57 protein-coding genes and 2 pseudogenes (2 of these 59 only partly in view) are annotated in these 56851 nt (G+C 69.2%); 39 read left to right on the top strand and 20 right to left on the bottom strand.

What is annotated here, in order from left to right; all coding sequences use genetic code 11:
- Window positions 1-478, top strand: the 3' portion of a protein-coding gene (locus tag AC0KS4_RS20550) for a MarR family transcriptional regulator (RefSeq protein WP_064942621.1). It extends 29 nt beyond the left edge of the window; 478 of the gene's 507 nt are visible here — the last part of the coding sequence; its start codon lies off the left edge, out of view; it ends in the stop codon at window positions 476-478.
- A gap of 82 nt (window positions 479-560) precedes the next feature.
- Here the strand turns inward: AC0KS4_RS20550 and mmsB are convergent, their stop codons facing one another.
- From mmsB to AC0KS4_RS20535, 3 genes are read right to left on the bottom strand one after another with little or no spacing between them, the layout of a single operon-like run.
- The gene (mmsB, locus tag AC0KS4_RS20545; protein ID WP_225328689.1) at window positions 561-1439 is read right to left on the bottom strand and encodes a 3-hydroxyisobutyrate dehydrogenase; all 879 of its coding nucleotides are present in this window, start codon (window positions 1437-1439) and stop codon (window positions 561-563) included.
- A gap of 12 nt (window positions 1440-1451) precedes the next feature.
- The gene (locus AC0KS4_RS20540; RefSeq protein WP_225328690.1) at window positions 1452-2621 is read right to left on the bottom strand and encodes an acyl-CoA dehydrogenase family protein; all 1170 of its coding nucleotides are present in this window, start codon (window positions 2619-2621) and stop codon (window positions 1452-1454) included.
- 8 nt (window positions 2622-2629) lie between these two features.
- Window positions 2630-4150 (bottom strand): CoA-acylating methylmalonate-semialdehyde dehydrogenase, encoded by a 1521-nt coding sequence (locus AC0KS4_RS20535; protein ID WP_225328691.1) that lies wholly within the window; start codon window positions 4148-4150, stop codon window positions 2630-2632.
- Window positions 4151-4253: 103 nt separating this feature from the next.
- Between AC0KS4_RS20535 and AC0KS4_RS20530 the strand changes: the two genes are divergently transcribed.
- The 6 genes from AC0KS4_RS20530 to AC0KS4_RS20505 are packed head-to-tail and all read left to right on the top strand — an operon-like array spanning window position 4254 to window position 8713.
- Entirely contained in the window at window positions 4254-5678 is a 1425-nt protein-coding gene (locus AC0KS4_RS20530) for an NAD(P)/FAD-dependent oxidoreductase (protein ID WP_238956810.1), read from the top strand.
- A gap of 42 nt (window positions 5679-5720) precedes the next feature.
- Window positions 5721-6272 (top strand): RNA polymerase sigma factor, encoded by a 552-nt coding sequence (locus AC0KS4_RS20525; RefSeq protein WP_425326334.1) that lies wholly within the window; start codon window positions 5721-5723, stop codon window positions 6270-6272.
- On the top strand, window positions 6269-6967 hold the full coding sequence (locus AC0KS4_RS20520; protein ID WP_238956809.1) for a Rieske (2Fe-2S) protein: 699 nt from the start codon (window positions 6269-6271) through the stop codon (window positions 6965-6967). The genes AC0KS4_RS20525 and AC0KS4_RS20520 overlap by 4 nt, the downstream gene beginning before the upstream one ends.
- 23 nt (window positions 6968-6990) lie before the next feature.
- Window positions 6991-7395, top strand: coding sequence for a cupredoxin domain-containing protein (locus AC0KS4_RS20515; RefSeq protein ID WP_425326333.1), 405 nt, complete (start codon window positions 6991-6993; stop codon window positions 7393-7395).
- A complete protein-coding gene (locus AC0KS4_RS20510; RefSeq protein WP_238956807.1) occupies window positions 7392-8318 on the top strand; it encodes a metallophosphoesterase family protein in 927 nt (308 codons plus the stop codon). Before AC0KS4_RS20515 ends, AC0KS4_RS20510 begins: the two co-directional genes overlap by 4 nt.
- Entirely contained in the window at window positions 8315-8713 is a 399-nt protein-coding gene (locus AC0KS4_RS20505; RefSeq protein WP_225328696.1) for a hypothetical protein, read from the top strand. Before AC0KS4_RS20510 ends, AC0KS4_RS20505 begins: the two co-directional genes overlap by 4 nt.
- On the opposite strand, the pseudogene AC0KS4_RS20500 reads toward AC0KS4_RS20505, so the two are convergent.
- The 9 genes and pseudogenes from AC0KS4_RS20500 to AC0KS4_RS20460 all read right to left on the bottom strand — a co-directional run bounded on the left by AC0KS4_RS20500 (window position 8634) and on the right by AC0KS4_RS20460 (window position 18682).
- Window positions 8634-9424 (bottom strand): annotated as a pseudogene (locus tag AC0KS4_RS20500) (acyltransferase family protein). The gene AC0KS4_RS20505 and the pseudogene AC0KS4_RS20500 overlap by 80 nt on opposite strands.
- 58 nt (window positions 9425-9482) lie before the next feature.
- Window positions 9483-10619: an acyltransferase family protein gene (locus AC0KS4_RS20495; protein WP_238956806.1), complete on the bottom strand. Its 1137-nt coding sequence runs from the start codon at window positions 10617-10619 to the stop codon at window positions 9483-9485.
- A 125-nt stretch (window positions 10620-10744) separates the two neighbouring features.
- Window positions 10745-11866 (bottom strand): acyltransferase family protein, encoded by a 1122-nt coding sequence (locus AC0KS4_RS20490; protein ID WP_225328698.1) that lies wholly within the window; start codon window positions 11864-11866, stop codon window positions 10745-10747.
- Window positions 11867-12106: 240 nt separating this feature from the next.
- On the bottom strand, window positions 12107-12724 hold the full coding sequence (gene rfbC, locus AC0KS4_RS20485) for a dTDP-4-dehydrorhamnose 3,5-epimerase (RefSeq protein WP_238956805.1): 618 nt from the start codon (window positions 12722-12724) through the stop codon (window positions 12107-12109).
- A 1-nt stretch (window position 12725) separates the two neighbouring features.
- Window positions 12726-13721, bottom strand: a complete 996-nt coding sequence (gene rfbB, locus AC0KS4_RS20480; protein WP_008260499.1) for a dTDP-glucose 4,6-dehydratase — start codon at window positions 13719-13721, stop codon at window positions 12726-12728.
- 27 nt (window positions 13722-13748) lie between these two features.
- Window positions 13749-14615 (bottom strand): LLM class F420-dependent oxidoreductase, encoded by an 867-nt coding sequence (locus tag AC0KS4_RS20475; protein WP_238956804.1) that lies wholly within the window; start codon window positions 14613-14615, stop codon window positions 13749-13751.
- 19 nt (window positions 14616-14634) lie between these two features.
- Window positions 14635-15482, bottom strand: a pseudogene (locus tag AC0KS4_RS20470) (LLM class F420-dependent oxidoreductase).
- A gap of 36 nt (window positions 15483-15518) precedes the next feature.
- Window positions 15519-17042 carry an ATP-binding protein gene (locus AC0KS4_RS20465; RefSeq protein WP_238956803.1) on the bottom strand — a complete coding sequence of 508 codons (1524 nt, stop codon included), beginning with the start codon at window positions 17040-17042 and terminating at the stop codon, window positions 15519-15521.
- A gap of 8 nt (window positions 17043-17050) precedes the next feature.
- The gene (locus AC0KS4_RS20460; RefSeq protein WP_225328711.1) at window positions 17051-18682 is read right to left on the bottom strand and encodes an NAD(P)/FAD-dependent oxidoreductase; all 1632 of its coding nucleotides are present in this window, start codon (window positions 18680-18682) and stop codon (window positions 17051-17053) included.
- 305 nt (window positions 18683-18987) lie between these two features.
- On the opposite strand from AC0KS4_RS20460, the gene infA reads away from it, so the two are divergent.
- The 8 genes from infA (at window position 18988) to truA (ending at window position 23677) form a co-directional block, all read left to right on the top strand.
- Window positions 18988-19209, top strand: coding sequence for a translation initiation factor IF-1 (gene infA / locus AC0KS4_RS20455; protein WP_003418601.1), 222 nt, complete (start codon window positions 18988-18990; stop codon window positions 19207-19209).
- 50 nt (window positions 19210-19259) lie between these two features.
- The gene (rpmJ, locus tag AC0KS4_RS20450; protein WP_003879483.1) at window positions 19260-19373 is read left to right on the top strand and encodes a 50S ribosomal protein L36; all 114 of its coding nucleotides are present in this window, start codon (window positions 19260-19262) and stop codon (window positions 19371-19373) included.
- 174 nt (window positions 19374-19547) lie between these two features.
- Window positions 19548-19922, top strand: coding sequence for a 30S ribosomal protein S13 (gene rpsM, locus AC0KS4_RS20445; protein ID WP_066880444.1), 375 nt, complete (start codon window positions 19548-19550; stop codon window positions 19920-19922).
- A gap of 6 nt (window positions 19923-19928) precedes the next feature.
- Complete coding sequence (rpsK, locus tag AC0KS4_RS20440; RefSeq protein ID WP_225328703.1) at window positions 19929-20345, top strand: 30S ribosomal protein S11; 417 nt, start codon at window positions 19929-19931, stop codon at window positions 20343-20345.
- 9 nt (window positions 20346-20354) lie between these two features.
- Entirely contained in the window at window positions 20355-20960 is a 606-nt protein-coding gene (rpsD, locus tag AC0KS4_RS20435) for a 30S ribosomal protein S4 (protein ID WP_067171969.1), read from the top strand.
- Window positions 20961-21035: 75 nt separating this feature from the next.
- Window positions 21036-22079, top strand: a complete 1044-nt coding sequence (locus tag AC0KS4_RS20430) for a DNA-directed RNA polymerase subunit alpha (RefSeq protein ID WP_008260253.1) — start codon at window positions 21036-21038, stop codon at window positions 22077-22079.
- Between the two features lie 115 nt (window positions 22080-22194).
- Entirely contained in the window at window positions 22195-22839 is a 645-nt protein-coding gene (gene rplQ, locus AC0KS4_RS20425; RefSeq protein WP_225328704.1) for a 50S ribosomal protein L17, read from the top strand.
- A complete protein-coding gene (gene truA / locus AC0KS4_RS20420; protein ID WP_238957382.1) occupies window positions 22826-23677 on the top strand; it encodes a tRNA pseudouridine(38-40) synthase TruA in 852 nt (283 codons plus the stop codon). The genes rplQ and truA overlap by 14 nt, the downstream gene beginning before the upstream one ends.
- Here truA and AC0KS4_RS20415 read toward each other — a convergent pair.
- Both AC0KS4_RS20415 and AC0KS4_RS20410 read right to left on the bottom strand, forming a co-directional pair.
- The gene (locus tag AC0KS4_RS20415; protein ID WP_308193071.1) at window positions 23674-24309 is read right to left on the bottom strand and encodes a cutinase family protein; all 636 of its coding nucleotides are present in this window, start codon (window positions 24307-24309) and stop codon (window positions 23674-23676) included. The genes truA and AC0KS4_RS20415 overlap by 4 nt on opposite strands.
- A 42-nt stretch (window positions 24310-24351) precedes the next feature.
- Window positions 24352-25230: a cutinase family protein gene (locus tag AC0KS4_RS20410; protein WP_225328705.1), complete on the bottom strand. Its 879-nt coding sequence runs from the start codon at window positions 25228-25230 to the stop codon at window positions 24352-24354.
- A gap of 120 nt (window positions 25231-25350) precedes the next feature.
- Here AC0KS4_RS20410 and eccB point away from each other — a divergent pair, with 120 nt between their 5' ends.
- A complete protein-coding gene (gene eccB, locus AC0KS4_RS20405) occupies window positions 25351-26721 on the top strand; it encodes a type VII secretion protein EccB (RefSeq protein ID WP_238956802.1) in 1371 nt (456 codons plus the stop codon).
- Here the strand turns inward: eccB and mycP are convergent.
- The gene (mycP, locus tag AC0KS4_RS20400) at window positions 26689-27999 is read right to left on the bottom strand and encodes a type VII secretion-associated serine protease mycosin (RefSeq protein ID WP_425326332.1); all 1311 of its coding nucleotides are present in this window, start codon (window positions 27997-27999) and stop codon (window positions 26689-26691) included. The two genes, eccB and mycP, sit on opposite strands and share 33 nt — an antisense overlap.
- The gene (gene eccD, locus AC0KS4_RS20395) at window positions 27996-29399 is read right to left on the bottom strand and encodes a type VII secretion integral membrane protein EccD (protein ID WP_275254201.1); all 1404 of its coding nucleotides are present in this window, start codon (window positions 29397-29399) and stop codon (window positions 27996-27998) included. Before eccD ends, mycP begins: the two co-directional genes overlap by 4 nt.
- Window positions 29400-29493: 94 nt before the next feature.
- Here eccD and eccCa point away from each other — a divergent pair, with 94 nt between their 5' ends.
- The 9 genes from eccCa (at window position 29494) to AC0KS4_RS20350 (ending at window position 39598) form a co-directional block, all read left to right on the top strand.
- Window positions 29494-33186: a type VII secretion protein EccCa gene (eccCa, locus tag AC0KS4_RS20390; protein WP_238956800.1), complete on the top strand. Its 3693-nt coding sequence runs from the start codon at window positions 29494-29496 to the stop codon at window positions 33184-33186.
- Window positions 33183-34424: a type VII secretion-associated protein gene (locus AC0KS4_RS20385; RefSeq protein WP_238956799.1), complete on the top strand. Its 1242-nt coding sequence runs from the start codon at window positions 33183-33185 to the stop codon at window positions 34422-34424. The genes eccCa and AC0KS4_RS20385 overlap by 4 nt, the downstream gene beginning before the upstream one ends.
- Window positions 34425-34469: 45 nt before the next feature.
- Window positions 34470-34787: a WXG100 family type VII secretion target gene (locus AC0KS4_RS20380; RefSeq protein ID WP_225330420.1), complete on the top strand. Its 318-nt coding sequence runs from the start codon at window positions 34470-34472 to the stop codon at window positions 34785-34787.
- Window positions 34788-34796: 9 nt separating this feature from the next.
- Entirely contained in the window at window positions 34797-35099 is a 303-nt protein-coding gene (locus AC0KS4_RS20375) for a WXG100 family type VII secretion target (RefSeq protein ID WP_238957379.1), read from the top strand.
- Window positions 35100-35361: 262 nt separating this feature from the next.
- A complete protein-coding gene (gene rplM, locus AC0KS4_RS20370) occupies window positions 35362-35805 on the top strand; it encodes a 50S ribosomal protein L13 (RefSeq protein ID WP_008260230.1) in 444 nt (147 codons plus the stop codon).
- Window positions 35806-35885: 80 nt separating this feature from the next.
- The gene (gene rpsI / locus AC0KS4_RS20365) at window positions 35886-36341 is read left to right on the top strand and encodes a 30S ribosomal protein S9 (protein ID WP_225330432.1); all 456 of its coding nucleotides are present in this window, start codon (window positions 35886-35888) and stop codon (window positions 36339-36341) included.
- A gap of 149 nt (window positions 36342-36490) precedes the next feature.
- Entirely contained in the window at window positions 36491-37825 is a 1335-nt protein-coding gene (glmM, locus tag AC0KS4_RS20360; RefSeq protein ID WP_225330422.1) for a phosphoglucosamine mutase, read from the top strand.
- Window positions 37826-37873: 48 nt separating this feature from the next.
- The gene (locus tag AC0KS4_RS20355; protein WP_238956798.1) at window positions 37874-38200 is read left to right on the top strand and encodes a type VII secretion target; all 327 of its coding nucleotides are present in this window, start codon (window positions 37874-37876) and stop codon (window positions 38198-38200) included.
- A 3-nt stretch (window positions 38201-38203) separates the two neighbouring features.
- Window positions 38204-39598 carry a hypothetical protein gene (locus AC0KS4_RS20350; RefSeq protein ID WP_225330424.1) on the top strand — a complete coding sequence of 465 codons (1395 nt, stop codon included), beginning with the start codon at window positions 38204-38206 and terminating at the stop codon, window positions 39596-39598.
- Window positions 39599-39602: 4 nt separating this feature from the next.
- Here the strand turns inward: AC0KS4_RS20350 and AC0KS4_RS20345 are convergent, their stop codons facing one another.
- The 4 genes from AC0KS4_RS20345 to AC0KS4_RS20330 are packed head-to-tail and all read right to left on the bottom strand — an operon-like array spanning window position 39603 to window position 41898.
- On the bottom strand, window positions 39603-40643 hold the full coding sequence (locus AC0KS4_RS20345) for an LLM class F420-dependent oxidoreductase (protein ID WP_225330425.1): 1041 nt from the start codon (window positions 40641-40643) through the stop codon (window positions 39603-39605).
- Window positions 40644-40681: 38 nt separating this feature from the next.
- Complete coding sequence (locus AC0KS4_RS20340) at window positions 40682-40807, bottom strand: hypothetical protein (RefSeq protein ID WP_275254635.1); 126 nt, start codon at window positions 40805-40807, stop codon at window positions 40682-40684.
- 10 nt (window positions 40808-40817) lie between these two features.
- Window positions 40818-41657: a dienelactone hydrolase family protein gene (locus AC0KS4_RS20335; protein ID WP_225330426.1), complete on the bottom strand. Its 840-nt coding sequence runs from the start codon at window positions 41655-41657 to the stop codon at window positions 40818-40820.
- A 43-nt stretch (window positions 41658-41700) separates the two neighbouring features.
- Window positions 41701-41898, bottom strand: a complete 198-nt coding sequence (locus AC0KS4_RS20330; RefSeq protein ID WP_225330427.1) for an Rv1535 family protein — start codon at window positions 41896-41898, stop codon at window positions 41701-41703.
- Window positions 41899-42341: 443 nt separating this feature from the next.
- Here AC0KS4_RS20330 and glmS point away from each other — a divergent pair, with 443 nt between their 5' ends.
- The 14 genes from glmS to AC0KS4_RS20260 all read left to right on the top strand — a co-directional run.
- The gene (gene glmS / locus AC0KS4_RS20325; RefSeq protein WP_238956797.1) at window positions 42342-44216 is read left to right on the top strand and encodes a glutamine--fructose-6-phosphate transaminase (isomerizing); all 1875 of its coding nucleotides are present in this window, start codon (window positions 42342-42344) and stop codon (window positions 44214-44216) included.
- 113 nt (window positions 44217-44329) lie between these two features.
- Complete coding sequence (locus tag AC0KS4_RS20320; RefSeq protein WP_225330429.1) at window positions 44330-45223, top strand: DUF4436 domain-containing protein; 894 nt, start codon at window positions 44330-44332, stop codon at window positions 45221-45223.
- A 65-nt stretch (window positions 45224-45288) separates the two neighbouring features.
- Entirely contained in the window at window positions 45289-46008 is a 720-nt protein-coding gene (locus AC0KS4_RS20315; protein ID WP_225330430.1) for a rhomboid-like protein, read from the top strand.
- 66 nt (window positions 46009-46074) lie between these two features.
- Window positions 46075-47496 (top strand): NAD(P)H-hydrate dehydratase, encoded by a 1422-nt coding sequence (locus tag AC0KS4_RS20310; RefSeq protein WP_238956796.1) that lies wholly within the window; start codon window positions 46075-46077, stop codon window positions 47494-47496.
- A 21-nt stretch (window positions 47497-47517) separates the two neighbouring features.
- Window positions 47518-48900: a glutamate decarboxylase gene (locus AC0KS4_RS20305; protein ID WP_225330433.1), complete on the top strand. Its 1383-nt coding sequence runs from the start codon at window positions 47518-47520 to the stop codon at window positions 48898-48900.
- 103 nt (window positions 48901-49003) lie between these two features.
- Complete coding sequence (gene alr, locus AC0KS4_RS20300; protein WP_238956795.1) at window positions 49004-50179, top strand: alanine racemase; 1176 nt, start codon at window positions 49004-49006, stop codon at window positions 50177-50179.
- Window positions 50180-50231: 52 nt separating this feature from the next.
- A complete protein-coding gene (locus AC0KS4_RS20295) occupies window positions 50232-51287 on the top strand; it encodes an alpha/beta fold hydrolase (RefSeq protein WP_225330444.1) in 1056 nt (351 codons plus the stop codon).
- Entirely contained in the window at window positions 51274-51786 is a 513-nt protein-coding gene (tsaE, locus tag AC0KS4_RS20290; RefSeq protein ID WP_238956794.1) for a tRNA (adenosine(37)-N6)-threonylcarbamoyltransferase complex ATPase subunit type 1 TsaE, read from the top strand. Before AC0KS4_RS20295 ends, tsaE begins: the two co-directional genes overlap by 14 nt.
- Window positions 51783-52409: a tRNA (adenosine(37)-N6)-threonylcarbamoyltransferase complex dimerization subunit type 1 TsaB gene (tsaB, locus tag AC0KS4_RS20285; RefSeq protein WP_225330436.1), complete on the top strand. Its 627-nt coding sequence runs from the start codon at window positions 51783-51785 to the stop codon at window positions 52407-52409. The genes tsaE and tsaB overlap by 4 nt, the downstream gene beginning before the upstream one ends.
- A complete protein-coding gene (gene rimI, locus AC0KS4_RS20280) occupies window positions 52406-52873 on the top strand; it encodes a ribosomal protein S18-alanine N-acetyltransferase (protein ID WP_238956793.1) in 468 nt (155 codons plus the stop codon). Before tsaB ends, rimI begins: the two co-directional genes overlap by 4 nt.
- The gene (gene tsaD, locus AC0KS4_RS20275; protein WP_225330438.1) at window positions 52870-53895 is read left to right on the top strand and encodes a tRNA (adenosine(37)-N6)-threonylcarbamoyltransferase complex transferase subunit TsaD; all 1026 of its coding nucleotides are present in this window, start codon (window positions 52870-52872) and stop codon (window positions 53893-53895) included. The genes rimI and tsaD overlap by 4 nt, the downstream gene beginning before the upstream one ends.
- A gap of 238 nt (window positions 53896-54133) precedes the next feature.
- Entirely contained in the window at window positions 54134-54436 is a 303-nt protein-coding gene (gene groES / locus AC0KS4_RS20270) for a co-chaperone GroES (protein ID WP_007167930.1), read from the top strand.
- Between the two features lie 139 nt (window positions 54437-54575).
- On the top strand, window positions 54576-56192 hold the full coding sequence (gene groL / locus AC0KS4_RS20265; protein ID WP_238956792.1) for a chaperonin GroEL: 1617 nt from the start codon (window positions 54576-54578) through the stop codon (window positions 56190-56192).
- An 88-nt stretch (window positions 56193-56280) separates the two neighbouring features.
- Window positions 56281-56851: the 5' portion of a carboxymuconolactone decarboxylase family protein gene (locus tag AC0KS4_RS20260; RefSeq protein WP_238956791.1), read on the top strand. 2 nt of this gene lie beyond the right edge of the window; the window shows 571 of its 573 coding nt (coding positions 1-571); it begins with the start codon at window positions 56281-56283; its stop codon straddles the right edge of the window (only 1 of its three bases is visible, at window position 56851).

Raw genomic sequence — 56851 nt, 5'->3', positions numbered from 1 at the left:
TCCGATCGCCGCGGCGCGGGCCAACTGGGAGCGCGCCGGGTGGGGTGACGTGGCGCCGGGCATGGTCGCGGTGACGTCGGTGATGCGCGCGCACCAGATCCTGCTGGCCCGCGTGGAGACGGCGCTGCGGCCCTACGACCTGAGCTTCTCCCGGTACGAATTGCTGCGGCTGCTCGCGTTCAGCCGTTCCGGGGCGCTCCCCATCACCAAGGCCTCCGACCGCCTGCAGGTCCATGTCACCAGCGTGACCCACGCCATCCGCCGGCTGGAGGCCGACGGGCTGGTGCAGCGGGTTCCGCATCCCACCGACGGGCGCACCACGTTGGTGCAGATCACCGACCTGGGCCGCTCCACGGTCGAGGACGCCACCGTCACGCTCAACAAGCAGGTGTTCGCCGATCTCGGGATGTCCGACGCCGAATCGCAGGACCTCGCGTCGTCGATCGAGACGCTGCGCCGCAACGCCGGCGACTTCTGAGCTCGTCTTCCAGCGCGCCGAACGTGGAGTTGTTGCGGCGAATCGGCTTATTTCCCACCACAAGTCGACGTTCGGCGCACGGTCAACGCAGCGTCTCGATGATCGCGCTGAAGTCCTTGTCGCCGTGATCGGCAGCGAATTTCGCATAGATCTCGGCGGCGTGGCGGCCCAGCGGGGCGGCCGAACCGGTGGAGGACACCGCGTCCATCGCCAGGTGAAGGTCCTTGTTCATCAGCGCGGTCGCAAACCCCGGCTTGAAGTCGTCGTTGGCCGGCGAGGTCGGGACCGGGCCCGGCACAGGGCAATTGGTGTGCACGGCCCAGCAGTTCCCGGTCGCGCCGGTGATCACGTCGAACAGGGACTGTGCCGACAGCCCGAGCTTTTCGGCCAGGACGAACGCCTCGCCGATCGCGATCTGCTGCACCGCCAGCACCATGTTGTTGCACACCTTGGCGGCCTGCCCGGCCCCGGCCGCCCCGCAGTGGATGATCTTGCCCGCCATGGGTTCCAGCACCGGCCGCGCCCGTTGCAGGGCCGCCTCGTCACCGCCCACCATGAACGCCAGCGTCCCCGCGACCGCACCCTTCACCCCGCCCGACACGGGCGCGTCCAGCTGGGCAACCCCGCGCGATTCCGCCAGCGCATGCACCTCGCGGGCATCGTCGACCGAGATCGTGGAGCTGTCGATGAACAGCGCACCGGGTCGCGCCGCGGGCAAAATCTCCGCGTAGCAGCGTTTCACCGACTCGCCGTTGGGCAGCATGGTGATGACGACGTCCGCCCCGGCCACCGCGTCACCGGCGCTGTCGAAGCCGGCGACGCCGGCCGCGGCCGCCGCGGACAGCGCGGCGGGCACCGGATCGAAGCCGCGCACCGCATGGTTGGCCGCAACGAGGTTCGACGCCATGGGCCCGCCCATGTGGCCCAACCCCAGGAAAGCCACGGTCAAGTGCTCGGTCATCTGAAGACCCTTCTATGCGGTTGCTGGAGAAGCTCTGAACCGTGCGGCTTCTGCCCGACCGATGACCACTCGCATGATTTCGTTGGTGCCTTCCAGGATTCGGTGCACCCGCAGGTCGCGCACGATCTTTTCCAGACCATACTCGCGCAGGTAGCCGTAGCCGCCGTGCAGTTGCAAAGCCTTGTCGGCGACCTCGAAGCAGGTGTCGGTGACGTAGCGCTTGGCCATCGCGCACAACTCGACCTTGTCGGAGTCGCCGGTGTCCAGCGCATTGGCCGCCCGCCACAACATCATTCGCGACGTCTCGAGGCCGGTCGCCATGTCGGCCAGGGTGAACCGGATGGTCGGTTCGTCGAGCAGGGACTTGCCGAACGCCTGCCGATCGCGAACATAGGCTCCGGCCTTGTCGGCGGCGGCCTGGGCGCCGCCGAGCGAACACGCGGCGATGTTGAGCCGGCCGCCGTTGAGGCCGTTCATCGCGATGCCGAATCCGGCGCCCTCGCCGTCTGCGCCGCCCAGCATCGCCTCGGCGGGCACCCGAACCCCCTCCAGGATCACCTGCGCGGTGGGCTGGGCGTGCCAGCCCATCTTCTCCTCCAGCGCACCGAAACTCAGCCCGGGAGTTCCCTTTTCGACGACGAACGCCGAGATGCCGCGCGGGCCCTCGCTGCCGGTCCTGGCCATCACCACGTAGACGTCCGACGCGCCCGCGCCCGAGATGAACTGTTTGACGCCGTCGAGCACATAGTCCGAGCCCTCCTTGACCGCACGGGTGCTCAACGCGCTGGCGTCGGAGCCGGCGCCCGGCTCGGTGAGGCAGTAGCTGGCGATGACGTCCATCGACGCCAGCCGCGGGACCCACTCCTTGCGCTGTTCGGCGGTGCCGAACGTGTCGATCATCCACGCGCACATGTTGTGGATCGACAGGAACGCGGCGGTGGTGGGGTCGGCGATGGCCAGCTGCTCGAAGATGCGGACCCCGTCGAGCCGGCGCAGCCCGCTGCCGCCGACGTCGTCGCGGCAGTAGATCGCGGCCATGCCGAGCTCGGCCGATTCGCGCAGCACGTCGGTCGGAAAGTGTTTGGCCGCATCCCATTCCAGGGCGTGCGGGGCCAGGCGCTTGGCGGCGAACGCGGCCGCCGTCTCGGTGATCACCCGTTCGTCGTCGTCGAGGGTAAACATGCGCGACCCTAATCCATTGTGGGAATGACGAATTCGGCGCCGTCCTTGATGCCGGACGGCCACCGCGACGTCACCGTCTTGGTCTTGGTGTAGAAGAGGATCGACGACGGCCCGTGCTGGTTGAGGTCGCCGAAGCCGGAGCGCTTCCAGCCGCCGAAGGTGTGGTAGGCCACCGGCACCGGGATCGGCACGTTGACACCGACCATGCCGACCTGCACGCGGGAGACGAAGTCGCGGGCGGCGTCGCCGTCGCGGGTGAAGATGGCCACGCCGTTGCCGTACTCGTGCTCGGACGGCAGCCGCAGGGCCTCCTCGTAGTCGTGGGCGCGCACGATGCACAGCACCGGCCCGAAGATCTCGTCGGTGTAGATCGACATGTCCGGGGTGACGTGGTCGAACAGCGTCGGCCCGATGAAGAACCCGCCCTCGAGGTTGGCGTCACCGAAAGTCAGGTCGTCGCTGGCGCGTTCGCGACCGTCGATGACCAGTTCGGCGCCTGCGTCGACACCCTGGCCGATGTAGTCGCGCACCCGCGCCACCGCGGCCTCGGTCACCAGCGGGCCGTAGTCGGCCTTGGGGTCCAGGCTGTGGCCCACGCGCAGGTTGTTGATCCGCTCGATGAGGCGGGCCCGCAGCCGGTCCGCGGTCTGGTCGCCGACCGGGACCGCGACGCTGATCGCCATGCAGCGCTCACCGGCGCTGCCGTACCCGGCGCCGATCAGCGCGTCGACGGCCTGGTCCAGGTCGGCGTCGGGCATCACGATCATGTGGTTCTTGGCGCCGCCGAAGCACTGCGAGCGCTTGCCGGTGGCCGCGGCCCCGGCGTAGATGTACTGGGCGATGTCGGAGCTGCCGACGAACCCGACCGCCTGGATGTCGGGGTGGTTCAGGATCGCGTCGACGGCCTCCTTGTCGCCGTGCACGACCTGGAACACGCCCGGCGGCAGGCCCGCCTCGACGAAGAGTTCGGCGAGGCGCACCGGCACCGACGGGTCGCGCTCGCTGGGCTTGAGCACGAACGCGTTGCCGCAGGCCAGCGCCGGGCCGGCCTTCCACAGCGGGATCATGGCCGGGAAGTTGAACGGGGTGATGCCCGCGACCACGCCGAGCGGCTGGCGCAGCGAGTAGACGTCGATGCCCGGTCCGGCGCCCTCGCTGTACTCGCCCTTGAGCAGGTGCGGGATGCCGATGGAGAACTCGATGACCTCGATGCCGCGCTGGATGTCGCCCTTGGCGTCGGCCAGGGTCTTGCCGTGCTCGCGCGACAGCAGCTCGGCCAGCTCGTCGTTGTGTTTGTTGACCAGCTCGATGAATCGCATCATCACCCGCGCGCGGCGCTGCGGATTCGTTGCGGCCCAACCTTTTTGGGCCTCGAGAGCCGAGGCCACCGCGGCGTCGATGTCGGCCTGGCCGGCCATCGGCACCTGCGCCTGGACACCCCCGGTGCTGGGGTCGAAGACGTTGGCGGTGCGGCCGGACTGGCCGGCGGTGCGCCGACCGTCGATGAAGTGGGGAATCTGTGTGGTCATGGGGCCCTCGGATGTGGTTGACGCGCTTAAGCGGATACTTGCATATCCTAGTAACCCGGTTCGGGCCTTGGCAAGGCGGGTGGCGGGCTAGCCTGACAGCGGTATGCACACCATCGAGGCCGACTACCTGGTGGTCGGGGCGGGCGCCATGGCCATGGCGTTCATCGACGCGCTGGTCACCGAGGCCTCAGCGGCGGAGGCCCGCGTCGTGGTGGTGGACCGCAACCACGCGCCCGGCGGGCACTGGACCATGGCCTACCCGTTCGTGCGGCTGCACCAGCCCTCGGCGTTCTACGGCGTCAACTCGCTGCCGCTGGGCGCCGACACCATCGACCAAGTCGGTTGGAACCAGGGCCTTTACGAACTGGCGACCGCCGGCGAGATCTGCGCCTACTACGACCACATCATGCGAGGGCGGCTGCTGCCGACCGGGCGGGTCAGCTACTTCCCGATGAGCGAATACCTCGGGGACGGCCGGTTCCGCACGCTCGCCGGCGCCGACTACACCGTCCGGGTGGCGCGCCGCATCGTCGACGCCACCTACATGCGGGTCACCGTCCCCGCGATGCGCCCGCCGCCCTATCGGGTCGCACCCGGCGTCGACTGCGTCCCGCCCGGCGACCTGCCCCGGCGCGGCGCCTACGAGCGCTACGTCATCGTCGGGGCGGGCAAGACCGGCATCGACACCTGCCTATGGCTACTGGGCCACGGCGTCGAGCCCGACCGGCTCACCTGGATCATGCCCCGCGATTCCTGGCTGTTGGACCGCGAGACCATGCAGCCCGGTGCGTTGTTCGCCGAGAAGATCAAGGCCAGCTTCACCGCGCAGCTGCGCGCCATCAACGACGCCGCGTCGGTGCCGGATCTGTTCGCCCGCCTTGAGGAGGCCGGCGTGCTGCTGCGGATCGATCCGGCGATCCGTCCCGCGATGTACCGCTGCGCCACCGTCACCCGGCTCGAACTCGAGCAGCTGCGACGGATCACCGACGTGGTGCGCATGGGCCACCTGCTGTCCATCGAGGCCGACAAGATGGTCCTCGACCGGGGCGCCGTGGCGGTCAGCGGCCGCGAGCTCTACCTCGACTGCACCGCCGACGGCGCCGAAAAGCGGGCCGCCACACCGATTTTCGATCCCGGTCGCATCACCCTGCAAAGCGTGCGCGGCTGCCAGCAGATCTTCAGCGCCGCGCTGATCGCTCACGTCGAGGCCGCGTACCGCGACGACCCGCTGAAAAACGAGCTCTGTGTGCCCCTGCCGCATCCGGACACCGACGTCGACTGGTTACGGCTGGCCTTGGCCGATTACAGCAACCAGCTGCGCTGGTTCGACGACCCGGACCTGATGTCGTGGTTGTCGACAGCGCGCCTCGACCTCTTCGGTCACCTGATCGGCCACCTGCTGCCGTCGGCGTCGGCGAAGCCGCGGGTCCGCGAGCGGATCCTGGGCATCGCCAAGTCCGTCTTTTCCGCCACCGCCACCAAGCTCGACCGGTTGATGGCCACCGAAGCCGCGCTCGCCGCGCGCTGACCCGTGTAACCCGAGCCGGTATTTATCGGGTGAAGGAGGCATGTGGCGGCAAGAAACGAGCCCGTCGGGCCGCGACCCCTGCGCGCGGTGCCCGGCGGTGGCCATGAGGCCGGCTACCCGGACTGGGAAGCCGTGTACTCCGACAACGTCGGGTGGGTGTACCGCACGCTGTTCGCGCGCGTCGGCAACAGGACCGACGCCGAAGACCTCACCGCCGAGGTGTTCCTCGCCGCGCTGCGTCCGCTGCGCCTGACCGTGAGCGTGGCCGAGGTTCGCGCCTACCTGCGGACCACGGCCAGGACGGTGCTGGCCGCACACTGGCGCGAGACCCTGGGACGGGAGATAACCTCGATCGAGGACATCGAACAACCAGCCGACAGCGAGGAGGCGATCAGCACCGCACCGCAGCGCGTGGCCCGCGTCCTGGACAGCCTGCCGGAACGCTATCGCCAGATATTGGAATCGCGCTTTCTGCACGGCAATTCGATTAAGGAGTCCGCCGCGGAACTCGGAATCAGCGTGCCCAACGCCAAAGTGCTCCAGCACCGCGCCCTGCGGCTGGCGGCGCAGGTCAGCGACGGGGACAAGCAATGAATGCGCGAGGGCTGCGACGCTATGTCGACGATCTGTTGCGGGGGCGCCGGCCCAGGCCGTTCGCGCCCGACGACTTCGAGGCGGCGCAGCTCCGCACGGCCATCGAGCTGCGGGCCGTCCGCGGCGGGGACGACGCGCCCCGCCCCGAATTCCTCTCCGATCTGCACCGCCGCATCGGCGAGCAGATGTCAGGCACGCCAACGGAAACGACGCCCGGGCGGGCCAGCACGCGCCGCCAGGTCATCGTCGGAACCTCGGCCGCGGCCACGGCCGCGGTTGCCGCGGTTTCCCTCGATCGCGCCGTGACCGCCTCCCAACACGGGCAACCGCGTGCCCCGGATAGCGCGGCCGGTCAACTCACCCCCAACGACGGAAGCTGGCAGCGCGTCGCGTCGAGCTCGGACGTGCCCGACGGGGTCATGCACGCCTTCGATCTGGGTTCGGTGACCGGATTCGTCCGGCGCATCGACGGCGCGGTGCAAGCGATCTCGGGGGTGTGCACCCATCAAGGGTGCAAGCTGTGGTTCGACGCGCCGGATGACACGTTGCGCTGCCCCTGCCACACCACGTCGTTCTCGCCCAGCGGTCAGGTGCTCACCCACCAGTTGCCGATCGCGCCAAAGCCGTTGCCCGAGCTGATGGTTCGTGAGGTCGGCGGGGTGATCGAGGTGTTCGCCCCGGTGCGCCCGGCCTGATGGTGTAACCCGCCGCCCTATCTGTGGGCATGGATATCGCCATGCCTCGAAGGCTTTGGGTGGCCGCGCTGGCCGCGGGTGTGCTGTTGTCTGCCAGTTGTGGCCGGTCGCGGCCCGCGGCGACCATCCCCGCGCCCACCACCGAGATGTCGATCACCGCGCCGCTGCCGCCCGCGGGTGCCAACCAGGTCACGATCGACGGCTTCGCATTCGCGCCGCCCACCCTGACGGTGCCCGCCGGGACCACCGTCACGTGGACCAACCGCGACGAGGAACCCCATACGGTGGCCGCCAGTGACGGCTCGTTTCACTCACCCGGCATGGGAACGGGAGCGACCTTCACCCACACTTTTTCCGCCCCTGGGACTTTCGATTATGTGTGCTCGATTCACCCGATGATGCGCGGCACCGTGGTGGTGACGACATGACCCGCGACGATGCCATGACCCGGCGCCAGCTGCTGCGGCATACGGCGTGGTTCGGGGCGGCGGTCGGGTTGACCGTCGCCGGGGGCGAGGTCATCTCGCACGTCGCCGGGGAAGCGGCAGCTGTGCGCGCGCACATCCAGCCCACACTGCGCTTCGCCCAAATCAGCGACAGCCATCTCGGTTTCACCGGTGCGCCCAATCCGGGCGTCGCCGCTACCTTCAGCGAAGCGATCGACAAGGTCAACAACCTCGGCTACACACCGGATTTCGTCATCCACACCGGCGACCTCACCCACCTTTCCAGCCCCGAACAGTTCGACCAGGCCAAGCAGATGATGAGTGACCTGAAGACGCCGCACGTGTTCACCGTCCCCGGCGAGCACGACTCCGTCGACGACGCGGGACAGAAGTACCGAAACGCCTTCGGCGCGGGCACGGTTGGTGACGGATGGTACAGCCTCGACGTCGCCGGTGTGCACTTGATCGCGCTGGTCAACACGTTGAACCTGCGCAAGCTCGGTCATCTGGGGGTGGATCAGTTGGAGTTCGTCAAGGAGGACGTCGCCCGTCTCTCGAGTGATACTCCGATCATCGTGTTCAGCCACGTCCCCCTGTTCGCGATGTACCCGCAATGGGGCTGGGGCACCGACGATGCCGCCCAGGCGCTGAGTTACCTCCGCCGGTTCTCCTCCGTCACGTGCCTCAACGGCCATGTCCACCAGCTGTTTTCCAAAACGGAAGACAATGTGACTTTTCACAGCGGGACGACCACCGCCTACCCGCTGCCGCGCCCCGGTGACGGACCGGCGCCCAAGCCGGTGACGCTGCCGGCCGGCAAGCTGCGACACGCGTTGGGGATCCGCGAGGTCAGCTACGCCAGGGGAGAGACCGCTCTGGCTCTGAAGGAGCGGACGTTGCAGTGATCGGCATCTTTGTCCGCCTCGGCCTCGCCGCATCGTTGGCCATCAGCGCCGTCGCCCACGGCTACCTGTATACCCATGGCTACCAACACATTCCGACCATCGGCGCCGGATTCCTGATACAGGCCACTGTCTCGTCGGCACTCGCCCTGCTGATTGCGGCCGGCGGACCCGGGTGGCTGCGCTGGGCCGGTGCGGCAATGGCCGCCGGATCCCTGGTCGCCTTCGCGCTGTCGCGGACCGTGGGGCTTTGCGGCTTCGCCGAAACGGGCTGGGAGCCGTCGCCTTACGCGGCGATCAGCACCGTCGCTGAGCTGTTCACCCTGGCGCTGTGGTGGACGGACCGTCGCCTCCGGCTTCGGCGGAGACCGACCACTTCTCTTTCAGCCGGCGCTTGAGTGCCATCGACGGCTTTTCGATGAGGAACCAGCTTGCCGCGGCCAGCGGCAGCGTGGCCACCGCGGCGACGACGAACAGCACCATCGGCTGCAGACGTGCGAGCCCGCACACGGCCAGCAGCTGCTGGGTCGGGAACGCGTAGATGTAGACGCCGTAGGACAAGTCGGTGCGCAGCACCGGGCGGCGGTCCTTGAGCAGGGAGCCGGACGCGATGATCGCGTAGGCCAGCGGGAGAGCGGCGACCAGGGACCACAGCGAACCGTTCCAGAGCCCGGAATGTGGTACACCCCTTGGTGTTCCGCCGATATCGAGATGGACGTAAGCCACCCCGATGTTTTTCAGGACGTATTCGAGCGGCGCGCCGGAAGACACGAGCTTGCTCACCGAACCGCCCTGGATCGCCACGCTGAGCGGGGCGAAGACGAACGCCGTCATGATCAGGCAGACGTAGTAGCCGGGCAGGATGCGCAGGGCGCGGGAGGTCAGGTAGTCACGTATGTGCGGGTCGTCGAGCCAACTCCTGGTGATGAGGAATCCCGAGATCGCGAAGAACCCGTCTACCCCTATCGAGAAGAGAAGTTGCAGTGTCGCTGCGGGCGGCAAGCGATCCGTGACGGGCAGCAGTGCCAGAGCATCACCTCGGCAGCCAGCAGCAGCCGCCACGCATTCAGCGCGTTACATCGCGCATCGAATACTTGCCCGAGGGTCATTGGCCTCCGCCTATCGTTTCACCCCGCGGCATCGAACGGGATACCGATCGCTATCGGGTCAGGCGTTGCCCGGGGCCTCCGGAGCCGGCCCCTCGGCCATGGCATCGGCCGTGCTGACGGGGAGGGCTTCGTCGGCGCTGGACGCGACCGGGGCGGACCACTTGCGCCGAAGGCGCCGTTTCAGGGACATCGAGGGCTTCTCGATGAGGAACCAGCTCGCCGCGGCCAGCGGCAGCGTGGCCACCACCGAGACGACAAAGAACAGAGGCGGATACAAACGCGTCGCGAGACCACAGACGGCCAGCAATTGCTGGGTCGGGAATGCGTAGATATAGACGCCGTAGGACAGGTCGGTGCGCAGCCTCAACCGTTCGCTCTTGAGCAAGGAGCCCGAGACGACGACGGCGTAGGCGAGCGGCAGGGCGCCGACCACCCGGTAGTCGGGCAAGAACCCGGCCGCCGCCACGATGACGACGCAGACCGCGACGAGCGACCAGCGGGCGGGGATCACGTCTCGCCATTGATACATGACGGCTCCGGCCGAAAACATGATGGCCGCGCGCACGGCAAGCTGCGGAATGGTCCATATCCCGGGAAATGTCAGGGGCGGCAAGACCAACGCTCCCAGTGTCGCCACCGCCAAAACCGCCGGCGATACCCAGCGACGATTGCCCAGTCCCGCCAGGCCGATAGCGGCAACGAACAAGTAGCACAGCAATTCCCAGACCAACGACCACATCGAGCCGTTCCAGGTATTTCCACCCGGTAGATCGTGCAGTGTTCCGTCGATCGTCGGCTGCAGGTAGGCGATCGCACTATTTTTCAGGACGTACTCGAGCGGCGCGGCGGACCCCAGCAGCTTGGCGGCCGACCCGCCTTGAATCGCCATACTGAGCGGGGCGAAAACGAACGCGGTCACGATCAGGCAGACATAGAAACCGGGCAGAATGCGAAGGGCGCGGGCGGTGAGGTAGTCACGCAGGCGCGGGTCGGTGAGCCAACTCCGGGTGATCAGGAAGCCGGAGATCGCGAAAAACCCGTCCACACCCACCGAGAAGAAAAGCTGCAGAGTCGACTTCGGGGGCATGTGTCCCGTGATCGGCCACGAATGAAACAGCATCACCTCGGCCGCCAGCGCCAGCCGAAGCGCGTTGAGCGCGTTCCTTCGCGGATCGAATACCTGTCCGAGCTTCATCTGCCTCCGGCCCTCGTTACGCCACGCGCCACGGCGCCATCGTATCGGCCAGAGGTCGGTGGTCGGTGACAACCGGTAAAGCCGGTGGAGCCGTCACGTGAGTCCGTGGGCGGTAGCGACCGAACTCACGCGGCGCCCGTGGCCTCCGGCGGCAGCACCATCGCTGCTTCGGGGGCACCCGCAGCTTTTCGTTTGAGCCGCGCCTTCAGCGACCTCGCCGGCTTTTCGACGAGGAACCAGCTCGCCGCGGCCAGCGGCAGGGTCGCCGCCGCCACGGCGAGACAGAACACGAACGGATTGAGGCTGAGCAAGCCGAGGACGGCCAAAAGCTGTTGCGTCGGGTACGCATAGATGTACATGCCGTAGGACACGTCCGTGCGTAATCTCAAGCGCTTGTGGTGCAGCAGGGAGCCGGAGACGACGACGGCGTACGCCAGGGGGACGGCGGCGACCACCCGGTAATCCGGCAGCTGTCCGGCCAGCAGCACGATGACCACGCTCACCGCGACCAGCGACCACCGCGCGGGAATGACATCGCGCCATTGATACAGCAGCGCTCCCGCCGCGAACATGATCGCGGCGCGGCACGCGAGGAAGATGATGACGGCTCCCACGTTGCCGGTCGGCCGATTGAACACCTCGGGAAAGGTGACGGGCGGCATCATCGACGCCCCGATCGCCGCCACCACCAAAATCGTCGGGGAAACCCACCGGCGGTTGGCGAGTCCGGCCACACCGATGAGGGCAACGACCAGATAGCACATCACTTCCCAGAACAACGACCACAGCGAGGCGTTCCAGATACCCGCGTTGGGAATGTCGTGCGGGGTGCCGCCGACGTCGGGCTTGAGCCACATCACCGCGATGTTCTTCAGGACGTATTCGAACGGGGCGAACGAGAACAGCAGCCTGGCCGCCGATCCGCCCTGGATCGCCACGCTCAGCGGGGCGAAGACGAACGCGGTCACGATCATGCAGACGTAGAAGCCGGGCAGGATGCGAAGGGCGCGGGCGGCCAGGTACGCGCGCAGCCGCGGGTTACTGATCCAACTTGCCGTGATGAGGAAGCCCGAGATCGCGAAGAACCCGTCCACGCCGACGCAGAGCAGCAGCTGCAGAACGGCCCGCACCGAAGGGAGATGACCCCGGATCGGGTAGGTGTGCCAAAAGATGACCTCGCCCGCGAGCGCCAACCGCCACGCGTTGAGCGCATTGCTTCGCGGATCGAACACCTGCCCAAGCTTCATCGGCGGCTCCCGCCAATCAAACAGGGCGTCCTCGGCATCATCGGCGCAATCCTAGCGCCACGGAACGCCGAACATTGCCGCTTTACGGCACCGGTCCAATTCGGCGGACGCAATGGAAACGTTAATAGATATACGTCTAATAGGCAGGTCAGGCGGCGAAAACAATTTCACGCGCCGCGAGCACGAAGAATGGTGCGGGATAACGCACGTCGCCGCAATGGGCGGCGCCGATCACCCGCGTCAATTCGTGGGCTTCGTCCGCAAACCGTCGATGAACGCCTGCGTCTCCTCCCAGGTGGGAAGCAGGCCGGAGGCGCACACTTCGTCGAAGCTGGGGGCCGCGGCATCGCGGTCGGACAGGTTCGGCGGTGCGCCGCCCACCAGTGGCCAATCGATTCCCAGCGCCGGATCGGTTGCGCAAATCGTGTGTTCGCGTTGCGGGTTGTATTCCGCCGAGCACAGATACATCACCGTCGAATCGTCTTGCAATGCCAGGAATCCGTGTCCGAGGCCTTCGGAGAGGTAAATCGTCCTGTGCTCGGTGTCGTCGAGCAGCACCGAGTCCCACTGTCCGAATGTCGGTGAGCCCACCCGGATGTCGACGACGACGTCGAATACCGCGCCGCGCACGCAGGTCACGTACTTGGCCTGGCTCGGCGGTACCTCGGCGAAATGCAGTCCGCGCAGTACGCCCGCCGATGACACCGAGCAATTGGCCTGCCGGACGTCCAGCCGGTGACCGGCGAAGGAGCTGAATCCCTTGTCGGTGAGCCATTCGAAGAAATGGCCGCGCGAATCGCCATGAACGGCGGGGGTGATCTCCCAGGCCCCGGGGATCTTCAGTTCGCGAACTTTCACGTCACTGCCCACGCTCTTCGTAGCGGGCTTCCGAGGCGTCTTTCAACGGACGCCACCACGATTCGTTCGCGCGATACCAGTCGATGGTCTCACGCAGCCCCTCCTCGAAATCGGTATGCTTTGGCGCCCAACACAATTCGTCGTACAGCGTCGACGGGTCGATGGCGTAGCGCAGGTCGTGGCCGGCGCGATCGGTGACGTGGTCGAAATCGTCGGGTTCGCGGCCCATCATCTGCAGCAGCGTCCGCAAGACGGTCAGGTTGTCGCGCTCGCCCTCGGAGCTGATCAAATACGTGCGACCGATCTCGCCCTTTTCGAGGATGCGCCGCACCGCGCTGTTGTGGTCGTCGACGTGGATCCAGTCGCGGACGTTGGCGCCGGCGCCGTACAGCTTGGGCCGCCGCCCGGTGAGCACGTTGGTGATCTGTCGCGGAATGAACTTCTCGACGTGCTGATACGGCCCGTAGTTGTTGGAGCAGTTCGAGATCGTCGCGCGCACCCCGTACGACCGCACCCAGGCCCGCACCAGCATGTCGGCGGCGGCCTTGGTCGCCGAATACGGGCTGGACGGGTTGTACGGCGTCGCCTCGGTGAACCGCTGGGGGTCGTCGAGCTCCAGGTCGCCGTAGACCTCGTCGGTCGAGATGTGGTGCAGCCGCACACCGTAACGTCGCACCGCTTCGAGGATGGTGAAGGTGCCGACCACGTTGGTGTGCAGGAACGGCTCCGGGCCCTCGAGCGCATTGTCGACGTGGCTCTCCGCGGCGAAATGCACCACGGCGTCGGATTCGGCGACCAGCCGCGACACCAGTTCGGCGTCGGTGATGTCGCCGACGACCAGCTCGATGGCGTCCTCGACGCCGGCCAGCGACTCGCGCCGGCCCGCGTAGGTCAGGGCATCGAGCACGGTCACGGAGTCCTCGGGATGCTCGCGAACGGTGCTGTGCACGAAATTGGCGCCGATGAAACCAGCGCCGCCGGTGACCAGTAACCGCATGCCCCAAACCCTAACCGAGCCGATCGGTCAGTTTGTGGCAGTTAGCCCCAGAGCGCCGGCCAATTCGGTCAGCGCAGGTAGCAGCGTTTCTTCGGAATAGCCGCCCAGGACCTGGATGGCCACGTGGTCGGCCCCGGCGTCCAGATGCTCGCGCAGCCGGGCCGCGATCGCCTCGGGGGTGCCGTGGGCGACCACCGCGTCGATCAGTCTGTCGCTGCCGGGCGCGCGCACGTCGGCCTCGGTGAACCCCAGCCGCAGCCAATTGTTCACGTAGTTGCTCAGGCCCAGGTAATGCTCGACGGTCTGGCGGCCGACCTCGCGGGCGCGCTCGGCGTCCGTGCTCAGCACCACCTTGTGCTCGGGCGCCAAAAACACTGCCCCGCCGAGCAATTCGCGCGCCTTGGCCGTGTGCTCCGGGGTGGTCAGGTAGGGGTGCGCGCCCGCGCTGCGCTGCGCGGCGAGGCGCAGCACCCGCGGCCCGAGGGCAGCGACCACCCGACGGCTGGTCGGCACCAGGGCCGCGTCGAGCTCGTCGAGATAGGAGACCAGGGCGTCGTACGGCTTGACGTACTCCTGGGTGTGCTCGGGGTGGCCGACGCCGACGCCGAGCAAAAACCTTCCCGGGTGGCCGGTTTCGATGCGGTGGAACGCCTCGGCGACCGCCGGGGCCGGCGCCGACCAGATGTTGACGATTCCGGTGGCCAGGCGCAGCGACGTCGTCCGCGCCAGCGCCGGATCGGCCCAGGACAGGCCCGCATCCGGCGAGCCGCCGATCCAGGCGGCGCCGTAGCCCAGCGATTCGATCCCCGCGGCCAGCTCGGGGGCGATGGATCTGGTCGGCAGCCACACGCCGAACTGGCCCAGGTCGGGCTTGAGCGAAACTCCCTCGGTCATTCAGCTCCCCTGCGAGTGGTCAGGACGGATTCAATCCCAGTGGGCCCGCCAGTTCGGCCAGCGCCGAGACGAGGTTTTCATCCTTCGTCAGGACCTGCACGGGGACGTGATCGGCGCCGGCCTCGAGATGTTCGGAGAGCCGCGCCGCGATCTGGTCCGCGGTGCCATAGGCCACGACCGCGTCCACCAGCCGGTCGCTGCCCGGCCGGGTGACCTCGTCCTCGCCGAAACCCAGCCGCTTCCAGTTGTTTCGGTAGTTGGCGAGATTGAAATAGACGTCGAGCGCCTTGCGGCCGACCGCCCGGGCCTTCTCGGCGTCGGGGTCAGAATCGCCTTGTGCTCGGGGGCGAGGAAAGCCGACGGGCCGATGATCTCGCGGGCCCGCGCGGTGTGTTCCGGCGTGGTCAGGTAGGGGTGCGCCCCGGCGGAGCGCTCCGCGGACAACTTGAGGACGCGCGGGCCGAGCGCGGCGACGACCCGGCGGTTGGCGGGCACCCCGTAGTCATCGAGCTGCTTCAGATAGTCCGCCAGGGCGTCGTAGGGCTTGCGGTACTCGGTGTGGGCCTCGGGATGGCCGACGCCGATGCCGAGCAGGAAGCGTCCCGGGTAGGCCGCCTCGATGCGGTGGAAGGATTCGGCCACCGGCTTGGCGGCCGCGGTCCAGATGTTGACGATGCCGGTGCCCACCTGCAGCGTCGTCGTCGCTTCCAGGAGGGGTTCGACCCAGGCCAGCTCGGCGGGCGGCGAACCGCCGACCCACACGGCCCCGTAGCCCAGCGCCTCGATGTCCTTGGCCTGCTGGGGTGTGACGCCGCGTCCGAACGATCCGAACCGGCCGAGATCGGGCTTGCTTGGTGCATCGGTCATGGTGTTCCCAACCGGGCGCGGTGCGGCCCTATTCCACTATTCCGGCGCTGCGATGTCCTCATCGAGGTCGGCGACGGCGACGCCGGCGGCGGGCGGCTCCAGCGGCAGCAGCACGATGAATCGGGTGTCGCCGGGCGCCGATTCCACCCGCAGGTCCCCGCGGTGCTTCTTGACGACGATGTTGAACGCCAGGTCCAGGCCCAACCCGGTGCCTTCGCCGAAGGGTTTGGTGGTGAAGAACGGCTCGAAGATGTGCTCGCGCACGTCCTCGGGGATGCCGGGCCCGGTGTCGCAGATCTCGATGCGGGCCAGGCTGTCGCCTTCCCGGCAGGTGCGGATGGTCAGAGTGCCGCCGGTGTCGCGCATCGCGGCGATCGCGTTGTCGATGATGTTGGTCCACACCTGGTTGAGATCGCCCGGATAGCACGGGATTTCGGGAAGCGACTGGTCGAAATCCTTGACCACGGTGACGGCGTGTGAGTTTCTGGCGGCCCCGTCCTTGGTCAACCGGTCGGCGAACATCACCAGCGTGCTGCGCAGCAGATCGTGCACGTTGGTCACCTGGAACGGGGCCCGATCCATCTGCGAATACTGCTTGGCGTCGGCGACCAGCGCCGAAATCCGTTTGCTGGCTTCCAGAATCTGATTCATCAGCAGCTCGCTCTCGATGGTGTAGTTGATCCATCGGATCGCCTGCTCCGCCGATGTCGACGCGAGCTCCTCGCTCACCGCGGAGATCCGCTCCAGCCAATCGGTGTCGATGCCGCCCTCCACGAACGTCGGCGCGATGTCCCAGCCGCCGTCGATGCCGTGCTCTTCGAGCCAGTGGCCGACGGCGTCCTCGCGGTCGGAGGTCTCGAGCGCGCTCAAATGCTGCGAGGCGGACTTGGCGACCTGCTCGGCGACCCGCTCCTGCAGCCGCACCAGGGCGCTGAGCGCCTCGGGGGAGACGGTGCCGTCGGCGAGCATCGCCAGCTTGTGCCGCATGCTGGCCACCCGTTCGCGCAGATCCGACGCGGCCCGCGCGATCGCCGCCGCCGGGTTGTTGAGCTGATGGGTCAGCCCGGCCGACAACCGGCCCAGCGCCAACAGCTTCTCCCGGTTGTCGATGATCCGGCGGGTCCGGTCGGTGCCGACGGCGATGCCGTCGAGCAGGTGGACGGCCATCGGGAACTGGTCCTTCATGAACCGGGCGAAGACCGGCGCGTCCATCACGAAGAACCGCGACGGCCGGGTGACGTGCACCGAGGCGTCGTAACTCTTCTGCTTCCCGCCGGTGAACGCCCGCCAGGCCCCGCAGTACACGCCGCGCTGCGAGGTGCGGTTGGTTTCGATGTCCTGGCCGCCGGAGAGCTTGGACATCATCAGCTCGCCCTCGATCAGCACGTAGAAGCAGGTGGCGGGTTCGCCCTCGACGCAGATCGGGCCCGGTTCGTAGTTTTCGATGTGGCCCGCCGCGCACAACACCGCAAGCTGCTCGTCGGTGAGCGCCTCGAACAAAAACAGGCTGCGCAGCTCGTCGGGCTCGCAGGGGACCTTGATGGATTCGGCGCCGGCCATCGCCCCTCCTAGCTCTCGGCCAGGTAGCGGTGGACCAGCATCACGGCCATCGACCCTTCACCGACGGCGGCCGCGACCCGCTTGGCCGACGTCGAGCGGACGTCGCCGGTGGCGAACACCCCCGGCACGCTGGTCTCCAGGTGGTGCGGCGGACGGTCCAGCGTCCAGCCGCACACGTTGCGCAGGTCCGGGCCGGTCAGGATGAAGCCGTGGTCGTCGCGGGCCAGCACCCCGTCCAGCCAGTCGGTGCGTGGGGCGGCCCCGATGAAGATGAACATCCGGCCGCAGGTGACGTCCTCGGTTTCGCCGGTCCGGTTGTTGACCAGGCTCAGCTGCTCGAGGTGGCCGTCGCCGGTGGCGCGCTGCACCTCGGTGCAGGTCAGCACGTTGATCTTGGGGTTGGCCTCGATCTGCTGGATCAGGTAGTGGGACATCGACGCCTCCAGCGAGGGCGCGCGCACCACGATGTTGACCGACTTGGCCGTCCGCGACAGGTACATGGCGGCCTGCCCGGCCGAGTTGGCCCCGCCGATCACGTAGACCTCTTCGCCTTCGCACTCCGAGGCGATGGAGACCGCCGCCCCGTAGTGGACGCCGCAGCCGGTCAGCTCCGCGCATCCCTCGGCGTCCAGCTGGCGATAGGCGACGCCGGTGGCCAGGATGACCGCGTGCGCGTCGATCGAGCCGCCGTCGGCGAGGCGCACGGTGCGCTTGGACCCGTTCACCTCGAGGGCGGTGGCCTTGCGGGCGGTGATCAGTTCGGCGCCGAACTTTTCGGCCTGCCGGCGGGCCCGGTCGGCCAGCTGGCCGCCCGAAACCCCGTCCGGGAAGCCCAGGTAGTTCTCGATGCGCGAGCTCTGCCCGGCCTGACCGCCCGTCGCGGTGTGCTCGATGAGCACGGTGCGCAGCCCCTCGGAGGCGCCGTACACGGCGGCGGCCAGGCCCGCGGGCCCGCCGCCGACCACGATCAGGTCGTAGAACTCCTGCGACGGTGTGGTGGTCAGGCCCAGGGTCTCGGCCAGCTGCGCGTCGGTGGGCTCGACGAGGGTGTCGCCGCGCTGGGTGACGACCACCGGCAGCCGCAGGCCGTCCTCGCCGGCGGCGCCCAGCAGCCGCTCGCCGGCGGGCTCGTCGGCCATGAACCAGCTGTAGTAGAGGCCGTTGCGGGCCAGGAAGTCGCGCACCTGCCAGGACCGCGCCGACCAGCGGTGCCCGATCACCTTGGTGTGCGGGATGGGGTGCTCGGGCGCGGCCCGCCAGGCGTCCAGCAGCCCGTCGATGACGGGGTAGAACTTCTCCTCCGGCGGGTCCCACGGTTTGAGCAGGTAGTGGTCCAGGTCGACGACGTTGATCGCATCGATGGCCGCGTGGGTGTCGGCGTAGGCGGTGAGCAGCACCCGGCGCGCCGCCGGATACAGGTCCATCGCCTGCTCGAGGAACTCGATGCCGCTCATCTGCGGCATCCGGTAGTCCGCGATGAGCAGCGCCACCGTCTCGCCGCGCAGTTTGAGCTCCTTGAGGGTGCCGAGCGCGTCGGGCCCCGACTCCGCGCGCACGATCCGGTGGTCCTCGCCGTAGTGGCGACGCAGATCGCGCGCGACGGCCCGCGAAACCGACGGATCGTCGTCGACGGTGAGCATGACGGGCTTGCGCTGCGGTGCGGTGTCTGCGGGGCGTGCGGGTGTATTCACTGGCGTTAAGTATGCGCTCGTCAGCGGGCGTGTGGGAGGTCGAGCGGGCGGCCCCGCGTTCCACCCACAGCGATTTTGGTGGTGGCCGATGACCAGGTATCGTGGAACGACGGTGCGACCTCCGCGCCGACTTTTTGTGTGTCCAGTCCTAGGAATGTCCTGTCACCGGCTCACGTTGCAAGTCGGTGTGCCATGTCGCGCCGGTCTGGGCGCAGACGACAACGAGACTAAATGACGAGGATTCTTAACTAGTTATGGCCAAGAAAGACGGCGCCATCGAGGTCGAAGGCCGCGTGGTCGAGCCGCTGCCCAATGCGATGTTTCGCATTGAGCTGGAGAACGGTCACAAGGTGCTTGCCCACATCAGCGGCAAAATGCGGCAGCACTACATCCGCATCCTGCCGGAGGACCGGGTGGTGGTGGAGTTGTCTCCCTACGACCTGTCCCGGGGCCGCATCGTGTACCGGTACAAGTAACAAGCCCGATCAGAACAACCTACGAATAGACAGAACAGGATCGAACAGCCGTGAAGGTGAACCCGAGCGTCAAGCCAATCTGTGACAAGTGCAGGGTGATCCGTCGGCACGGGCGGGTCATGGTGATCTGCTCCGATCCGCGCCACAAGCAGCGTCAGGGCTGATGCCGCCGCGCCGTTGAGGCGCCCCGCGCTACCAACACCACAACTGAATGCAGACCTCCCAGTACCACTGAGCGAATACGTCGCTCACTCACGCCCGGACGGAGGCCGGGCCCCGGATAGATCGGGAACGGACTGGGATCAGACCTCCGCCTAGAAAAAGAGGAAACGCCACCTATGGCTCGACTAGTAGGCGTCGATCTGCCGCGTGACAAGCGGATGGAGATCGCGCTGACTTACATTTTCGGCGTCGGCCGGACCCGTTCGAACGAGATTCTGGAAGCGACGGGGATCGACAGGAACCTGCGCACCAGGGACCTCACCGACGACCAGCTGACCCACCTGCGTGACTACATCGAAGCCAACCTGAAGGTGGAGGGTGACCTGCGCCGCGAGGTCCAGGCCGACATCCGCCGCAAGATCGAGATCGGCTGCTACCAGGGCCTGCGGCACCGCCGTGGCCTGCCGGTGCGCGGCCAGCGGACCAAGACCAACGCGCGCACCCGCAAGGGGCCCAAGCGCACCATCGCCGGCAAGAAGAAGGCCAGGTAATCAGCCATGCCACCAGCCAAGAAGGCAGCGTCCGCCCCCAAGAAGGGGCAGAAGACCCGTCGCCGGGAAAAGAAGAACGTCCCGCACGGCGCGGCGCACATCAAGAGCACCTTCAACAACACGATCGTGACGATCACCGACCTGCAGGGCAACGTCATCGCCTGGGCGTCGTCGGGCCACGTCGGGTTCAAGGGCTCGCGGAAGTCGACGCCGTTCGCCGCGCAGCTGGCCGCCGAGAACGCCGCGCGCAAGGCGCAGGAGCACGGCGTCAAGAAGGTCGACGTGTTCGTCAAGGGCCCGGGCTCGGGCCGGGAGACGGCGATCCGGTCGCTGCAGGCCGCCGGTCTGGAGGTCGGCGCGATCTCCGACGTCACCCCCCAGCCGCACAACGGCGTTCGCCCCCCGAAGCGCAGAAGGGTCTAGGAGATACTCATGGCTCGTTACACCGGACCCATCACCCGCAAGTCGCGCCGGCTGCGCACCGACCTCGTCGGTGGCGACCAGGCGTTCGAGAAGCGTCCCTACCCGCCCGGCCAGCACGGCCGCGCGCGGATCAAGGAAAGCGAATACCTGCTGCAGCTGCAGGAGAAGCAGAAGGCCCGCTTCACCTATGGCGTGATGGAAAAGCAGTTCCGTCGCTACTACGAAGAGGCCGTGCGGCAATCCGGCAAGACCGGTGAAGAGCTGCTGCGGATCCTGGAAAGCCGGCTCGACAACGTCGTGTACCGCGCCGGGCTGGCGCGTACCCGCCGGATGGCCCGCCAGCTGGTCAGCCACGGCCACTTCAGCGTCAACGGCGTGCACGTGAACGTCCCCAGCTACCGGGTGTCGCAGTACGACATCATCGACGTGCGGGACTCCTCGCTGAACACCGTGCCGTTCCAGATCGCGCGGGAGACGGCGGGCGACCGGCCGATCCCGAGCTGGCTGCAGGTCGTGGGGGAGCGTCAGCGCATCCTCGTCCACCAGCTGCCCGAGCGGGCCCAGATCGACGTGCCGCTCACCGAGCAGCTCATCGTCGAGTTCTACTCGAAGTAAGTGACTTTCGGGCCGGCCGGCCCGAAAACCTAACGGCATCAAATAGCGGGTGCCGAGAAGGAGAAGAAGAACACCATGCTGATCTCTCAGCGACCCACACTGTCGGAGGAAGTCCTCACCGACAACCGCTCCCAGTTCGTCATCGAGCCGCTGGAGCCGGGATTCGGTTACACCCTGGGCAATTCGCTGCGGCGGACGCTGCTGTCCTCGATTCCGGGCGCGGCCGTCACCAGCATCCGCATCGACGGCGTGCTGCACGAGTTCACCACTGTGCCCGGCGTCAAAGAAGACGTCACCGCCATCATCTTGAACCTCAAGAGCCTGGTGGTGTCCTCCGAGGAGGACGAGCCCGTCACGATGTACCTGCGCAAGCAGGGCCCGGGTGAGGTCACCGCGGGCGACATCGTGCCCCCGGCCGGCGTGACGGTGCACAACCCCGACCTGCACATCGCGACGCTGAACGACAAGGGCAAGCTCGAGGTCGAGCTGGTCGTCGAGCGTGGCCGTGGCTACGTGCCGGCCGTTCAGAACCGGGCATCGGGCGCCGAAATCGGCCGCATCCCAGTCGATTCCATCTACTCGCCGGTGCTCAAGGTCACCTACAAGGTGGACGCCACCCGTGTCGAGCAGCGCACCGACTTCGACAAGCTGATCCTCGACGTCGAGACCAAGAGCTCGATCAATCCCCGCGATGCGCTGGCGTCGGCGGGTAAGACCCTGGTCGAATTGTTCGGTCTGGCACGCGAACTCAACGTCGAGGCCGAGGGCATCGAGATCGGGCCGTCGCCGGCGGAGGCCGACCACATCGCGTCGTTCGCGCTGCCGATCGACGACCTGGACCTGACGGTGCGGTCCTACAACTGCCTCAAGCGCGAGGGTGTGCACACCGTCGGCGAGCTGGTGTCGCGCACCGAGTCCGACCTGCTGGACATCCGCAACTTCGGTCAGAAGTCCATCGACGAGGTGAAGGTCAAGCTGCACCAGCTGGGCCTGTCGCTCAAGGACAGCCCGGCGAGCTTCGACCCCTCGCAGGTCGCGGGCTACGACGTCGCCACGGGCACCTGGTCCACCGAGGCCGCCTACGACGACCAGGACTACGCGGAAACCGAACAGCTGTAAGGCCGTCCGGTGACGATGCGGCCGTGCGGCGGCCGCTGAGGAACCGGACACCGATAACAGAAGCCGTCCCGGTCCTACCTGATACGGGGACCGGCCCCAATTAGGAGAAGTCGCAATGCCCAAGCCCACCAAGGGTCCTCGCCTCGGCGGGTCGTCATCGCACCAGAAGGCGCTTCTGGCCAACCTGGCGACGTCGCTGTTCGAGCACGGCCGGATCAAGACGACCGAGCCCAAGGCGCGTGCGCTGCGGCCGTATGCGGAAAAGCTGATCACGCACGCGAAAAAGGGTGCGCTGCACAACCGTCGAGAGGTTCTGAAGAAGATCCGCGACAAGGACGTGGTGCACACCCTCTTCGAGGAGATCGGGCCGTTCTTCGCCGACCGCAACGGCGGCTACACGCGGATCATCAAGGTCGAGCCGCGCAAGGGCGACAACGCGCCCATGGCCGTGATCGAGTTGGTGCGGGAGAAGACGGTCACCTCCGAGGCCGATCGGGCTCGGCGGGCGAAGGCCTCCAAGAAGACTGACGCTCCTGTCGCGGCAGCGGCGGCGCCTCAGGCGGCCGTCGAGCCGGAGGAAGCCGTCGGCCCGACGGCCGGGGAAGCCACGGCCGAGGCCGAGGAAACCAACGCCCAAGAGGCCTCCGACGAGCCGACCAAGGCCCAGGCCGAAGCCGAAGACAAGGCCGACAAGGCCGTCGCCGCAAGAGCCGAAGCCGAGGCCGCCGAGAAGGCGAACGACGAGGCTGACGAGAGTTAGCGAGGACGTCCGTCTGCGGCTCGATATCGCCTACGACGGAACAGGTTTCGCAGGCTGGGCAGCTCAGACCGGCCAGCGTACCGTGGCCGGGGTTCTCGACGAGGCGCTGACGACCGTCTTTCGCACGCCGGTGCGGCTGCGCGCGGCGGGTCGCACGGATGCGGGGGTCCACGCCACCGGGCAGGTGGCCCACGTCGATGTGCCGGCCGCGGCGCTGCCGAACGCGTATTCGCGTACGCCACACGCCGGTGAGGCCGAGTTTCTGCCGTTGCTGCGCCGGCTGGGCCGCTTCTTGCCCACCGACGTCCGGGTGATCGAGATCGCCCGCGCCCCCGCGGGTTTCGACGCCCGGTTCTCCGCGCTGCGACGTCACTATGTGTACCGGCTGTCGACGGCGCCGTGGGGCGTGCAGCCGCAGCAGGCCCGCTACGTCACCGCCTGGCCGCGCCCCCTGGACGTCGAGGCGATGACCGCCGCCTCGCGGGACCTGTTGGGATTGCACGACTTCGCCGCGTTCTGCCGGCACCGCGAGAACGCCACCACCATCCGCGACCTGCAGCGGCTGGAGTGGACGCGCGACGGTGACTCGATCACCGCGCGGGTCAGCGCCGACGCGTTCTGCTGGTCGATGGTGCGCTCACTGGTCGGAGCGCTGCTGGCGGTCGGCGAACACCGGCGTCCCGTCTCCTGGTGCCGCGAACTGCTCGGCGCCACAGCACGATCCAGCGACTACGCGACCGCCCCGGCGCACGGGCTGACGCTGGTCGGCGTCGACTACCCGCCCGATGACCAGCTGGCCGCGCGCAACCTCATCACCAGGGACGTGCGCTCGCACTAGACCCTCGCCGCGGCGAAACTCGCGGCCTTGTTGGTCAGTCCGGGCACGTAGCTCAGATGCGACGCCCACCGCAGGCCGCCCGAACAGATCGGGTCGCCCGGGTTGCACAGGTCGATGGTCTTGCCGTCGAAATTGGGGCTCAGCGCGCTCATCAGGTTGCCCGCCCGGCCCGACGGATTCCCGAAGAGGGCGACGGCGGCGACGTGATCGGCGGCCGCGGGCGGCAGCGGCTTGCGAAACCCGAGGCCGGACACCGGTGCGGCCGTGACGATGTCGATGACGGCGGCGCCCTGCGAGTATCCGCCCAGCACCAGCTTGGTGTTGGGGCAGTTCACCGCCATGCGCTGGATGTGGCTGCTGGCGTCATTGGCGCCGTCCGCGGCGGCCAGGAAGTCTTTGTCGGCCGGGTAGTTCACGCCATATGCGCCAACGCTTTTGCGGGTCTGCTCGCGCAACGAGCTGACGAACGCCCCGCCCACCTTCCCGACACCGGGCGCCTCATCCGTTCCGCGGGCAAAGACCACTTCTACGCCGGGGCAGGACGCCGATGCGCGGGGAACCAATTGCGGGGCAACCAATAACGCTGCCCCCGCGAGCAATCCGACGCCCAGCCCTAAAGGGATAAGCCTCACACAGAGATGTTAAGCGCGCGTTGATAACCCGCCGGTAACGATTTAGACGAGAGGTGCTTGCGGTACGGTCGTGGCCGGCCCGGGCGCCAGCGGTGCGGGGGCCGGGGCGGTGCCGGTGCCGCCGTGGATCGAGGGGCCCGACCCGGGCGGGGTCTGCCCGTACACCGGAGTCTGCTGGCCGTATCCGGGCTGGCCCGGGACCTGCGGGCCGGCGCCCGGGAAGGACGGGCCGTAGCCGGGCACCGACTGGCCGGCGCCCACGAGCTTGGACGCGACGAACGCCGCGGCCTGGGTGGTGTAGACGGGCACATAGCCCTCGGTGTGCCCGCTCCACTCGTTGCCGGGGCCGGCGTGGCAGATCGGGTCGTTGGGGTTGCACAAGTCGATGGCCTTGGAGCCCAGCAGCGCGCTCTGGCTGGGCAGCGTGCCGCCGGCGCGGTCGGCCACGTCGCCGAAGGTGGCGACGGCCGCGATGTTGTTGGCGTACTGCGGCGGCAGCGAGCTGCCCCAGTTGATGCCGCCGATGGGGACGCCGGCCACGATGTCCATCACCGACGCGCCCTGCGAGTAGCCGCCGAGCACGATCTTGGTGCTCGGGCACTTCTCCACGCTCTTCTTCACGCGATCGATGGTGTCGTTGGCGCCGTCACCGCCGTGCAGCTGCAGCTTGCTGGCGGCGTAGTTCACCCCGTACGGCAGGATGTTCAAGTTGGTCTGCTGGCGCAGCGAGTCCACGAAGGCATCGCCGACCCGGCCCAGGCCGGGGGGCTCGTTGGTGCCGCGGGCGAAGATGACCTCGACGTCCGGGCAGTCATCGGCGGAGGCCACCGGGAGCGCGACCGGCGTGGCGAGCAGGCCTGCGGCGGTGACCAGGGCGGAAGCGCCCAAGCCGATGAGGCGAGCGGCGCGGTGAGTTTTCACCGGGCAATTTTACCCAATTTCCGCCGCGGCGAAACTCCTGCGACCTGTGGATAAGCGCTGCGACGCGGCCGATCGGCGGCCTACCGTGAGCCCAACGGATTACGCAGGGTGGGGGGATCAGTGCCGCGTCAGCCGACCATGTGGCTGCGCGTCAGCGCTCACCGGTATCTGCTGCGCCGCCTCGAATGCGCGTTGCTGGGCGAGACGATGTCTGTGGGCGGCCCGCGACCGCGGATGGCGTCGACATCGCTGGCAGCCGGCGGTGTGCTGACGGCCCTGGCGCTGGCCGGCTCCGCGCTTCTGGGTTTGCTGAGACCGCACGTTGCGCTCGATCGGGCGCAGGTCGTGATGGCCCGGGAGTCGGGTGCGCTGTTCGTTCGAGTGAACGACGTCTGGCATCCGGTGCCGAATTTGGCGTCCGCGCGGCTCATCGCGGGGACGGCCGCCACCCCGCAGCCGGTGCGCCAGGCCGATCTGGAGGGCGGTAAACGCGGTCCGCTGCTGGGCATTCCGGGCGCACCGCAATTCGTCGGCAGGCCGCTGTCCGCGCAGGACCTGGCCTTCTCGATTTGTGATAGCGCCGGTGCCAGCAGCACGACGGTCATCGTCGGCCACGTCGCCGGCAACGCAGCCGCCCGCTTGCCGTCCGGGCAGGCCGTCCTGGTGGCTCCCGCCTCGGGTTCGCCGGCCTACCTGCTCTACGACGGGCACCGGGCCATCGTGGACCTGGCCGATGCCGCGGTCGTGCGCGCGCTGCGGCTCGAGGGCCGCGCGCCTCAACTCGTCTCGCAAGCGTTGCTGAACGCTGTCCCCGAGGCGCCGCCGATCTCGGCCCCCCGGATCCGCGGCCTGGGCGGCGCCGCGCCCGGGCTGCCGGGATTTCGCGTCGGCAGTGTGCTGCGCGTCACACGCGCCGACGGTGACGAGTATTACGCGGTGCTGGTCGCCGGCGTGCAGCGGATCGGCCAGGTGGCGGCCGACTTGATGCGCTTCGGCGGCTCCCAGGGGATGGTCAATCCCGTCACCGTCGCGCCCGAGGCGATCCGGGCCGCTCCCGTCGCGGCCGAGTTGCCCGTCGCCGGTTTCCCCGACCGGGCGCCGACGCTGCCCGAGTCCGCCGGCACGATATGCGCCAGCTGGGAGGGCGGGCGAGCGGGGGCGGCTTTGCTGGCGGGGAACCGGCCACCGGTGCCGCCCGGTCAGGCGACGGTGACGCTGGCGCAGGCCGACGGCCCCGGCCCCGCGCTGGACAACGTGTCCGTGCCGCCCGGGCGCAGCGCCTACGTGCGGGCGGGTGACAACTCCGGGACCCGGTACCTCATCGTCGACACCGGGGTGCGATTCGCCATCCGCGACGACGACGCCGCGCACGCCCTCGGCCTCGCCGAGGCGACCGCGGCGCCCTGGCCGGTTCTCACGCTGCTGCCGGCTGGACCGGAGCTGAGCAGACGCGGCGCCTCAATCGCCCGCGACGTCGCGGGTTCCCCGTAGCCGACCCCTGGCCGCGCCGGCGGCCAGGGCGACCGCCAGCGCGGCGAGGCAGATCGCGGCCCCGCGCACCGCGGTGTCCCGGGCGCGGGTATCGCGCGGTGGGGTCGTCGCCGGCGACCCCGCGAGCGGCGGCGCGGTCGGCGGCTTATGGGCATTGGCCGGCGCGCCCGTCCCGGTGCTGACCGCGGCGAGCGGATCGATGGTGCCGTTGCCGACGAGCGGATCCCATCCGGCGGGCGGATGATGCGCCGTCGACTCGATGCGCTGCATCACCTGGCGCGCGGTCAATGCCGGGAAGCGGCTCCGAATCAGCGCGGCCAGACCGCTCACCACCGGGGCGGCGTAACTCGTGCCCGACACCGGATCGGGCGTGAGGGAGGTCACCGCCTCGCCGGGCGCGGCGACATCGACCCACGGGCCGGCGAGGCTGAAGGCCGACGGTGCTCCGTCGGCATTCACCGAGCCGACGGTCAGCACATAGTCGTCGTACCACGCGGGACTGACCACGACCGTGATGGTCTGCCAGGTCGCATCCGGCCGCTGCGGCGGGCACTGCGCGCCGCCGCCGGTATTCCCCGCCGCCGCGACGACGACGGCATTTTTGACATCGACGGCGTAGGCCAGCGCGGCACCCAGCGCACGGTCGTCGAGTGCGGCGGCCACCGGCACGCACGCAACCGAGGAAATGTTGATCACCGACGCGCCGAGATCCGCGGCGGTCCGAACCGCTTTCGCCATGGTGTCGACGTCACCCACCCCGGCGCGGGACCGGTCGCTAGCGGGCGCGAACTTCGCGCTGGACTGCCGGATGCTGATCAAGGTGGCTTCCGGCGCGATCCCGCTGAAGCCATCGGACTTGGAATCGGCTGTGGCCGCGATGATTCCGGCCACCAGCGTGCCGTGCGCGTCGCAGTCCTGGGTGCCGTCGCCGGTGGACACGTAGTCGCCGCCGGGCACCACGCCGGGCAGCCGTCGGTGCCGCGCGATTCCGGTGTCGACGACCGCGATCCGTTGTCCGGCGCCGCGGGTGAGGTGCCACACGTCCGAAAGGTCGAACGCCCCCGGCGGCTGGTTGCGGCCCGGCGCCGAATCGACGGTCAGCGCCGCGCAGACCTCGCGCTGCACCGTCGGCCGTGGCGGCGCCGGCAAGGTGGGCTTGGGCAACCACTTGTCGTCGACGCCGGGGGGCGAAACCGCCTGCGCCGGTGGCGTTCCGAACGCGGGGAGCATCGCCAGCGCCGACACCGCCAGCACGCGCCCGACGTGCGAGGACCTCACGGGAGATTCAATCCCCGGACCGCGCCGTAGAGTCCGCCTATCCAACACGCCAGCGGGACCAGTGCCGCCCACGCCAGCCACTCCAGCATTTCGACGCATCGGAGCACGACGGGCGAGGTTGGTTTTGCGGCGAAGCCGAGGTACATCGCGGCGGCGACCAGCGCCGTTGCCGCAGCGAGCTTCGGACCGTGCAGCTGGAAGCGCAGGGCGGTGACAGCGAATATCGTTGCCGCGGTTACGAGTCCACCGGCAGCGAAGCCCAGCATCCTTGCGCGTTCGCCGGACCGGGAGCGCAGCAGCAACAGCGCGGCAGTGGCGGTCCCGAACGCCAAGCAGGACAGGCGCGGTGCACCGGCGAGCACGGTGACGACCGCGCCGGCACCGGCGGCTGACGACAGCCCGGCATACAGGCTCACCAACCACCGGTCGGCGCTAAGCGCTTGCTCGGGCACCCACGCGTCGCTAGGGTCGACGACGTCCGGCGTCGCCCATCGGGGCGATAGCCGCGCCAGCGCGATGGATACGCGCGGTGCCGCCCCGAGCAGCCCGAGGGATACCGCCCCCGCCGCCGAAGCGATGACATGGCAAGGCGCGCCGGTGATCGCACCCGCCAGCGCCGCCGCGGCGATGACCGCCGCGAAGCACGCGGTCGCCGTCAACGCGACGACACCACAGCCCGACAACCGCATCGCCAGCACGGAGGTGACGCCCGCCGCCGCCGCGGCCAGCAATACGTGGGAAACGCTTGGAGCGCCGGGCACTGCCACAAACCCGGCCACCGCCGCGAACTCGGTGGCGATCACGCTCAGCGCCAGTCCGGCGATCGGATCTCGATAGGCCCGATGCGTGATCGCCGCTAGCCCCAGCCCGACGAGGACGGCACATGCCAAAACGGCGACCGTTGCGCGACTGTCTCGGGTGTGGTTGGCGCTGAAGGCGGTTCGCACCAAGGTCCCCCCGCCCACCGCGGTCAGCAAGACGGCCGCCGCCGCGCCGGCGAGCCGGGCGGCTCGCCGGTCCCCGTCATCGCTGCGCGTCCCGGCGTCCCCCGCTAGCGTGTCCGACACGGCCTGCGCGACATCGAGGTAACGAGGTGCGGGCAGCGGCGCGTCGGGCCGGCTCAGCACCAGGACCGCGCCATCGCCGATGCGGTTCTGCGCCAAGGTCATCGACGGGACCAGTGCGGGTGCGCCGGGGATCGACAACTCGTAGCGCACCGCCTCCCGGTCGGGGTGACGAACCTCGAGGGCGTCGACGACCGACGGAATCAACACCGCGACAGGAACTCCGGCGGGCAGCGCCAGATCGGCGACGGTGGTGCCCCAATGGACGCGGACACGGCACAGCCCGGTTTCGGATGCAGCCAATGACGAACCCTTCGGTCGGATCCTGGGGAACATAGCCGGGTTTCGACGGCCCCGGTATCCGGCTGTCCACAGGTGACTTGTCGCCGTTTTCGGTGCTCCTTACCGTCGTCGAACTGGAGGCGATGAGATGACCCAGGTTTCGGTGCCCGCGGTGCAACGGCCGCCGATTGTGGTCGAGGCTCCACCGGACCTGCAGCCGCCGGCGGCGCCTGGCCTGCTGCCCCGCCTGCTGCCGGCTGCGCTGTCCGTGGCGAGCATGGGCATCATGGCGGCGGCGTTCGCGTCGGGGACGGCCATGGCCCGTCAGCCGATGTTTCTGGCGTTTCCGCTGATGATGCTGGTTTCGGCGCTGGCGTCCGGACTGACCGGCCGTGCCCGCCGGCGCGGCGGTGGCATCGATGCCGATCGCGGACGGTATCTCGGATACCTGGATCAGCTGAGCCAATCCGTGTCCGCGGTCGCTACGACGCAGCGCGCCTCGTCCATTCGAAGCCATCCCCATCCCGACACGCTGTGGACGTTGGTCGGCGGCGCTCGCATGTGGCAGCGCAGACCGGGCGACGCGGATTTCTGCCTCGTGCGGGTGGGCATGGGGACGCAGCCCCTCGCGCGCCGCTTGGTGGCGCCGGAGCTTCCCGCCGAGGAGCTTCGCGATCCGGTCACCGAGACGGCGTTGCGTCGTTTCCTGCGCGCATATTCGACGATCGTCGGGCCGGTGACGATCGCCTTGCGTGACGAGTCGCTTGTGACGATCGACGGCGAGGCGAGCGCCGCGCGCGGGTTGCTACGGGCGATGATCTGCCAGCTCGCCGTGTTGCATGCGCCCGATCAGGTGCGGATCGCCGCAGCGATCAGCGATCCGCATCGCGCGCACTGGGAATGGCTGAAATGGTTGCCGCACAACGCACATCCCGGCCAGGACGACGCGGCGGGTCCGGTGCGGATGGTCTATTCGAGCGCCGTGCAGGCGCAGCGGGCCCTCGCGGGCGTGCGGGCGGCACGGGTGGTGGTGGTCACCGAACTGGCCGGGGACGCCGCCGCGATCATCGGCGCCACCACGATCGCGATCGGCGCCGGCCATGACGGTGCGCCGCTGGCGATCCGGCGGTCCGACGAGTCGGCACCCATTTCGTGCCCCGATCGGATGGAGCCCGTCGACGCGCTGGTGTGCGCCCTCCGACTGGCCGGGCATCGGGGGAGCGTAGGGGGCGGTGATCCCGGTTGGCCCGGATTGGTCGGCCTGCACGATCCGCAACGCTTCGACCCGGCGACGCTCTGGCGCCGCCGGGGACGCGGCGACCGGCTTCGCGTCCCCATCGGAACCACCGTGCAGGGCGCTCCCCTCGAGCTGGATATCAAAGAGCCGGCCGAGAACGGGATGGGCCCGCACGGACTCTGCATCGGCGCCACCGGGTCGGGCAAGTCGGAGCTGCTGCGCACCATCGCGCTGGGCATGATGGTCCGCAACTCGCCGCAAGAACTCAACCTTTTGCTCATCGACTTCAAAGGTGGCGCAACATTTCTCGACTATGCGCGAGCGCCGCACGTGGCCGCCGTGATCACCAACCTTGCCGACGACGCGCCGCTGGTAAGCCGCATGCGCGACGCCCTGGCCGGTGAGATGAACCGTCGCCAGCAACTGCTGCGGACAGCGGGCTGCGTCAGCGTCGAGGCTTACGAACGCGCGCGCCGGGCAGGTGACCCGCCGGCTGCGCTGCCGGCCCTGCCCGCGCTGTTCATCATCGTCGACGAGTTCTCCGAATTGCTCAGCCAGCAACCTGATTTCGCCGATACGTTCGTGGCGATCGGCCGTCTGGGCCGATCCCTGGGGCTGCACCTACTGCTGGCCAGCCAGCGCCTCGATGAGGGTCGGCTGCGCGGGCTCGACGCCCACCTCTCGTACCGGCTGTGCCTGAAGACGCTGTCCGCCGCCGAATCCCGCACGGTGCTGGGCAATCTCGACGCCTACGAACTGCCCACCGCGCCCGGTGCCGGCTTCTTGCGGATCAGCGGCGACGAACCGGTTCGCTTTCAGGCCGCCTCGGTGTCGGGACCGCTGCCGACGGACGCTCCACCGGGTGCGCCCGCCGCGCCTGCGCGCTCGGTCCAGGTGTTCACCACCCGGGTCACCGGAGCGGTCCGTCGCACCCCGGAGGCGAGCGCGACATCCGCACCGGCCATTTCGCGTGCGGTCCTGGACCGGCTGCGCGGGCACGGGCCGCCCGCGCACCGGGTGTGGCTGCCCCCGCTGGGGCGGCCTCCGGAGCTGCGCACCCTGCTCGGCGGCGCGGTGCCCACGCCCGCCGGCCTGACCGCCGTGCCCGTCGGCCTGGTCGACCACCCCTACGAGCAGCGCCGCACGCCACTGATGATCGATTTGTCCGGCGCCGCGGGCAACGTGGCGATCGTCGGTGGACCGCAATCGGGCAAGTCGACGGCGTTGCACACGCTCATCACCGCCCTCGCGGCCACGCATGACCCGAGCGAAGTGCAGTTCTACTGCCTGGATTTCGGCGGCGGGACGCTGTCGTCGGCGCGGACGCTTCCGCACGTTGGCGCGGTCGCCGGCAGGGCCGAGCCGCGGCTCGTCGGGCGGATCGTCGCCGAATGCGAGTCGGTCGTGCGACGGCGCGAGACCACGTTCGGTGCGCACGCGATCGGCTCGATCGCCGACTATCGCCGGCGACCCAACACGTCGGGCGGCGCGATCGATGATCCGTTCGGCGACGTCTTTCTCGTCATCGACGGCTGGGCAACCGTGCGCCAGGAATTCGAGACGCTGGAGGCTTCGATCACTGCCCTGGCGTCCCACGGGCTTTCGTTCGGTGTGCACGTGGTCTTGACGGCGTCGCGCTGGGCCGACGTCAGGCCGTCGCTGCGGGATCAGCTCGGCACCCGTGTCGAGTTACGGCTCGGCGATCCCGCCGACTCCGAACTCGACCGCAAGGCCGCTGCGCACGTCCCGCACGACAGCCCTGGCCGTGGCCTGTCCCGTGACGGGCTGCACATGGTGATCGCAACGCCCGTCGCCGAGGTGCCCGCCGGTGACTCGGTGGCGCCGCCGATACCGCTCTTGCCCGATCGCGTAGATCGTGAGGCCTTGGTGCGGCAGGCGGGAAGCGAGCTTGGTGCCCGGGTGTTGCTCGGCGTTCGGGAGCGCGACCTGCGGCCGGTGACAATCGATTTCGACGAGAAGCCGCATCTGGTGATCGTCGGCGACAGTGACTGCGGGAAGACCGCGACCCTGCGGACCTTGTGCCGGGAGCTTGTCCGGACGAAGACCGCCGCGCAAGCTCAACTGCTGATCGTCGACTTCCGGCGCGCGCTGCTCGGGGTCGTCGAGTCGGACCATCTCCGCGGGTACGCGATGTCGCCGGCCGCGTTGGCCGCGGCGCTGCCCGACCTGCTCGATCTTCTGCGCGCACGAATGCCGCCGCCCGACGCGAGCCAGGCCCAGTTGCGCACCGGCTCGTGGTGGTGTGGGCCGGACCTGTATGTCGTGGTCGACGACTACGACCTGGTCGCCTCCCCGGCGGGCAATGGGCTGGCGCCGATTATCGAATTCCTGCCCTATGCACAAGATTTGGGATTGCATCTCGTCGTCGCCCGGCGCGGCGGGGGAGCCGAGCGCGCGATGTTCGAGCCGGTGCTCGCGGGCCTGCGTGACCTCGGTTGCCTGTCCCTGATGATGAGCGGTTCTCCCGCCGACGGCCCGCCGTTCGGCCCCACGCGGCCGGTGCCATTGCCGCCGGGCCGCGGCATCCTGACCGGCCCTAACGGCGACGAGGACCTCGTCCAGGTGGCCTGGAGCCCACCGTGACCGAACACCGTCCCGTCATCGAGGCCGGGCCGGGCACCGTCCGCCGATTATGTTGCGGTACAGGAACAATCGACGAGGGCGAGACGGCCGACGCCATACGATCGGCCCTCGACGCGATCGACGACCGCGTCGCGCTGGTGGGGGAGCGGCCGATAACCGTCGATGCGCTGTGGGAAGCCGCGCTGCGGTCGGCAAGCTGCACATCGTCCGACGGTATGGTCGTCGTGCGCCCGTCCTGGTGGTCCTCCTCGCGCGTGGGTGTGCTGACCGCGGCCGCCGCCAGGGTGGCCGGTGAGGTGCGCACGCGCCCGCGATCGTGGTTGCTGGCGCAGGCATTTCGCGCGCAACGACCGGTGACGGTCGAGATCACCGAGCGGTTCGTGGTGATCACGGCGACGGAGGTGACCGCCGTGCCGCGTAACGCCGACCCGCAAGCCGTCGGCGAAGCCGTCGCGGATGTCATCGCCGACGCGGCCCCCGCGGCCGTGGTGATCGACACGCCGAGCACGGTCGCCGGGGCGTCGGCACTGGCGGCGTTGATCGCCGACGCGGTACGCGGAAGCGGCGGGACAACCCGAGATGTTCTGCAAATCAACGACCTTCGGCTCACCCGGCTGGCGCGGGCGGCCTTCCCGGCACGCTCGGCACCGCCGGGGCCGGGCTCCGCCGCACGCGCCACCGCCCGCCCATCGCGCGTGCGGACGCTGGGCGGACTGGGTGCCGCCGCCATCGTCGTCGCCGCGGCGGCGCCGGCCGCGATGTCGCCGAGCCGGCCCGGCGAGGCGCCCCCGAAGCGGGTCGACGCCGCGTCCACAACGTATTTGGTGGAAGGCCGGGTGGCGCTGTCGGTGCCGGCGACGTGGCCGACGCGACGGGTGGTCACCGGGCCGGGCTCGGCGCGGGTGCAGGTCACGTCTCCGGCGGACCCCGAGGTCGCGCTGCACATCACCCAGTCGCCGGTGGCCGCGGAGACGCTGAGCGGTACCGCCGAACGGCTCAAGCGCGCGATCGACGCCGAGCCCGCCGGGCTGTTTGTCGACTTCAACCCGTCGGGCACCAGCGCCGGCCGGCCGGCGGTGACCTACCGCGAGGTCCGCGCGGGTCATCACGTGCGCTGGACGGTGCTGCTGGACGGCCCCGTGCGAATCAGCGTCGGGTGTCAGAGCCGGCCGGGCGACGAGGGCGCCGTCCGCGATGTTTGCGAGCAGGCGGTCAGAACCGTCCACGCGATCGGATGACAAATTTCGTGGAACCGAACGAGCCCCGTCGCGGTCGTAATGGGTATGGCTGCACCAAACCCACTGAGCACCGACCTCGACCTGATGCGGTCGGTGGCGGGCACCACCGACGCCCGCAACGAGGAAATCAGGGCGATGCTGCAGGCGTTCATCGGCCGGATGAGCGGCGTGCCGTCGTCGGCGTGGGGCGGGCTCGCGGCCACTCGCTTCAAAGGCGTGATCGATCGCTGGAACGCGGAGTCGGTGCGGCTCTACCACGCCCTGCACGCCATCGCCGACACCATTCGGCACAACGCGGCCACCCTGCAGGAGGCCGGCCAGAGCCATGCCGACCGCATCGCCGCCGCCGGCGGAAACCTGTGAGGAGAGAGGATCCCCGTGGATTCGGTGTTGTCCTACAACTTCGGTGAAATCGAGTACTCGGTCCGCCAGGAGATTCACTCGACGTCGGCCCGTTTCAATGCCGCGCTCGACGAGCTCAGAGCGCGCATCGCGCCATTGCAGCAGCTGTGGACCAGCGAAGCGGCCGCCGCCTACCAGGCTGAGCAGCTGAAATGGCACCAGTCGGCGACCGCGCTCAACGAGATGCTGGTCGAGCTCGGAAATGCGGTCCGCGACGGCGCGGACGAGGTGGCCAACGCCGACCGCCGGGCGGCCGGCGTGTGGTCGCGGTAGCGGCCGACGAGACACCGCGCGGTTCGCGCCGCGCGTGAGACTGTGTGGTCCTGACGGGGGAGAGCCGTCGGGACCACACAGTCATTTTGACCTGCGGGGATGGCGGTCGGTAAGCTGCTCCGTTGGCGTGCGGTACGCCAGGGCCTCGGGTCAACGTCGGTCGCCGAGACCAGCCCCCGCCGCGAACGCCTGACCGGCACCCGGTCACACCGGGATCCACAGCCTCGGAACAGAGGCTCGCAGAGAAAGAGTGGTAAGCGCTGTGCCTACGTACACGCCAAAGGCGGGTGACACCACGAGGTCGTGGCACGTCATCGACGCCACGGACGTGGTGCTTGGCCGCCTTGCCGTCGCGGCAGCCAACCTGCTGCGCGGCAAGCACAAGCCGACGTTCACCCCCAACGTCGACGGCGGTGACTTCGTCATCGTCATCAACGCCGACAAGGTCGCCTTCAGCGGCCAGAAGCTGGACAAGAAGCTGGCGTACCGCCACTCGGGGTATCCCGGCGGTCTGAGCAGCCGCACCATTCGCGAGCTGATGGCCAAGCACCCCGACCGTGTCGTGGAGGACGCGATCGTCGGCATGCTGCCCAAGAACAAGCTCGCCCGGCAGATCGCGCGCAAGCTGCACGTCTACGCCGGCCCGACGCACCCCCACGTCGCACAGCAGCCCGTTCCGTACGAGATCAAGCAGGTGGCCCAGTGACCGAAACGACCGAGGCCCTGGAGAACCCAGAAAACCCGGACAACCCCGAGACCGCAGAGGAAACAGTGGCCGTCGCCGAGGTGACCGAAGCGCCGGTTGAGGCGTCGGAGACCGCCGCGGTCGCCGCGCCCGCCGAGTCCTACGTGTTCGAGCGGCCCATCCAGACCGTCGGCCGCCGCAAGGAGGCCGTGGTGCGGGTGCGCCTGGTGCCCGGCACCGGCAAGTTCAACCTGAATGGCCGCAGCCTGGAGGGCTACTTCCCCAACAAGGTGCACCAGCAGCTCATCAAGGCCCCGCTGGTCACCGTGGACCGGGTGGAGAGCTTCGACATCTATGCCCACCTGCACGGCGGCGGCCCCTCGGGCCAGGCCGGCGCGCTGCGCCTGGGCATCGCGCGGGCGCTGATCGTGGCCTCGCCGGACGACCGTCCCGCGCTGAAGAAGGCCGGGTTCCTCACCCGTGACCCGCGCGCCACCGAGCGCAAGAAGTACGGCCTGAAGAAGGCCCGCAAGGCGCCTCAGTACAGCAAGCGCTGATCAGCGGTCGCTTTCCGGCCACAACTTGGCATCGTGCTCCACAAGTTGTGGCCGGTTGCGGCGTGTCTGCACCCACCCGCGCCCGGTTTCGGCCACAAAGGAACGGGCACGTTAGGTGCTAGCCCGACAACTGTGAGAGGTTTGTTCGCATGGGTCGACTATTCGGCACCGACGGTGTCCGTGGGGTCGCCAATCGCGAGTTGACCGCCGAGCTGGCGCTGGCGCTGGGTTCCGCGGCCGCGCGGCAGCTGGCGAGCGCGGCGGCGCCGGGCCGCCGGGTGGCGGTGATCGGCCGCGATCCGCGGGCCAGCGGCGAAATGCTGGAGGCCGCGGTGATCGCCGGGCTGACCAGCCAGGGGGTCGACGCGCTGCGGGTCGGGGTGCTGCCCACCCCCGCGGTGGCCTACCTGACCGGCGCCTACGACGCCGACTTCGGGGTGATGATCTCCGCCTCGCACAACCCGATGCCCGACAACGGCATCAAGATCTTCGGGCCCGGCGGCCGCAAGCTCGACGACGGCACCGAGGACCGGATCGAAGCCTTGGTCGGGGAACCGGGGCTGCGCCCGGTCGGCGCCGGGATCGGCCGGGTCCTCGACGCCGAGGACGCGGCCGACCGCTACCTGCGTCACCTGAGCAAGGCCAGCACGCTGCGGCTCGACGGGTTGACCGTGGTGGTGGACTGCGCCCACGGCGCGGCGTCGGCGGTGGCCCCACGCGCCTACCGCGCGGCCGGCGCGCGGGTGATCGCGATCAACGCCGACCCCAACGGTCTCAACATCAACGACAACTGCGGCTCCACGCACCTGGATTCGCTGCGCTCGGCGGTCGTCGCGCACCGCGCCGACCTGGGCCTGGCGCACGACGGGGACGCCGACCGGTGCCTGGCCATCGACGCCGACGGCAATCTCGTCGACGGCGACCACATCATGGTGGTGCTCGCGCTGGCCATGCACGAGGCCGACGAACTGGCCTCCAGGACGTTGGTGACCACCGTGATGAGCAACCTGGGGTTGCATCTGGCCATGCGCTCGGCCGGAATCACGGTGCGCACCACCGGCGTTGGGGATCGCTACGTCGTGGAAGAGCTGCGGGCCGGCGACTACAGCCTCGGCGGCGAGCAATCCGGGCACATCGTGATGCCCGCGCTGGGCTCGACCGGGGACGGCATCGTCACCGGGCTGCGGCTGATGAACCGGATGGCGCAGACCGGCTCGTCGCTGGCCGACCTGGCCTCGGCGATGCAGACGCTGCCGCAGGTGTTGATCAACGTCACGGTCGCCGACAAGGCCACGGCCGCCGCGGCGCCGGCGGTGCGGTCCGCCGTCGGGCAGGCCGAGGCCGAGCTGGGCGATACCGGCCGAATCCTGTTGCGCCCGTCGGGAACCGAGCCCATGATCCGCGTGATGGTGGAGGCCCCCGAGGAGGACATCGCTGCGCGGATCGCCACCCGGGTCGCCGAAGCGGTCAGCGCCGCGCACTGATCCCGCGACGCCCGGAACCCCGACGCGCCTACCGGCGTCGGATTAGGCATGAAATTCGTTGGGGGAACACGGCCTGTCGCCGCCAGCACCCAGATCGACGCGTCGGCCACGCACCGGGTCGCTAACCAATTCGCCATGGCGGCGGAATTTCTCGACCGCGCGGTCAGCGATCACCTTGCCAGGCTGGCTTTCAGCGGCGCCTGCGCCGGGCGGGCGCACGCCGCGCGCGGCGACGCGCTGCGCGCCGAGTTGGGGCGCCTGACGGAGCAGGTGTCGCAGTGGTCGCGCGCGTCCACCGAGATCGCCGCCGCCCTGCGGTCCAGCGCCGAGCGCTACGCCGACGCCGAACTGTATGCCGCCGCGCGGATCGCGTAGCTCGTGGCCGACCGGTTGGATGTGGACGCGCGCCTCGCCGAGGGCCGGGTCGCCGTCGAGCACACCCAGACCTACGTGCAGGCCTGCCACGCGCTCGGGTACCAACATCCCGACCTGACAGCGCATCCCGCGCAGATCCGCGAATGGTATGCGAGCGAGGACGGACTCGACCTGCGCGCGCTCGACCGTGACTGCGCCGAGCTGCGGGCGGCCGGCGTGGTGGCCTCCGAAGCGCTGCGCATGCAGCGCGCCCAGGTGGCCGAGCTGGCCGCGGCGTGGACGGGCGCGGGCGGGGACGCCGCGGTGCAGCTGTTGCAGCGGCATTGCGACACCGCGGACGCGGTCGCCGCCGAACTGCGCGCGGCGGCCCAGCGGTGCGAGTCGCTGCGCGACAACCTGTGGCATCTGATCGATTCGAAAGTGGCGACGGCCATCGCCGTCGACGACCGCGCACAGACGCAGCGGCCGGCCTGGCTGGCCGCCGCCGCCACGGTCGCGGCCGCGGACCCGCGGGGCGCCGAGGATGTGGTGCGCCGGCAGGTGATTCCCTACGTGGACAACGACATTCGTGACGACTGGCTGAACGCGATGCGCTCCACCTCGGACGGGGTCCAGACGTCCTACGCAATGGTGATCGACAAGGCGGCCGCCGCCCCGGCGGCGCGGTTCGAGTTTCCCGGCGATCTCGGGACGAGCGTTGTCCCGGCGCAACTCGCCCCGCCGGTGGCAGCTGTGCCACCGCGGCTGGATGACCCGGCGGCGACGGTGGCGGCTGCGGCGCCGGCGCCGGTCGCCCCCACGCCGGTGCCGCCGGTGCCGCCACCGGACTGGGGAAGCGGACTCGGTGGGGCGTCGGGGGTGCCCGCCGGGGCTTTGGGCGACCTGGGCGGGCTCGGTAGTGGGCTCGGTAGTGGGCTCGGTGGCGGTGGGCTCGGTGGTGGGCTCGGCAGCGGGGGCGGCGGCGGGCTTCTCGGGCTGGCCGGCAGGATCGTCGATGCGATGGGCGATCTGCTCGGGTCGGCGGGCGACGGGGCGGACGTGTTCGGCGATTCGCCGGGCGGAAACGCCTTTGACGAGAACCCTTTTCACGCCGAGGATCCCGTCAACGCCGAGGACACCGGCGACGTCGCCGAGGACGAAGCCGCCGCCGAACCCGAGGGGGCCGACCCGGCGCAACCCGTCGGCGACGCGGGCCAACCCGAGGCCACTGGGCCCGATCAGCAAGCCCAACCGGTCGAGGCGCCGCCGGCCGACCCGACACCGGCCGAGACACCGGCCGAGCCTCCGGTTGAGCCGGCGCCCGCGGCCGCGCCCGCCGCCGATCCCGCGCCCCCCGCGGGCGAGGGGTCGACGCCGTGCGAGATTGCCGCGGACCAGCTTCCGCAGGCCGGGCAATGACGGCTCAGGGCTGCAGCCGCAGGGCTTCCTCGACGAAGCGCAGGGACTCGTCGCGGTCGGTGGCCTGCGGGCTCAACAACAGCGTGGTCACCCCGGCTTCGGCGAAGGCGGCCATGCGCTCGGCCACATACCCGGGCGGGCCGATCAGCGACATCCCCCGCACCAGCTCGTCGGGCACGGCGTCGATGGCCTCCTGCTTGCGGCCGGACAGATACAGCTCCTGGATCCGATCCGCGACCTCGCCGTACCCGTAGCGCGTCGCCAGATTGTGGTAGAAATTGCGGCCTTTGGCGCCCATCCCACCGATGTAGAGCCCGAGCTGCGGCTTGACCCAGGCCAGCCGCTCGTCGACGTCGTCCCCGATGGCCAGCGACGCGTGCACCATGACGTCGAGCGGACCCAGCGCGGGATCACGCTTGGCGGCGCCGGCGGCCAGCGCCTCACCCCAGATCCACGCGGCCTTCTCCGGAAGATAGAAGACCGGCTGCCAACCCTCGGCGATCTCGGCGGTGAGCTCGACATTCTTGGGGCCCAGCGCGGCGATGCTGATTGGAATACGTTCGCGCACAGGATGATTGATGAGTTGTAGCGGCTTGCCCAAACCCGTTCCGCGGTCGGCGGGCAGCGGTAACTGGTAGTGCTTGCCGGCGTACTGCACGCGTTCGCGGCGCCACACCTTGCGGCAGATCTCCACGATCTCGCGGGTACGGCCCAGCGGGGCGTCGAACGGAACCCCGTGAAAGCCCTCGATCACCTGCGGCCCGGAGGTGCCGATGCCGAGGCGGAATCGCCCGTCGGACACGAAATCCAGCCCCGCGGCCGTCATCGCCAGCAGCGACGGCGTGCGGATGTAGAGGGGAAGGACCCCCGACGCCAGTTCGACGGTGTTGGTCTTGGCGGCCAGGTATCCCAGCTGGCTGATGGCGTCGAACGAATACGCCTCGGCCACCACCGCAACCTCGATGCCGGACTTCTCGAGTTCGACGACGCGGTCCACGGCCTCGTGAAAGCCGCTCGAATAATTGAGAGCGATCCCGATTCGCATCCATGACACTTACCACGCGCCCGCGCGGGCCCGGACGCTCAGCCCGCCGAAGTACCCGTCCAGTACTCGGCGGCCAGGCGGATGTCGTTGCCGGTGCACGAGACTAACCGTCCGTGCCAGACTTCGGCGATCCAGCGGGCGTACAGCGCGTGCGCGCTTGCCACGAACTACCCGTCACTTCAGCAGGGCGACGATCTTTTCTTCCAGCGGAATTGCCTCGGCCTCGGGATCGAGGGCATCCGTCCCGGGCAGCTGCACGTCCGGGTCGGCGAACTCGCGATACTTTTTGTCGCCGCCGAGGGTGTAGAGCAGGTATCCGGTCAGCAGCGCCCGAACCGACCGCTGGGTGCGCCGGTGCGGGCCGGGCAGGCCGAGCACCGTGGCCAGCCGCCGGCGCTCGACCAGCCCACCGGGCTCGGCCTTGCTGACGATGCGCAGCGTCGCCGGCTCCCACGCCTCGGCAAGCGCCAGCGCGTTGGAAATCAGCGTCGCCCGGTCGCCCGGCGCGGTGAAGATCACTCCCGGCACCTTCAGCGTCGCGGCCGGCTGCTGGGCCGGCGGGCTGGTGACGCTGGGGAAAAGCGCCGCCACCGCCGCGGGCTTGGCGGGCATTCCGGCGGCGGCGAATACCGCGGCCGAGCCGCCGAAACCGTGACCGACCACGCCCAGCTTGGCGGGATGCACGCTGATCTTGCCCGGCCCGAGGCGCACACCCGACACGATGTCCAGGGCGGTGCCGAGATCGAAGGCGAAGTTCAGCACCGACGGGGCCACGCCCCGCTGGGTGTCCGGAGCGCCGGCCACGATGCCCCACGACGCCAGGTGCTCGAGCAGGTTCGAATACCGCGCGGCGCCGGCGAGCCAATCGTGGCCGAACGCCACCCCGGGCAGATTCAGGCCCTCCTCCGGGGTGTACACCACTCCCGGCAGACCGGCAAAAGCCAGGTCACCCCGCAAAACCCGGTGCGGACCGCGGCGGTGCAGAGCGGCGACAAGCTTGCGGATGCGGGCCACGCGTCGACGTTAGCGCATCACAATCGCACGCCCGCGAAGATGACTAGGCCGTGACCTCGATGACCCCCGCCCGCCACAGCGCCGCGTAGAGCTGGTGCAGCGTGGCGGTGAGCACGTGGGTGGTCATGTCCATCAAGGCGTTTCCGGAGCCCGTCGACGGCTGCCGGCGCGGCTTGGTGGCTTGTCGGGACGCCGGCGCCAGCGGGGCGGGCGTCACATCGTCGTACCGAACTGCGGTCATGATTGCCTCCCCATGGCGCATGGTGGTCGGTCGGAGCAAGTACGCATTTCAATGCGACCCGCTGCACAATTCCCGGTGAACAACCATCGACGACGGAATTCATGCGTCGGCGATAACGGGAAATCGAGGTAGCCAGAGCGTCCGGGCAGGCCTCACGCAGCTCGTCCTTCGGTCGGTGACGATCTTTGCTGACAATTCGAATACTAGGGGTGTTCATCGCGGCGGCGATGACGTGAACAAAAACGTCGCGCGCACATCAGGTGAAAGAATTCCCGGCGGTGATGACGGTGACGTGAATGGCGGGGGGCTGGGCAGGTTGGTCCGGGACGTCCCCTTCAGGCCGTCCCAGTAGCGGTGCCCGCGTCCCTTTCGGCGCAGGTGGGCGGCCTAACCATGGCGCCGGATTGCGGGTTCGGTGTCCCGCCTGCACTACCCTGGTCAGAATGTGCGGAATCGTCGGCTATGTCGGGCAGCGGCCCGCCTGTGACGTCGTCATGGCCGCGCTGCGCCGGATGGAGTACCGCGGGTACGACTCGTCGGGCATCGCGCTGGCGAACGGTGACGGCACCCTGACCGTGAGCCGCCGCGCCGGCCGGCTGGCCAACCTGGAAGACGCGGTCGCCCAGATGCCGCCGTCGTCCCTGACCGGCACCACCGGCCTGGGCCACACCCGGTGGGCCACCCACGGGCGCCCCACCGACCGCAACGCGCACCCCCACTGCGACGCCGCCGGCAAGGTCGCGGTGGTCCACAACGGCATCATCGAGAATTACGCGAACCTGCGCCACGAGCTCGAGGCCCAGGGCGTGGAGTTCGCCAGCGACACCGACACCGAGGTCGCGGTGCACCTGGTGGCGCAGGCCTACCGCCACGGCGAGACCGCCGGCGATTTCCCCGCGTCGGTGCTCGCGGTGCTGCGCCGCCTCGACGGCCACTTCACGCTGGTGTTCGCCAACGCCGACGACCCCGGCACCATCGTCGCCGCCCGTCGCTCCACCCCGCTGGTGCTCGGCATCGGCGACGGCGAGATGTTCGTCGGCTCCGACGTGGCGGCCTTCATCCCGCACACCCGCAACGCCATCGAACTCGGCCAGGACCAGGCCGTCGTGATCACCGCGAACGGCTACCGGATCACCGACTTCGACGGCAACGACGACCTGGGGCCCGGGGCATACCGCGAGTTCCACATCGATTGGGATCTGGCCGCCGCCGAAAAGGGTGGCTACGAGTACTTCATGCTCAAGGAGATCGCCGAGCAGCCCGCAGCCGTCGCCGACACCCTGCTGGGCCATTTCGTGGACGGCCGGATCGTCCTCGACGAGCAGCGTCTGAGCGATCAGGAACTCCGCGAGATCGACAAGGTGTTCGTGGTGGCCTGCGGCACCGCGTATCACTCCGGGCTGCTGGCGAAATACGCGATCGAGCACTGGACGCGGCTGCCGGTCGAGGTGGAGCTGTCCAGCGAATTCCGTTACCGTGACCCGGTTTTGGACCGCAGCACCCTGGTGGTCGCCATCTCGCAGTCCGGCGAGACCGCCGACACGCTCGAAGCCGTGCGCCACGCCAAGGAGCAGAAGGCCAAGGTGTTGGCCATCTGCAACACCAACGGCTCACAGATTCCGCGCGAGTGCGACGCGGTGCTCTATACCCGCGCCGGCCCGGAGATCGGGGTGGCGTCGACGAAGACGTTCCTGGCGCAGATCACCGCCAACTATCTCGTCGGCCTGGCGCTGGCGCAGGCCCGTGGCACCAAGTACCCCGACGAGGTCGCGCGGGAATACCACGAGCTGGAGGCCATGCCGGACCTCGTCGCGCGGGTCCTCGCGACGATCAAGCCGGTGGCCGCGTTGGCCTATCAATTCGCCCAGTCGCCGACGGTGCTGTTCCTGGGTCGCCACGTCGGCTACCCGGTGGCACTGGAAGGCGCGCTCAAACTCAAGGAATTGGCGTACATGCACGCCGAGGGATTCGCCGCCGGCGAACTCAAGCACGGCCCCATCGCGCTGATCGAGGACGATCTGCCCGTCATCGTCGTCATGCCGTCCCCCAAGGGGTCCGCGGTGCTGCACGCCAAGCTGCTGTCCAACATCCGCGAAATCCAGGCCCGCGGGGCGATCACCATCGTGATCGCCGAAGAAGGCGATGACACCGTGCGGCCCTACGCCGACCACTTGATCGAAATCCCCTCCGTGTCAACGCTTCTGCAGCCCCTGCTGTCGACGATCCCGCTTCAGGTGTTCGCCGCGTCCGTGGCCCAGGCGCGCGGTTATGACGTGGACAAACCGCGCAACCTGGCCAAGTCCGTCACCGTCGAGTAGGTAGCTCGCACCGCTTCGCGCGTATCGGCGACGGACCCGCGGTCGATCCATTACATTGCCCTGGGAAAGCCTTTCGGCCAGGAGGTCGAGGCTGCGTCCGTGCGGGAGGAAGTATGCGATCGGGCGGCATCAGATTCGGCGTCGTAGGTGTTGTCGTGCTCGTCCTCGCGGTCTACGCCGGGTCGATTTTGACGTACGCCCAAAGCGATACGGTCCGGCGACTGGATGGATCAACCCCGGTGGTGAGCAGCGACCAGCCGTCGGCGACGATCAACGTGGAAGAGATGCAGTCGAACAACAGCGTGCTCGCCGTCAACCTCGCCTTCAATCCCGGATCGGCGTTGCTGGATCCGAAAACCCACCACCTCAAGGAGGATCTCAGCCTTCGGGTCAGATCCTCGGCGATGCCGTCGCGGCACACCTGGACCAAGGGCATGCTTCCCGGGCTCATGGCGATCCCGCTGACCATCGCCGGTCAGATCGAGCGCTGGCCCTTCGACCAATACCGCTCGGGGCTGATCGAAGTCGAGATCTTCTACGGCCCCGATACCGACCGGGCGCCCGACCACGTGCCCGTCACCTTCATCGACCACCTCTCGGGGTGGCAACTCACCGCGACCAGGTCCCAGGCGGACGGCCCGTACCGGCTGCACGTGCGGCGGTCGCTGAGCACCGCGGCGTTCGCGATCGTCATCCTCGGCGTGCTGATCACGATCGCCAGTCTGGCTCTGTTCGTTGCGATTCAGACCGCGCGGGACCGGCGGCCGTTCCAGCCGCCGATGACGACGTGGTACGCGGCGATGCTGTTCGCGGTGGTGCCGCTGAGAAACGCGCTACCCGGCTCACCACCCTTCGGCAGCTGGGTCGACATCACCGTCGTGATCTGGGTCCTGCTCGCGTTGGCGGTCTCGATGGTGCTCTACATCGGTTGCTGGTGGCGACATCTCAATCCGCCGGTGCTCGCTGCGGCGCCGGCGCCCGCGGAGCCCGCACCGTCGAGTAGCTGAGGGCGGCGGCGTGTTAGCCGCCGAAGTCGTACGGGCGCGGCGCCCCGCGTGCGAAGGTTGATGTCGTGGCGCATGCATCGGTTCGGGCACGAGTGCGCAGCATGACGCTGACGGTGTGGCATTTCGTCAGCACTGCGCCGCTGACCTACGGCTGGCTGTTGGTGCTGATGGTCACGACGATCATCCAGAACCACCTCACCGGCCGCCAGTTGCATTCGGTATTGCTGCACCGCTCCACCAACATTCACGAGTTGGGCAAAAACCCGCTCGACGTATTGTTCTCCAGCCTGCTGTGGATTGACGGGAAGAACTTCGAGCCCTACCTGCTGCTGTTCACCCTGTTTCTCGCGCCGGCCGAACATTGGCTCGGCCAGCTGCGCTGGCTCACTGTGGGTTTGAGCTCTCACATCCTCGCCACCTACATCAGCGAGGGCATCCTCTACTTCGCGATCGAGGAACGCGATGCGTCGCAACGGCTCGTGCACGCGCGCGACATCGGGGTCAGCTATTTCCTGGTCGGCGTGATGGCCGTGCTGGCCTACCACATCGCGAGGCCCTGGCGCTGGGGCTATCTCGGGGTGCTGTTCGTCATCTTCGGTTTCCCGTTGATCACCATGGACCGCGTCGAGCTGGACTTCACCGCGATCGGGCATTTCGCCTCGATCCTCATCGGCCTGTGCTTCTACCCGATGACCCGCACACGCTCCAAACGCAGCCGGCAACTGAGTCCCGCGCGCCTCAAGGCCATGGCGCGCCGCAGCATCCCCCCGGCGGACCCCGGCTGATGTCGGGCCGCAGCGAAAGCTGGTGGGCGCCAAGCCCCCGCGATGGCGACACGTAATCTGGCTCTGATGCGGCATTACTACTCCGTAGATGCGATCCGCCAGGCCGAGGCGCCGCTGCTGGCCAGCCTGCCTGACGGCGCCCTGATGCGGCGCGCCGCCTACGGGCTGGCCACCGAGATCGTCGGCGAGTTGGCGGCCCGCACCGGCGGGGTGGCCGGGCGGCGGGTCTGCGCGGTCGTCGGCTCCGGAGACAACGGCGGCGACGCGCTGTGGGCGGCCACCTTCGTGCGGTGTCGCGGCGCGGCCGCCGACGCGATCCTGCTCAACCCGGAGCGCACGCACCGCAAGGGGCTGGCGGCGTTCCGCAGGGCGGGCGGCCGGATCGTCGAAAGTGTCTCGACCGCAACCGATCTCGTCATCGACGGGGTGGTGGGCATCTCCGGCTCCGGAGCCCTGCGGCCCGCCGCGGCCGAGGTGTTCGCCGCCGTCGATGACGCGAGGATCCCCGTGGTCGCCGTCGACATCCCCAGTGGCGTCGACGCGGCGACCGGGACCACCAGCGGTCCCGCGGTGCGCGCCGTGCTGACCGTCACCTTCGGCGGGCTCAAACCCGTGCACGCGCTCGGCGACTGCGGGCGGGTGCGGTTGATCGACATCGGCCTGGACCTGCCGGACACGGACGTGCTGGGCTTCGAGGCCGCCGACGTGGCGGCACGCTGGCCGGTGCCGGGTCCCCACGACGACAAGTACACGCAGGGCGTCACGGGCGTGATGGCCGGCTCGTCGACGTATCCGGGCGCCGCCGTGCTGTGCACCGGCGCCGCGGTCGCGGCGACCTCCGGGATGGTCCGCTACGCCGGCAGCGCGCACCGCGAGGTGCTCGCGCACTGGCCTGAGGTGATCGCCTCGCCCGGCCCCGGGTCGGCGGGGCGGGTGCAGTCCTGGGTGGTCGGGCCGGGGTTGGGCACCGACGACGCCGGGGCGGCGGCGCTGTGGTTCGCGCTCGAAAGCGACCTGCCGGTGATCGTGGACGCCGACGGCCTGACGATCCTGGCGGCCCATCCCCAGTTGGTGGCCGATCGCAGCGCGCCGACGGTGCTGACTCCGCACGCCGGTGAATTCGCGCGCCTAGCGGGTAGTCCCCCCGGGGATGACCGGGTGGGTGCGTGCCGCAAGCTGGCCGAGGCGTTCGGCGCCACGGTGCTGCTCAAGGGGAACGTCACGGTCGTCGCCGAACCGGGCGGTCCGGTCTATCTCAGTCCGGCCGGGCAGTCGTGGGCGGCCACCGCCGGCTCCGGCGACGTGTTGTCCGGCATGATCGGCGCGCTGCTGGCGGCGGGCCTGCCGCCGGGCGAGGCGGCCGCGGCGGCGGCCTTCGTCCACGCCGACGCGGCGGCGCGCTCGGCCGCCGACCCGGGCCCCGGCGACGCGCCCACCTCCGCGTCACGCATGGTGCCGCACATCCGAGCCGCCCTGGCCGCCCTGTAGACCTATCGAGAGGATTCCCCAGTGCCACAACACCCTTCACTGCCCGCGCACTCCATCGCCCCCGCCTACACCGGCCGGCTGTTCACGGCCCCGGTCCCGGCGCTGCGGATGCCCGACGAATCGATGGACCCCGACGCCGCCTACCGCTTCATCCACGACGAGCTGATGCTCGACGGGAGCTCGCGGCTGAACCTGGCCACCTTCGTCACCACCTGGATGGACCCCGAGGCCGGGAAGCTGATGGCCGAGACGTTCGACAAGAACATGATCGACAAGGACGAGTACCCGGCGACCGCGGCCATCGAGCAGCGCTGCGTGTGCATGGTGGCCGACCTGTTCCACGCCGACGGCCTGAACGACGCCGACCCCTACAGCGCGTGCGGGGTGTCCACGATCGGCTCCAGCGAGGCGGTGATGCTGGGCGGCCTGGCGATGAAGTGGCGCTGGCGCCAGAAGATCGGCAAAGACTGGAAGGGCCGCACCCCGAACCTGGTGATGGGGTCCAACGTCCAGGTCGTCTGGGAGAAGTTCTGCCGCTACTTCGACGTCGAGCCCCGCTACCTGCCGATGGAGGAGGGGCGCTACGTCATTACCCCGGAACAGGTGGTCGACGCCGTCGACGAGAACACCATCGGCGTGGTGGCGATCCTGGGCACCACCTACACCGGTGAGCTGGAGCCCGTCGCCGACATCTGCGGCGCGCTGGACAAGGTGGCGGCCGGCGGCGGTGTGGACGTCCCGGTGCACGTCGACGCCGCCAGCGGCGGGTTCGTGGTGCCGTTCCTGCACCCCGAACTCAAGTGGGATTTCCGGCTGCCCCGGGTGGTGTCGATCAACGTCAGCGGCCACAAGTACGGGCTGACCTATCCCGGCGTCGGGTTCGTGGTGTGGCGCAGCAAAGAATACCTGCCCGACGACCTGGTGTTTCGGGTCAACTATCTCGGCGGCGACATGCCGACCTTCACCCTGAACTTCTCGCGCCCCGGAAACCAGGTGGTCGGCCAGTACTACAACTTCCTGCGGCTCGGTCGGGAGGGCTACACCAAGGTCATGCAGGCGCTGTCCGGGACGGCGCGCTGGCTGGGGGAGCAGCTGCGGGTCAGCGAGCACTGCGAACTGGTCTCCGACGGCTCCGCGATCCCTGTGGTCGCCTTTCGGCTGTCCAAGGACCGCGGCTACACCGAGTTCGATGTCTCCCACGAGCTGCGGACCTACGGCTGGCAGGTGCCCGCCTACACCATGCCGGACAATGCCACCAATGTCTCGGTGCTGCGCATCGTGGTGCGCGAGGGGCTCTCGGCCGACCTGGCCCGGGCGCTGCACGACGATGCCGTCTCGACGCTCAGCTCGCTGGACAAGCTCAGGCCCGGCGGCCACTACGCGGATCAGCACTTCGCGCACTGAGGCCGCCGCGCCGAGCGTCGAGTTGTGGCGCCGATCACGCCGAAATCGCGCCGACAAGTCCACGCTCGGCGGCGTGCTGCGCGGTTCTGGGACAATGGCGGCCATGACCGGGCGGGCCGCTGCGCCGATATCCCTGACACCGGGCCTCCTCGCCGAGGCCCTGGTCGACCTGGGCGCGATCAAGCACAACGTGCGGCTGCTGTGCGAGCAGGCCGGCGGCGCGCAGGTGATGGCCGTCGTCAAGGCCGACGGTTACGGCCACGGGGCCGGCCGGACGGCACGCGCCGCGCTGGCCGCGGGGGCCGCCGAGTTGGGTGTCGCCACCGTCGACGAGGCATTGGCGCTGCGCGCCGACGGCGTCACCGCGCCGGTGCTGGCCTGGCTGCACCCGCCCGGCGTCGACTTCGGGCCCGCGCTGCTGGCCGACATCCAGATCGCCGTGTCGTCGGAGCGCCAGCTCGACGAGCTGCTGGACGCGGTGCGCCGCACCGGCCGGACCGCGACGGTGACCGTCAAGGTCGACACCGGGCTGAATCGCAATGGCGTACCGCCGGCGCACTATCGGTCGATGCTGACCGCGCTGCGCCGCGCCGTCGCCGAGGACGCCGTCGTGCTGCGCGGGCTGATGTCCCACATGGTGTACGCCGATCAACCCGCCAACCCGGTCAATGACCTTCAGGCCCAACGGTTTACCGACATGCTGGCCCAGGCGCGCGATGAGGGGGTGCGCTACGAGGTGGCGCACCTGTCGAACTCGTCGGCCACGATGTCGCGTCCCGACCTGGCCTTCGACATGGTGCGCCCCGGCATCGCGGTATACGGGCTGAGCCCGGTGCCCGAGCTCGGCGACATGGGTCTGATCCCGGCCATGACGGTGAAATGCCCTGTGGCACTGGTGAAATCGATACGGGCGGGCGAGAGCGTGTCCTACGGGCACACCTGGACCGCGCAGCGCGACACCACCCTGGCGCTGCTGCCGGTCGGCTACGCCGACGGCATCTTCCGGTCCCTGGGCAACCGGCTGGAGGTGTTGATCAACGGCCGGCGCCGACCGGGGGTCGGACGGATCTGCATGGATCAATTCGTCGTCGACCTGGGCCCCGGCCCCACCGATGTCGCCGAGGGCGACGAGGCGATCCTGTTCGGGCCCGGTCGCAATGGCGAACCCACCGCACAGGACTGGGCCGATCTGCTCGGCACCATCCACTACGAAGTGGTGACCAGCCCCCGCGGCCGGATCACCAGGACCTACCGCGAGGCGCACACCGTTGCGCCCTGAGGGATCCCGCAAGCGCTACAAGGGCAGGGCATGGCTTGCGGGGGGTGCGGGGCTGACGGCCATCGCCACCATCATCGGAGCCTCGGCCCGCCGGTCGATCACCCAGCGCGCCACGGTCGAAGATCCTTACGCCCATGAGGATTTCAACAGGCTCGAGGACGACCACAGCCTGGTGGTGACCACGCCCGACGGCGTGCCGCTCGCGGTCCGCGAAGCCGGCCCGGCCGACGCGCCGTTGACCCTGGTGTTCGTGCACGGATTCTGCCTGCAGATGGGCGCCTTCCACTTTCAGCGGACCCGGCTGCCCGAACAGTTGGGCCCCGACGTGCGGATGGTCTTCTACGATCAGCGTGGGCACGGCCGATCCGGCGAGGCCGCGCCCGAGACCTACACGCTGACCCAACTCGGCAAGGATCTGCAAACCGTGCTGAACGCGGTGGTGCCGCGCGGAATGATCGTGTTGGTGGGCCACTCGATGGGCGGCATGACGGTGTTGTCGCACGCGCGCCAGTTCCCCGAAGAGTACGGGCGCCGAATCGTGGGCGCGGCGCTGATTTCCTCGGCGGCCGAAGGGGTCGCGCGGTCCCCGCTGGGTGAGATCCTGAAAAACCCTGCGCTGGAAGCGGTCCGGGTCGCCGCGCGGTCCGCGCCGAACCTGATGCATCGCGGCCGCAATGTATCCCGCTCGCTGATCGGCCCGGTGCTGCGGGCCGCCTCCTACAGCGACCTGCAGGTCAGCCGGAGCCTGGACGCGTTCTCGCAGCGGATGATGAACAGCACGCCGATACCCACCATGGTGGGATTTCTGGACGCGTTGGAAGAACATGACGAAACCGCGGGGCTGTGGACACTGCTGCGGATCCCGACCCTGATCGCCTGCGGCGACCACGACCTGCTCACCCCGGACGAGTATTCGCGAAAGATGGCCGCCGGCCTGCCGCAGTCCGAGCTGGTCATCGTCGTCGGCGCGAGTCACCTGGCGCTGCTGGACAAGCCGGAAGCCATCAACGGCGGCCTGGTGCGGCTGGTCAGGCGCGCCACCCCGACCAAGGCGGCGCTGAGGCTGCGGCGGATACGAGAAAGGCTGCGGCGCCGTGGGTCAATGTGATGGCGGTGAGGGCATCGCGACCTGTGAGCGCGTCGAGGACACGATCGCGTTGGGGGCCCGGCTCGGTGAGCGGCTGCGGGCGGGTGACGTGGTGGTGCTCTCCGGTCCGCTCGGCGCGGGAAAGACGGTGCTGGCCAAGGGGATTGCGGCGGCGATGGACGTCGACGGCCCGATCACCTCGCCGTCCTACGTGTTGGCGCGGGTGCACCCGCCGCGGCGGCCTGGCGCCCCGACCATGATTCACGTCGACATGTACCGGCTGCTCGACCACACCGACCACCAAGGCGCCGACCTGCTCGCGGAGCTCGATTCGCTGGACTTGGACAGCGATCTCGACGACGCTGTCGTCGTGGTGGAATGGGGTGAAGGGCTGGTCGAGCGCCTCGCGGAACGGCACCTGGACATCCGGCTGGAGCGCATCAGCGGATCCGACGTGCGGATCGCGACCTGGCGGTGGGCCACCAGGGCCGGCAGCGCCACGAGCGGGGCGGACTCATGAGCATCCTCGTGCTGACCCTCGACACCTCCACCCCGGCGGTGACGGCCGGCATCGTGCGGCGCGAGGACCTGTCCGTGCCGGCGCAGCGGGTCACCGTCGACGCCCGGGCCCACGCCGAACGGCTCACCCCGAATGTGGTTGCCGCCCTGGCGGATGCGGGGCTGACGATGGCCGACCTCGACGCCGTCGTGGTGGGCTGCGGCCCGGGGCCGTTCACCGGTCTGCGGGCCGGGATGGCGACCGCCGCCGCCTACGGGCATGCGCTGGGCATCCCGGTGTACGGCGTGTGCAGCCTGGACGCCATCGGCGTGCAAACCACCGGGGACGCGCTGGTGGTCACCGACGCCCGTCGGCGCGAGGTCTACTGGGCCCGCTACCGCGACGGCATACGGACCGGCGGGCCGGGGGTTGATGCCCCCGCCGACGTCGACCCCGGCAACGCGCAGACGGTGGCCGGCTCGCCCGAACACGCGGCCATATTCGGCCTGCCGGTGTGCGAGCCCGCGTACCCGACGCCGGCCGGACTTGTTGCCGCGGTGGGGGATTGGTCCGATGACCCGGCTCCGCTGGTTGCCCTGTACCTGCGTCGTCCCGACGCCAAACCCCTGGCGGCGCGGCAATGATCGCCGAGCCCGTGACCGTCGGCGCGTTGACGCGGGCCGACGCGCCGCGCTGCGCCGAGCTGGAGGCGCAGCTCTTCGACGGCGACGACCCGTGGCCCGCGGCGGCGTTCAACCGGGAATTGGCAAGCGCCCACAACCATTACGTGGGCGCGCGCGTCGGCGAAACGCTCGTCGGCTACGCCGGCATCTCACGGTTGGGCCGCACGCCGCCCTTCGAGCACGAGGTCCACACCCTCGGCGTGGACCCCGCCTACCAGGGGCAGGGCATCGGCCGCCGGTTGCTCGACGAGCTGTTGACGTTCGCCGACGGCGGTGTCGTGTACCTGGAAGTGCGCACCGACAACGAGCCGGCCATCGGGCTGTATCGCAGCGTCGGGTTCGAGCAGGTCGGCCTGCGCCGCCGCTACTACCGCGTCAGCGGCGCGGACGCGTACACCATGCGGAGGGAGGCGCGGCGCACATGACGACCATCTTGGCCATCGAAACCTCGTGCGACGAAACGGGAGTCGGCATCGCGCGGCTGGGCGCCGACGGCACCGTCACCCTGCTGGCTGACGAGGTGGCGTCCAGCGTCGACGAACACGTGCGGTTCGGCGGCGTGGTCCCCGAGATCGCCTCCCGCGCACACCTGGAGGCGCTGGGGCCCGCCATGCGCCGCGCGCTGTCGACCGCCGGCCTGGACAAGCCCGACATCGTCGCGGCCACCATCGGGCCCGGGCTGGCCGGCGCCCTGTTGGTGGGAGTCGCTGCGGCCAAAGCCTATTCGGCCGCATGGGACGTCCCGTTCTATGCGGTGAACCATCTGGGCGGGCACCTGGCCGCCGACGTCTACGAGCACGGGCCGCTGCCCGAGTGCGTGGCGCTGCTGGTCTCGGGCGGCCACACCCACCTGTTGCATGTGCGGTCGCTCGGCGAGCCGATCGTCGAGCTGGGCAGCACCGTCGACGACGCGGCCGGCGAGGCCTACGACAAGGTGGCGCGGCTGCTGGGGCTGGGCTACCCGGGCGGCAGGGTGCTCGACGAGTTGGCCCGCACCGGTGACCGCGACGCGATCGCCTTCCCGCGCGGCATGACCGGGCCGCGCGACGACCCCTACGCGTTCAGCTTCTCCGGCCTCAAGACGGCCGTGGCACGGCACCTGGAAAGCCACCCGGACGCGGTGAACGCCGATGTCGCGGCTGGCTTCCAGGAGGCCGTGGCCGACGTGCTGACCCGCAAGGCCGTGCGCGCCGCGACGGACCTCGGCGTCTCGACACTGCTGATCGCGGGGGGAGTGGCCGCGAATTCGCGCTTGCGGGAACTGGCGGAGCAGCGCTGCGCGGCGGCCGGGCTGACGCTGCGCATCCCCAGGCCGCGGCTGTGCACGGACAACGGGGCGATGATCGCCGCCTTCGCCGCGCATCTGGTGGCGGCCGGGGCGCCGCAATCCCCGCTGGACGCGCCTAGCGACCCCGGCCTGCCGGTGGTGAAGGCGCAGGTCAGCTGATCGCTGACGGCGAACATGCGGGAAGCAGCAGGGTGCCCTTGAGTGCTAGCACTCCCGTGTATAGAGTGCTAGGTGGCAATCGGCCAAGCCCTGTGTCGGCACCCGCGACGACGGCGCTCGGGCCTGGACGAATGCCGAACACCTGATAATTCGGCAGGTTCGGGCGAGCCCCGGACCGGCCATCAACTCCGGTCCGGGCGCGTCCCGGACCCGACCCAAACACTGGAGGGCTCCAATCGTGGCGAAGGTGAACATCAAGCCACTCGAGGACAAGATTCTCGTGCAGGCCAACGAGGCCGAGACCACGACCGCGTCCGGTCTGGTCATTCCCGACACCGCCAAGGAGAAGCCGCAGGAAGGCACCGTCGTCGCAGTCGGCCCCGGCCGGTGGGACGAAGACGGCGAGAAGCGCATCCCGCTGGACGTCTCGGAGGGCGACACCGTCATCTACAGCAAGTACGGCGGCACCGAGATCAAGTACAACGGCGAGGAGTACCTGATCCTGTCGGCACGCGACGTGCTGGCTGTCGTCTCCAAGTAAGGACCGTGTCCCGCCCCGGCGATCCCCGCGTCCGCGCGGGTGATTTCCGGGGCGGCATGCGTTTTGGCTGGTTTGAATTGCCCGGCTCCGCAGCAGGACGGTTTCCCGTCGTGCGTCGTCGCCGGACGGAAGGAGACTGATGAGCAAGATTATTGAGTACGACGAAACAGCGCGCCGCGCCATCGAGGCGGGCGTGAACACGCTCGCCGACGCGGTACGGGTGACATTGGGGCCCCGCGGCCGGCATGTGGTGCTGGCCAAGGCATTCGGCGGTCCCGCGGTCACCAACGACGGCGTCACCGTCGCGCGTGAGATCGACCTGGAAGACCCGTTCGAGAACCTGGGCGCCCAGCTGGTGAAGTCGGTGGCGACCAAGACCAACGACGTCGCCGGCGACGGCACCACCACGGCCACCGTGCTGGCCCAGGCGTTGGTCAAGGGTGGCCTGCGCCTCGTTGCTGCCGGCGCCAATCCCATCGAACTCGGGGCGGGAATTTCCAAGGCCGCCGACGCGGTGTCCGAGGCGCTGCTGGCGTCGGCCACCCCGGTCTCCGGCAAGGACTCGATCGCCCAGGTGGCGACCGTGTCGTCGCGCGACCAGCTCCTCGGTGAGCTCGTCGGCGAGGCGATGACCAAGGTCGGCACCGACGGCGTGGTCAGCGTCGAGGAATCCTCCACGCTGAGCACCGAGCTCGAGTTCACCGAGGGCGTCGGGTTCGACAAGGGCTTCCTGTCGGCATATTTCGTCACCGACTTCGACGCGCAGCAGGCCGTGCTGGACGACCCGGTGATCCTGTTGCACCAGGACAAGATCAGCTCGCTGCCCGACCTGCTGCCCATGCTGGAAAAGGTCGCCGAATCGGGCAAGCCGCTGCTGATCATCGCCGAGGACATCGAGGGTGAGCCGCTCGCGACCCTCGTCGTGAACTCCATCCGCAAGACGCTCAAGGCCGTCGCGGTCAAGGCGCCGTTCTTCGGCGACCGCCGCAAGGCGTTCCTCGAGGACCTGGCGATCGTGACGGGCGGTCAGGTGATCAACCCCGACGCCGGCCTGCTGCTGCGCGAGGTCGGCACGGACGTGCTGGGCTCGGCGCGGCGCGTGGTGGTCAGCAAGGACGACACCGTCATCGTCGACGGCGGCGGCGCCAAGGACGCGGTGGCCAACCGCATCAAGCAGCTGCGCGCCGAGATCGAGTCCACCGACTCCGACTGGGACCGCGAGAAGCTGCAGGAGCGGCTGGCCAAGCTGGCCGGCGGCGTCGCCGTGATCCAGGTGGGCGCCGCCACCGAGACCGCGCTCAAGGAACGCAAGGAAAGCGTCGAGGATGCCGTCGCGGCCGCCAAGGCCGCCGTCGAGGAGGGCATCGTCGCGGGCGGCGGCTCGGCGCTGCTGCAGACCCGCAAGGCGCTTCAGGAGCTGCGCGGCTCGCTGTCCGGCGATCAGGCGCTCGGCGTCGACGTCTTCTCCGAGGCGCTGGCGGCCCCGCTGTACTGGATCGCCACCAACGCCGGGCTCGACGGCGCGGTCGCGGTGCACAAGGTGACCGAGCTGCCCAACGGGCACGGGCTGAACGCGGACAAGCTCACCTACGGTGACTTGATCGCCGACGGCGTCATCGACCCGGTCAAGGTCACCCGCTCGGCGGTGCTCAACGCGGCGTCGGTGGCCCGGATGGTGCTGACCACCGAGACGGCGATCGTCGAAAAGCCGGCCGAGGAAGCCGATGACCACGGCCACGGTCATCACCACCACTGAGTAGCAACGGAATACCCCCGGGTCGAGCGCCCGGGGGTATTTTCGTTCCGAAGTCCGTACGTCGGAACGACCCGAAGAGGACAACCTCATGGGAAAGCCCACGCCATATCAATATTCCGTTGTCGTCCCGCTTCCCGAGGATGACGAGATCGCCCGCGCGGCCGGTGACGGGTATGACCCCGATACGGCGCTCAATGTGATGAAGATGATGAGCGGCACCGGAGACTTCTTCCCGGCGCTCGCCGGCATGGTGAATGCCGTCTTCGGTGAGCGCGACATCGACGCGAAGCACCGCGAGGTCATCATTCTGCGCGCGGCCTCGGTGCTCAACTGCCCGTATGAGTGGCAGGCGAACGAACAGATGGCCCGCAACGCGGGCCTCACGACGTCAGAAATCGAAACGATCGCCGAGGATGGCGATCTGCAAAGCCTCGATGCTCACTATCAGCTGTTGATCGCGGCCACCGACGAGCTCCTCAAGTCCGGCACCCTCACCGATCGGACTCTGCAAGCCCTTCTCGACACGTTCGGGATCACGACGACACGCAAATACATTGCCACCATCGGCTGGTTCAGCATGTTGAGTCTGTTCCTCAACGGCACCAGGGTCCCCATGGAGACAACGGACAAGATCGGCGAGCGCACCTCGCCCCTCGGGT

The sequence above is a fragment of the Mycobacterium sp. NTMscope_MAC_12 genome (assembly GCF_976985675.1).
Note: the sequence above shows the minus strand (reverse complement) of the source record. Positions and strands in the feature narration are given on the sequence as shown.

Bases quoted from the DNA above. Each gene is read 5' to 3' on its own strand.
- mmsB (WP_225328689.1), bottom strand. From the start codon at position 1,439: ATGACCGAGCACTTGACCGTGGCTTTCCTGGGGTTGGGCCACATGGGC.
- AC0KS4_RS20540 (WP_225328690.1), bottom strand. From the start codon at position 2,621: ATGTTTACCCTCGACGACGACGAACGGGTGATCACCGAGACGGCGGCC.
- AC0KS4_RS20535 (WP_225328691.1), bottom strand. From the start codon at position 4,150: ATGACCACACAGATTCCCCACTTCATCGACGGTCGGCGCACCGCCGGC.
- AC0KS4_RS20530 (WP_238956810.1), top strand. From the start codon at position 4,254: ATGCACACCATCGAGGCCGACTACCTGGTGGTCGGGGCGGGCGCCATG.
- AC0KS4_RS20520 (WP_238956809.1), top strand. From the start codon at position 6,269: ATGAATGCGCGAGGGCTGCGACGCTATGTCGACGATCTGTTGCGGGGG.
- AC0KS4_RS20510 (WP_238956807.1), top strand. From the start codon at position 7,392: ATGACCCGCGACGATGCCATGACCCGGCGCCAGCTGCTGCGGCATACG.
- AC0KS4_RS20495 (WP_238956806.1), bottom strand. From the start codon at position 10,619: ATGAAGCTCGGACAGGTATTCGATCCGCGAAGGAACGCGCTCAACGCG.
- AC0KS4_RS20490 (WP_225328698.1), bottom strand. From the start codon at position 11,866: ATGAAGCTTGGGCAGGTGTTCGATCCGCGAAGCAATGCGCTCAACGCG.
- rfbB (WP_008260499.1), bottom strand. From the start codon at position 13,721: ATGCGGTTACTGGTCACCGGCGGCGCTGGTTTCATCGGCGCCAATTTC.
- AC0KS4_RS20475 (WP_238956804.1), bottom strand. From the start codon at position 14,615: ATGACCGAGGGAGTTTCGCTCAAGCCCGACCTGGGCCAGTTCGGCGTG.
- AC0KS4_RS20465 (WP_238956803.1), bottom strand. From the start codon at position 17,042: ATGGCCGGCGCCGAATCCATCAAGGTCCCCTGCGAGCCCGACGAGCTG.
- AC0KS4_RS20460 (WP_225328711.1), bottom strand. From the start codon at position 18,682: ATGCTCACCGTCGACGACGATCCGTCGGTTTCGCGGGCCGTCGCGCGC.
- infA (WP_003418601.1), top strand. From the start codon at position 18,988: ATGGCCAAGAAAGACGGCGCCATCGAGGTCGAAGGCCGCGTGGTCGAG.
- rpsM (WP_066880444.1), top strand. From the start codon at position 19,548: ATGGCTCGACTAGTAGGCGTCGATCTGCCGCGTGACAAGCGGATGGAG.
- rpsK (WP_225328703.1), top strand. From the start codon at position 19,929: ATGCCACCAGCCAAGAAGGCAGCGTCCGCCCCCAAGAAGGGGCAGAAG.
- rpsD (WP_067171969.1), top strand. From the start codon at position 20,355: ATGGCTCGTTACACCGGACCCATCACCCGCAAGTCGCGCCGGCTGCGC.
- AC0KS4_RS20430 (WP_008260253.1), top strand. From the start codon at position 21,036: ATGCTGATCTCTCAGCGACCCACACTGTCGGAGGAAGTCCTCACCGAC.
- rplQ (WP_225328704.1), top strand. From the start codon at position 22,195: ATGCCCAAGCCCACCAAGGGTCCTCGCCTCGGCGGGTCGTCATCGCAC.
- eccD (WP_275254201.1), bottom strand. From the start codon at position 29,399: ATGTTCCCCAGGATCCGACCGAAGGGTTCGTCATTGGCTGCATCCGAA.
- eccCa (WP_238956800.1), top strand. From the start codon at position 29,494: ATGACCCAGGTTTCGGTGCCCGCGGTGCAACGGCCGCCGATTGTGGTC.
- AC0KS4_RS20380 (WP_225330420.1), top strand. From the start codon at position 34,470: ATGGCTGCACCAAACCCACTGAGCACCGACCTCGACCTGATGCGGTCG.
- glmM (WP_225330422.1), top strand. From the start codon at position 36,491: ATGGGTCGACTATTCGGCACCGACGGTGTCCGTGGGGTCGCCAATCGC.
- AC0KS4_RS20355 (WP_238956798.1), top strand. From the start codon at position 37,874: ATGAAATTCGTTGGGGGAACACGGCCTGTCGCCGCCAGCACCCAGATC.
- AC0KS4_RS20345 (WP_225330425.1), bottom strand. From the start codon at position 40,643: ATGCGAATCGGGATCGCTCTCAATTATTCGAGCGGCTTTCACGAGGCC.
- AC0KS4_RS20330 (WP_225330427.1), bottom strand. From the start codon at position 41,898: ATGACCGCAGTTCGGTACGACGATGTGACGCCCGCCCCGCTGGCGCCG.
- glmS (WP_238956797.1), top strand. From the start codon at position 42,342: ATGTGCGGAATCGTCGGCTATGTCGGGCAGCGGCCCGCCTGTGACGTC.
- AC0KS4_RS20320 (WP_225330429.1), top strand. From the start codon at position 44,330: ATGCGATCGGGCGGCATCAGATTCGGCGTCGTAGGTGTTGTCGTGCTC.
- AC0KS4_RS20310 (WP_238956796.1), top strand. From the start codon at position 46,075: ATGCGGCATTACTACTCCGTAGATGCGATCCGCCAGGCCGAGGCGCCG.
- alr (WP_238956795.1), top strand. From the start codon at position 49,004: ATGACCGGGCGGGCCGCTGCGCCGATATCCCTGACACCGGGCCTCCTC.
- tsaB (WP_225330436.1), top strand. From the start codon at position 51,783: ATGAGCATCCTCGTGCTGACCCTCGACACCTCCACCCCGGCGGTGACG.
- rimI (WP_238956793.1), top strand. From the start codon at position 52,406: ATGATCGCCGAGCCCGTGACCGTCGGCGCGTTGACGCGGGCCGACGCG.
- tsaD (WP_225330438.1), top strand. From the start codon at position 52,870: ATGACGACCATCTTGGCCATCGAAACCTCGTGCGACGAAACGGGAGTC.
- groL (WP_238956792.1), top strand. From the start codon at position 54,576: ATGAGCAAGATTATTGAGTACGACGAAACAGCGCGCCGCGCCATCGAG.